The organism is Psychromonas ossibalaenae ATCC BAA-1528 (assembly GCF_000381745.1).
Classification (GTDB): domain Bacteria; phylum Pseudomonadota; class Gammaproteobacteria; order Enterobacterales; family Psychromonadaceae; genus Psychromonas; species Psychromonas ossibalaenae.
Genome location: NZ_KB907010.1, coordinates 1 through 40,817, shown reverse-complemented (window position 1 = coordinate 40,817; position 40,817 = coordinate 1). Strand labels below are relative to the sequence as shown.

Annotated in this window: 37 protein-coding genes, 2 tRNA genes and 1 riboswitch; of the genes, 21 read left to right on the top strand and 18 right to left on the bottom strand. The window is 42.9% G+C overall.

Annotation, left to right across the window (positions count from 1 at the left end; all coding sequences use genetic code 11):
* The 7 genes from G327_RS0117845 to luxS all read left to right on the top strand — a co-directional run bounded on the left by G327_RS0117845 (nucleotide 1) and on the right by luxS (nucleotide 6,994).
* A tRNA-Arg gene (locus G327_RS0117845) sits at nucleotides 1-77 on the top strand.
* 540 nt (nucleotides 78-617) lie between these two features.
* Entirely contained in the window at nucleotides 618-878 is a 261-nt protein-coding gene (locus G327_RS0117840) for an oxaloacetate decarboxylase subunit gamma (RefSeq protein ID WP_019616171.1), read from the top strand.
* Nucleotides 879-910: 32 nt separating this feature from the next.
* Nucleotides 911-2,704, top strand: coding sequence for a sodium-extruding oxaloacetate decarboxylase subunit alpha (gene oadA / locus G327_RS0117835; protein WP_019616170.1), 1,794 nt, complete (start codon nucleotides 911-913; stop codon nucleotides 2,702-2,704).
* A gap of 36 nt (nucleotides 2,705-2,740) precedes the next feature.
* The gene (locus tag G327_RS0117830) at nucleotides 2,741-3,847 is read left to right on the top strand and encodes a sodium ion-translocating decarboxylase subunit beta (RefSeq protein WP_019616169.1); all 1,107 of its coding nucleotides are present in this window, start codon (nucleotides 2,741-2,743) and stop codon (nucleotides 3,845-3,847) included.
* A 207-nt stretch (nucleotides 3,848-4,054) separates the two neighbouring features.
* A complete protein-coding gene (gene gshA, locus G327_RS0117825) occupies nucleotides 4,055-5,635 on the top strand; it encodes a glutamate--cysteine ligase (protein ID WP_211217250.1) in 1,581 nt (526 codons plus the stop codon).
* Between the two features lie 205 nt (nucleotides 5,636-5,840).
* Nucleotides 5,841-6,455 (top strand): transglycosylase SLT domain-containing protein, encoded by a 615-nt coding sequence (locus G327_RS0117820; RefSeq protein WP_019616167.1) that lies wholly within the window; start codon nucleotides 5,841-5,843, stop codon nucleotides 6,453-6,455.
* 29 nt (nucleotides 6,456-6,484) lie between these two features.
* Nucleotides 6,485-6,994, top strand: coding sequence for an S-ribosylhomocysteine lyase (luxS, locus tag G327_RS0117815; RefSeq protein WP_019616166.1), 510 nt, complete (start codon nucleotides 6,485-6,487; stop codon nucleotides 6,992-6,994).
* 75 nt (nucleotides 6,995-7,069) lie between these two features.
* Here the strand turns inward: luxS and G327_RS0117810 are convergent, their stop codons facing one another.
* A complete protein-coding gene (locus G327_RS0117810) occupies nucleotides 7,070-8,344 on the bottom strand; it encodes an HlyC/CorC family transporter (protein WP_019616165.1) in 1,275 nt (424 codons plus the stop codon).
* Nucleotides 8,345-8,621: 277 nt separating this feature from the next.
* Here G327_RS0117810 and G327_RS0117805 point away from each other — a divergent pair, with 277 nt between their 5' ends.
* Nucleotides 8,622-9,341: an endonuclease gene (locus G327_RS0117805; protein WP_019616164.1), complete on the top strand. Its 720-nt coding sequence runs from the start codon at nucleotides 8,622-8,624 to the stop codon at nucleotides 9,339-9,341.
* 15 nt (nucleotides 9,342-9,356) lie between these two features.
* Here G327_RS0117805 and G327_RS0117800 read toward each other — a convergent pair whose 3' ends face one another.
* Nucleotides 9,357-10,148, bottom strand: a complete 792-nt coding sequence (locus tag G327_RS0117800) for a cytochrome C assembly family protein (RefSeq protein ID WP_019616163.1) — start codon at nucleotides 10,146-10,148, stop codon at nucleotides 9,357-9,359.
* A gap of 160 nt (nucleotides 10,149-10,308) precedes the next feature.
* Here G327_RS0117800 and ffh point away from each other — a divergent pair, with 160 nt between their 5' ends.
* From ffh to G327_RS0117770, 6 genes are all read left to right on the top strand, one after another.
* On the top strand, nucleotides 10,309-11,730 hold the full coding sequence (gene ffh, locus G327_RS0117795; RefSeq protein ID WP_019616162.1) for a signal recognition particle protein: 1,422 nt from the start codon (nucleotides 10,309-10,311) through the stop codon (nucleotides 11,728-11,730).
* Nucleotides 11,731-11,937: 207 nt separating this feature from the next.
* Nucleotides 11,938-12,186 carry a 30S ribosomal protein S16 gene (rpsP, locus tag G327_RS0117790; protein ID WP_019616161.1) on the top strand — a complete coding sequence of 83 codons (249 nt, stop codon included), beginning with the start codon at nucleotides 11,938-11,940 and terminating at the stop codon, nucleotides 12,184-12,186.
* A gap of 24 nt (nucleotides 12,187-12,210) precedes the next feature.
* Entirely contained in the window at nucleotides 12,211-12,738 is a 528-nt protein-coding gene (rimM, locus tag G327_RS0117785; protein WP_019616160.1) for a ribosome maturation factor RimM, read from the top strand.
* Nucleotides 12,739-12,757: 19 nt separating this feature from the next.
* Entirely contained in the window at nucleotides 12,758-13,504 is a 747-nt protein-coding gene (trmD, locus tag G327_RS0117780) for a tRNA (guanosine(37)-N1)-methyltransferase TrmD (protein WP_019616159.1), read from the top strand.
* Between the two features lie 41 nt (nucleotides 13,505-13,545).
* Nucleotides 13,546-13,896 (top strand): 50S ribosomal protein L19, encoded by a 351-nt coding sequence (gene rplS, locus G327_RS0117775; RefSeq protein WP_019616158.1) that lies wholly within the window; start codon nucleotides 13,546-13,548, stop codon nucleotides 13,894-13,896.
* A 134-nt stretch (nucleotides 13,897-14,030) separates the two neighbouring features.
* Nucleotides 14,031-14,417, top strand: coding sequence for a YbaN family protein (locus G327_RS0117770; protein WP_019616157.1), 387 nt, complete (start codon nucleotides 14,031-14,033; stop codon nucleotides 14,415-14,417).
* Between the two features lie 10 nt (nucleotides 14,418-14,427).
* On the opposite strand, the gene G327_RS25055 is transcribed toward G327_RS0117770, so the two are convergent.
* A complete protein-coding gene (locus G327_RS25055) occupies nucleotides 14,428-16,368 on the bottom strand; it encodes an ATP-binding protein (protein WP_019616156.1) in 1,941 nt (646 codons plus the stop codon).
* A gap of 307 nt (nucleotides 16,369-16,675) precedes the next feature.
* On the opposite strand from G327_RS25055, the gene hldE reads away from it, so the two are divergent.
* Nucleotides 16,676-18,106, top strand: coding sequence for a bifunctional D-glycero-beta-D-manno-heptose-7-phosphate kinase/D-glycero-beta-D-manno-heptose 1-phosphate adenylyltransferase HldE (hldE, locus tag G327_RS0117760; protein ID WP_019616155.1), 1,431 nt, complete (start codon nucleotides 16,676-16,678; stop codon nucleotides 18,104-18,106).
* Nucleotides 18,107-18,158: 52 nt separating this feature from the next.
* Here hldE and G327_RS0117755 read toward each other — a convergent pair whose 3' ends face one another.
* Nucleotides 18,159-18,803 carry a nitroreductase family protein gene (locus tag G327_RS0117755; protein WP_019616154.1) on the bottom strand — a complete coding sequence of 215 codons (645 nt, stop codon included), beginning with the start codon at nucleotides 18,801-18,803 and terminating at the stop codon, nucleotides 18,159-18,161.
* Between the two features lie 74 nt (nucleotides 18,804-18,877).
* The gene (tolC, locus tag G327_RS0117750) at nucleotides 18,878-20,206 is read right to left on the bottom strand and encodes an outer membrane channel protein TolC (RefSeq protein ID WP_019616153.1); all 1,329 of its coding nucleotides are present in this window, start codon (nucleotides 20,204-20,206) and stop codon (nucleotides 18,878-18,880) included.
* A 118-nt stretch (nucleotides 20,207-20,324) separates the two neighbouring features.
* On the opposite strand from tolC, the gene nudF reads away from it, so the two are divergent.
* The 4 genes from nudF (at nucleotide 20,325) to parE (ending at nucleotide 24,607) form a co-directional block, all read left to right on the top strand.
* Complete coding sequence (gene nudF / locus G327_RS0117745) at nucleotides 20,325-20,975, top strand: ADP-ribose diphosphatase (RefSeq protein WP_019616152.1); 651 nt, start codon at nucleotides 20,325-20,327, stop codon at nucleotides 20,973-20,975.
* 211 nt (nucleotides 20,976-21,186) lie between these two features.
* On the top strand, nucleotides 21,187-22,014 hold the full coding sequence (cpdA, locus tag G327_RS0117740) for a 3',5'-cyclic-AMP phosphodiesterase (protein ID WP_019616151.1): 828 nt from the start codon (nucleotides 21,187-21,189) through the stop codon (nucleotides 22,012-22,014).
* Nucleotides 22,014-22,586, top strand: a complete 573-nt coding sequence (locus tag G327_RS0117735) for a YqiA/YcfP family alpha/beta fold hydrolase (RefSeq protein ID WP_019616150.1) — start codon at nucleotides 22,014-22,016, stop codon at nucleotides 22,584-22,586. Before cpdA ends, G327_RS0117735 begins: the two co-directional genes overlap by 1 nt.
* A gap of 131 nt (nucleotides 22,587-22,717) precedes the next feature.
* Complete coding sequence (gene parE / locus G327_RS0117730; protein WP_019616149.1) at nucleotides 22,718-24,607, top strand: DNA topoisomerase IV subunit B; 1,890 nt, start codon at nucleotides 22,718-22,720, stop codon at nucleotides 24,605-24,607.
* Between the two features lie 148 nt (nucleotides 24,608-24,755).
* Here the strand turns inward: parE and G327_RS0117725 are convergent, their stop codons facing one another.
* From G327_RS0117725 to rsgA, 13 genes are all read right to left on the bottom strand, one after another.
* A complete protein-coding gene (locus G327_RS0117725; protein ID WP_019616148.1) occupies nucleotides 24,756-26,015 on the bottom strand; it encodes a cyclic di-GMP phosphodiesterase in 1,260 nt (419 codons plus the stop codon).
* Nucleotides 26,016-26,146: 131 nt separating this feature from the next.
* Entirely contained in the window at nucleotides 26,147-26,998 is an 852-nt protein-coding gene (locus G327_RS26200; RefSeq protein ID WP_019616147.1) for an energy transducer TonB, read from the bottom strand.
* Nucleotides 26,999-27,004: 6 nt separating this feature from the next.
* Nucleotides 27,005-27,409 carry an ExbD/TolR family protein gene (locus tag G327_RS0117715; RefSeq protein WP_019616146.1) on the bottom strand — a complete coding sequence of 135 codons (405 nt, stop codon included), beginning with the start codon at nucleotides 27,407-27,409 and terminating at the stop codon, nucleotides 27,005-27,007.
* Nucleotides 27,406-28,404 (bottom strand): MotA/TolQ/ExbB proton channel family protein, encoded by a 999-nt coding sequence (locus G327_RS0117710; protein WP_019616145.1) that lies wholly within the window; start codon nucleotides 28,402-28,404, stop codon nucleotides 27,406-27,408. The genes G327_RS0117715 and G327_RS0117710 overlap by 4 nt, the downstream gene beginning before the upstream one ends.
* An 83-nt stretch (nucleotides 28,405-28,487) precedes the next feature.
* Complete coding sequence (locus G327_RS25045) at nucleotides 28,488-29,690, bottom strand: adenosylcobinamide amidohydrolase (protein ID WP_019616144.1); 1,203 nt, start codon at nucleotides 29,688-29,690, stop codon at nucleotides 28,488-28,490.
* A 2-nt stretch (nucleotides 29,691-29,692) separates the two neighbouring features.
* Entirely contained in the window at nucleotides 29,693-30,502 is an 810-nt protein-coding gene (locus tag G327_RS0117700; protein WP_019616143.1) for an ABC transporter ATP-binding protein, read from the bottom strand.
* A gap of 13 nt (nucleotides 30,503-30,515) precedes the next feature.
* Nucleotides 30,516-31,553: a FecCD family ABC transporter permease gene (locus G327_RS0117695; RefSeq protein WP_019616142.1), complete on the bottom strand. Its 1,038-nt coding sequence runs from the start codon at nucleotides 31,551-31,553 to the stop codon at nucleotides 30,516-30,518.
* Nucleotides 31,543-32,550, bottom strand: coding sequence for an ABC transporter substrate-binding protein (locus G327_RS0117690; RefSeq protein ID WP_019616141.1), 1,008 nt, complete (start codon nucleotides 32,548-32,550; stop codon nucleotides 31,543-31,545). The genes G327_RS0117695 and G327_RS0117690 overlap by 11 nt, the downstream gene beginning before the upstream one ends.
* A gap of 185 nt (nucleotides 32,551-32,735) precedes the next feature.
* Nucleotides 32,736-34,553, bottom strand: a complete 1,818-nt coding sequence (locus G327_RS0117685) for a TonB-dependent receptor plug domain-containing protein (RefSeq protein WP_019616140.1) — start codon at nucleotides 34,551-34,553, stop codon at nucleotides 32,736-32,738.
* 200 nt (nucleotides 34,554-34,753) lie between these two features.
* Nucleotides 34,754-34,920: riboswitch (cobalamin riboswitch) on the bottom strand.
* Between the two features lie 164 nt (nucleotides 34,921-35,084).
* The gene (locus G327_RS0117680) at nucleotides 35,085-36,152 is read right to left on the bottom strand and encodes a potassium channel family protein (RefSeq protein WP_019616139.1); all 1,068 of its coding nucleotides are present in this window, start codon (nucleotides 36,150-36,152) and stop codon (nucleotides 35,085-35,087) included.
* A gap of 9 nt (nucleotides 36,153-36,161) precedes the next feature.
* Nucleotides 36,162-37,700, bottom strand: coding sequence for a threonine ammonia-lyase, biosynthetic (gene ilvA / locus G327_RS0117675; protein WP_019616138.1), 1,539 nt, complete (start codon nucleotides 37,698-37,700; stop codon nucleotides 36,162-36,164).
* Between the two features lie 18 nt (nucleotides 37,701-37,718).
* Nucleotides 37,719-38,594, bottom strand: a complete 876-nt coding sequence (gene asd / locus G327_RS0117670; RefSeq protein ID WP_019616137.1) for an archaetidylserine decarboxylase — start codon at nucleotides 38,592-38,594, stop codon at nucleotides 37,719-37,721.
* Between the two features lie 69 nt (nucleotides 38,595-38,663).
* Entirely contained in the window at nucleotides 38,664-39,704 is a 1,041-nt protein-coding gene (rsgA, locus tag G327_RS0117665) for a small ribosomal subunit biogenesis GTPase RsgA (RefSeq protein WP_019616136.1), read from the bottom strand.
* Nucleotides 39,705-40,022: 318 nt separating this feature from the next.
* Here rsgA and orn point away from each other — a divergent pair, with 318 nt between their 5' ends.
* A complete protein-coding gene (orn, locus tag G327_RS0117660) occupies nucleotides 40,023-40,568 on the top strand; it encodes an oligoribonuclease (RefSeq protein WP_245542705.1) in 546 nt (181 codons plus the stop codon).
* Between the two features lie 173 nt (nucleotides 40,569-40,741).
* A tRNA-Gly gene (locus G327_RS0117655) sits at nucleotides 40,742-40,816 on the top strand.
* The last annotated feature ends 1 nt before the right edge of the window (nucleotide 40,817 follow it).

The window sequence follows — 40,817 nt, the reverse complement described above, 5'->3', positions numbered from 1 at the left end:
GCGGGTGTAGCTCAGCTGGATAGAGTACCTGGCTACGAACCAGGCGGTCAGGGGTTCGAATCCCTTCACCCGCACCATTTTCCCCCTGTTTTTTATTTCTGTTTTCTATCTGCCTTTATTTATCTATACCATAAATATTTTTGTGCAGGTAAAATAAATCACAAGTGAATAAAAAATTACTATTTTAGAATAAATTGTCACATCCGTTTTTCTGCATCGATTCTGCTTAATTAGTCACTTTCAACCGCTTTGTTAGCCCGGTAAATTCCCCTGTTCTGTGTTTTTTTGTGCACTGCTTCACTGTTTGAAAAACTATCTGTTATTGCAGGTATTTTGAGCATTCAAACTGAGATCTTACCCTGCTTTTAATTTTATGCAAAAACCAGTACAATATTAGTCCCTTAGAAGCGTCATTTAATTAATTTTAACCCTGTATCTAAAGGAATTGTGAAGTGGTTAATGCATGTTTGTGGTGCCTTAACCTGGTATCAAGTAATGAAGAGGTTTATTAAATAAGCGTTTATCATGCGTTGAACTTATATTGTTAGTGAATATTTATTCAATTTGATGTGTTATGGGCAGGCAAAATTAGCTGAATGTAAAAAGGATAACAAAGTATGGATGTTACTGAGTCATTATTTAGAGCATTAACACTACTCGGGTTAGGAATGACCTTTGTATTTTTGTTTTTGGGTTTATTAATGATTGCTGTCAACCTGATGGCTAAATTTATACCTGCTGATGTACCCGCTGTTAAAAAAAGCGCGGTCCTGCGAAAGCAAACCTCAACTGTCTCGTCTGAGTCAGAAATCAATCCAAAATTAATCGCCGCTATTACCAGTGCTGTGCAGCAGTATCGTAAAACTGAAGCAGCATAATGGGGAAAGAACTAATGAAGGAGCAAGTGAATATGTCTAAGCCTCTCGCAATTACAGAAGTAGTATTACGCGACGCGCACCAATCATTATTTGCAACACGTATGCGTATCGACGATATGCTGCCGATTGCAGAGAAACTTGATAAGATCGGCTACTGGTCTTTAGAGACCTGGGGCGGTGCAACGTTTGATTCATGTATTCGTTACCTGGGTGAAGATCCGTGGGATCGTATCCGTGCTTTAAAAGCTGCTATGCCGAATACACCGCAGCAGATGTTATTACGCGGTCAAAACCTGCTGGGTTACCGCCATTATGCTGATGATGTTGTAGAAAAATTCGTTGAGCGTGCGCACACTAATGGTGTTGATGTATTCCGTATTTTTGATGCTATGAATGATGTACGGAACTTTGAAACTGCAATTAAATCTGCCGTTAAAGTCGGTGCTCATGCACAAGGTACTATTTCTTACACTACCAGCTCGGTTCACTCTATCGACGGCTGGGTTGATATGGCAAAACGCCTGGAAGATATGGGCTCGCACTCTATCTGTATCAAAGATATGGCGGGTCTATTAAAACCTTATGCGGCAGAAGAGCTGATCACAAAAATTAAAGCTGCTACCGATATCCCTCTGGCACTGCACTGCCATGCAACGACCGGTTTGAGTGTAGCAACACAGCAGAAAGCGATTGATGCGGGTATTGATATTGTTGATACTGCAATTTCTTCAATGAGCATGACTTACGGCCATTCACCAACAGAAACTTTAGTGTCGATTGTCGAAGGCACTGAACGTGATACAGGGCTTGAATTACCTCAATTAGCCGAAATTTCTTCATATTTCCGTGACGTTCGCAAAAAATATGTAAAATTTGAAGGTGAATTAAAAGGTGTGGATCCGCGTATTCTTATCGCACAGGTGCCGGGCGGCATGCTGACCAATATGGAAAGCCAGCTGAAACAGCAGGGTGCAGCAGATAAGATGGATGATGTATTAGAAGAAATACCGCGTGTACGTGCAGATCTTGGTTATATTCCACTGGTTACCCCCACTTCGCAGATTGTCGGTACGCAGGCGGTTATTAATGTATTAATGGGTGAGCGTTACAAAAACATCACTAAAGAAACTGCCGGTGTGTTAAAAGGTGAATACGGTGCTGCTCCTGCTCCTGTGAATGAACAGCTGCAGGCTAAAGTACTAGACGGCGGTAGTGCAATTACCTGCCGTCCTGCTGATAATATCGCACCGGAAATGGATAAGATTGCTGCTGAGCTTAAAAAAGTTGCAGCTGAGAAAGGCATTAAACTCGCTGAGCAGGAGATTGATGATGCGCTGATTTATGCTTTATTCCCGGAAATAGGCCTTAAATTCCTAGAAAACCGTGATAATCCGGATGCTTTTGAACCTGTACCAAGTGCAGATGATCTTAAGCCGGCGACTGCTGCGCCTGCCCCTAAAAAAGGTAATGTAGAAAGCTATTCTGTGGCTGTTGACGGTCAGCTGTTTAATGTTCAGGTTGGCCCTGAAGGCAGTATATCCGGCATAACACCGGCTTCTGCTGCGCCTGTCGCTGCAGTTTCCGCAACCGTGGCGGCCACCTCTGATGCTGAAGGTGAAGATCTTCCGGCACCGCTGGCGGGTAACATTTTTAAAGTACTGGTCAATGAAGGTGAGCAGGTTAGCGAAGGTGATGTACTGCTGGTGATGGAAGCGATGAAGATGGAAACTGAAATCCGCGCGACTAAATCTGGTGCTGTACTGGCTGTTCGGGTTAAAGAAGGCGATTCAGTCGCTGTGGGTGAAGCCCTGTTTGTAATCGGGTAAGGAAACAGAGAAGTGAATGGATTAACAAAACTTTGGATGGATACAGGCATCGCTAATTTTGGACTGCCTGATCTGGTGATGATTGCCGTTGGTTGTTTATTATTATACCTGGCAATTGCACGTAAATTCGAACCTCTATTATTATTACCGATTGGTTTTGGCGCTATTTTAGCGAATATTCCTAATGCTGGTTTTAATGATGAAGGCGGTATGCTTTATTACATTTACCATGTTGGTATTGAAACGGGGGTTTTTCCGTTAATTATCTTTATGGGAGTGGGGGCTTTAACTGACTTTGGTGCGTTAATCGCGAATCCTAAAGTACTGTTTTTAGGCGCGGCTGCTCAATTTGGTATTTTTGCAACGCTGTTCGGGGCTATTTTGCTTAACCTGGTTCCTGGTTTTGAATTCAGTCTGCAGGATGCGTCTGCAATTGCAATCATTGGCGGGGCAGACGGGCCGACAGCTATCTTCTTAGCGTCAAAACTTGCGCCTGATTTACTGGGGGCTATTGCGGTTGCCGCCTACTCATATATGGCGCTGGTACCAATTATTCAGCCGCCGATTATGCGTGCGTTAACCACAAAAGAAGAACGGGGTATAAAGATGGAACAGTTGCGCCCGGTAAGTAAAAAGGAAAAGATTATTTTCCCGCTTGCTGTACTGCTGCTGACGATTCTGTTTTTACCGGCAGCGACACCGCTGGTTGGTATGTTCTGCCTCGGTAATCTGATGCGCGAGTGTGGTGTTGTTGAGCGCTTAAGTTCAACCGCGCAAAACGAGCTTATTAATATCGTGACTATCTTCTTAGGGTTAGGCGTCGGTTCTAAATTATCGGCAGATAAGTTTTTAAACATTGAAACCTTAGGAATTCTGGTGTTAGGAGCAATTGCCTTCTCAATCGGTACTGCATCCGGTGTTATTATGGCTAAGATTATGGGACGTTTTTCGAAGAGCCCTATTAACCCTCTAATTGGTGCTGCTGGTGTTTCTGCTGTACCTATGGCCGCACGCGTGGCTAATAAAGTGGGGCTGGAAGCTAATCCGCATAACTTCCTGTTGATGCATGCGATGGGACCAAACGTTGCCGGTGTACTCGGCAGCGCGGTTGCCGCCGGTGTCCTGCTGGCATTAGTTGGTTAAAACCGGGTGTTTTATTTTATAGGCCGCTTATTTAAGCGGCCTTTTTTTTAGCATAACTTATCTGTCTGGTTTTTCTCGTGAAAATCAACTTCAAGAGCTGAGGAATTAGTTATCTTAGTCACTTGTTATAAAATAGTTAAAGCTTGTAAACAGTGTCTTTTTTAAGGTACTCTGCTAGCTCTTTTCGTAACTTCAAAGGGTCTGCTCTTGTCTCTCGATTTTAAACAACGTATGACTGTTATAGGTCAAAAACCACAATCACTGGTCGGCTTTGGTCGTGGTATAGAACGTGAAGCTCTACGTGTTAATCCGGATGGTAAACTTTCACAAAAAGGCCACCCTTACGCTTTCGGCAGTGCTTTGTGTCATAGCTCTATTACAACCGATTTCGCGGAAAGCTTATTAGAATTTATTACACCGGTTGCTAGAGATGTCACTCAGCTGTTTGATTACCTTAATGATATCCACCATTATGCGGCTAAAAATTTAGAAAATAACGAATCATTGTGGCCGATGAGCATGCCTTGTTATGTACAGAATGAAGAGCAGGTTGAATTAGCACAGTACGGTAGTTCAAATGTAGGCCGGATGAAAACAGCTTATCGTCAGGGATTGAAAAACCGTTACGGCAATATGATGCAGATTATCTCCGGAGTGCATTATAACTTTTCACTGCCGCAGGCATTCTGGCCGGTCTGGGCTGATATACATAATTCTGACTTGGCGGGTAAAGATGCGCAGTCCAGCGGTTATTTAGGACTTGTGCGTAACTATTTCCGTTACGGCTGGGTTATTCCTTTTCTTTTCGGTGCTTCTCCTGCTTTATGCAGTTCATTTATTCAGGGCAGAGAAAACGATTTTGAATTTAAAAAATCGGGTAAAGGCACCATTTATCTGCCCTATGCGACCTCGCTGCGTTTAAGTGATCTGGGGTATACCAGCAGCGCACAGTCTACACTTAATGTCGGTTATAACAGTATTGATAACTACCTTGTTTCTGTTCGTCATGCTTTAGCTCAAAAAGCCCCTGAATTCAGCGGATTAGGGATAAAAGAAAATGGCGCCTACAAGCAGTTGAATGGCAATATACTGCAGATTGAAAATGAACTGTATGCATCAATCCGTCCGAAACGGGTACAGAAAGGAAACGAAACACCGTCACAGGCATTGAATGCCCGGGGTATTGAGTATATTGAAATTCGTTCTTTAGATGTTAATCCTTTTTCTAAAGTCGGGATCACCGAAGAGCAGGTTAACTTTCTAGATCTGTTTCTGACCTGGTGTGCCATTATACCTTCTGCGGAAATATCCGAAACACAGTCAAAATTGTTTGCGGACAACCTCAATAAAATCGTCACCAAAGGGCGTGAACCTGGTTTGACACTTGATATTGACGGCACCGAGCAGAGTGTTGCGGACTGGGGTAACTGGCTTACTGAACAGCTTAAAGAACTTGCCGTTGTATTAGACGGGGATAGAAACTGTACGCGTTATCAGACCGCTATAACACACATTGCACCGCGTTTTGCCAGCCCTGAACTGACCAGCTCGGCGCGTATTCTGGAAATGATTACCGGCAATGACTCTGATAACGGCCCGCTGGCATTGAGCCTGGCAAAAAACTATAAAGATGAGTTAACTGCACAGGGGTACCGTGTCTGGTCAGACAGCTTTTTTGAACAGGAAAAATCAGATTCGTTACAAAAACAGCAGAAAATTGAAAGTGAAGATACACTGAGTTTTGATCAATATCTGCAGCAGTATTTTATTAACTTAGAAAAAGAATAAAAAAAAGCCTCTTTAAAAAGAGGCTTTTGAAGGAATATAATATGTTTAACTATGCGACGTTGATGGTTAGGCAACGGTTTTTCTAACGCTGTTGATTAGGCAACGCGGTTGCTATCACACTGGTGGTTAGACAGCGTGTCTGGTTTTATAAATATTATTACTAATGTTTACAAACAATTAGTCAGTGTGACCAGGAATAAGTTCAATGAATATCAAAAAAAATTTAATATTTATTTTTAGCGCTCTATTATTAACGGCTTGCGCTACTCCTCCGCCAAAAAATCCAGATAATATCTGTGAAATATTTTATGAGCATCGTGACTGGTATGATGCTTCTAAAGATATGAAAGAGCAGTGGGGCACGCCGATTCATGTACCGCTGGCAATGATGTATCAGGAAAGCAGTTTTAAACATAACGCAGCGCCGCCGATGCAGTACTTCTGGTTTATTCCGATCGGTCGGGCAAGTGACGCCTACGGTTATGCACAGGCAAAAACCATGACCTGGGCTGATTATAAGCGGGAAACCGGCAACAGCTGGGCGGATCGAGATGACTTTGCCGATGCCATTGATTTTATGGGCTGGTTTACCAATAAAACGCAGAAAATTAATGGTGTCTCCAAATGGGATGCCTATGCGCAGTATCTTAATTATCATGAAGGCTGGGGGGGATATAAAAAGAAGAGTTATAATAAGAAACCCTGGCTGATTAAAGTTTCTCGAAAAGTAGATAGTCGTTCCAAACAATACGCAGCCCAGTTACGAGGCTGTCAGGAAAATTTAGATTCAAGCTGGTTATGGCGATTGTTTTTTGCCTAAACCACAACCCGTTATAGAAAGGAAAGAAAATGCCGTTATTAGATAGTTTTACTGTTGACCATACCATTATGAATGCGCCTGCAGTGCGTATTGCAAAAACCATGCAGACACCGGGTAAAGATACCATTACTGTGTTTGATTTACGTTTTACTGCACCGAATAAAGATATTCTTTCTGAGAAAGGAATTCATACACTGGAGCACCTTTATGCAGGTTTTATGCGCGACCATTTAAACGGTGACCATGTAGAAATTATCGATATTTCTCCGATGGGCTGCCGCACAGGTTTTTACATGAGCCTGATCGGTACGCCGACTGAAGCACAGGTGAGTGCTGCCTGGTTAGCGTCTATGAACGATGTGCTGGCAGTTAAGGAGCAGAATGATATTCCGGAACTAAACGAATACCAGTGCGGTACTTATGCAATGCACTCTTTAGCTGAAGCGAAAGAGATTGCTAAGGCCATTATTGATGCAGGTATCGGCATTAATAAAAATGAAGATATTGCATTAAGTGAAAAGCAGTTAAGCCAGCTTTAAGCTGCTTGTAGTACATATAAAATAAAAAGGCGCTCTCCTGTTCGGAGGGCGCCTTTTTTATTGGTTTCGCTTAAATCAGCTTTCTTCAGTGAACAGATGTGGTATGACTTTCACCAGCTTAACCATGTTATTTTCAACTTCTAGAATCTCCATGGGATAGCCGCAGATCCGCGCGCTGATTTTTCCCGTCGGGATCTCTTCAAGGTGCTCCAGGATCAGCCCGTTTAATGTACGTGGTCCGTCAGTCGGCAGCGTCCAGCCCATCTCTTTATTAATATCGCGAATGCCTAAACTGCCCTCAATAATATAAGAGTCATCCTGCTGTTTATGAATTTCCTGCGAGCTGTGAGGCTCACGGGTAGTGGTAAAGTCTCCGACAATTTCTTCTAGAATATCTGCAAGCGTTACCAGGCCCTGGATATCACCGTATTCATCAACCACCAAACCGATACGTTCTTTATTATTCTGGAACTTAACCAGCTGAGTATTAAGCGGCGTACCTTCCGGGATGAAATATAATTCTCTGACGCTGCGCAGCAGTGTTGTTTTGGTAAAATCTTCTTTTAATAGGATCAGTAAAGAATCGCGCGCATGTACAAAACCAATAGCGTCATCAATGGTATCGCGATAAAGCAGGGTCATAGTATGAGTACGGTGTTTCAGCTGCTTGAGAATAGTGTCCCAGTCCTGATTGATATCAATAGCAGCAATCTCATTACGCGGGATCATTATCTCGTCAACGGTGACCTTTTCCAGCTCAAGGATGCTCAGAAGCATCTGCTGGTGATGCGCGGGGATCATGCTGCCGGCTTCATGCACTACAGAGCGCAGTTCATCGCTAGAAAGTGCATTATCATTCTGCGGTGTGACGCTGATACCGAAAATACGTAATAAACCGTTGGATATTCCGTTAATAAACCAGACTAGCGGGCTAAGTAATTTCTGCAGCGGACGTAAAATAAGTGAACTTGGAAAAGCAATTTTTTCCGGGTACAGCACAGCTAATGTTTTTGGGGTAACTTCTGCAAAAATTAGAATGACCAGAGTTAAAACACCTGTGGCAATGGCTATACCGGCATCACCAAATAGCCGCTGGCCTAGAATAGTTGCTAGTGCAGAGGCTAATATATTAACCAGATTATTGCCGATTAAGATTAAACCAATCAGTTTATCCGGTTGATTAAGCAGCTTCTCAACCCGAATTGCAACTTTATTATTATCCTTGGCAAGATGGCGTAAGCGGTAGCGGTTTAGCGACATCATACTTGTTTCTGAACTTGAAAAATAAGCAGAGATAACGATTAAGATAATAAGTGTTATCAGTAATGCACTGGTCGGTATGTCGTTCAAAATATTCTCTTTCGGCTGTTAGTGTTAACTACGGATAGTAGCGAAGAAAAGTAGATAAAACAAAGATGATTACTGAGATTCTTATAATGAGACTAGCTCCGAAAATTTTTGCCGCTTTGTTTTCTTCTGTCGCCGCATAAGAATAAAGGCATTTTCAACAATTATGTTGTACTGCCTTCCTAGTGATGTATTTTTAATTAATGCCTAATGCATAGAGGTGATAAAGTGAGGCTTTTTATCTTGGTGCTTTGTTATCAAATACTTAATTCTCCTTCTGTTGTTTCCTTTTTCTGTGCTTGCTGATTCAGGCAATGCCACTAATAACTCTTTCAATAAAGCTAAAAAGATGCTGGAAAAGCAGGTTTATATGTCCGCATTAGAGCGCAAGACCATTTACTGTGAAGCGCAGTTTGATACTAAAAAGAAGGTTACTGCGCCGGCTGGTTTTCAGACAGATAAATATAAAAAGCGGGCGAAAAAGATAGAATGGGAGCACGTAGTGCCTGCGGAAAACTTCGGGCGTACCTTTGATGAATGGCGTCAGGGCAATGCTCTGTGTGTGAACAGCAAGGGGAATTCATTTAAAGGGCGCAGATGTGCAGAGAAAGTGAATGGTGAATACCAGCTTATGCAGGCTGATATGTATAATTTGTTTCCTGCGATCGGTGCAGTAAATGCCAGCCGCAGTAATTATAACTTTGTTATGCTCACAGAGCAGAAAAGCAGTTTCGGATCCTGTGCGATGAAGATAGCTGCTAAAAAAGCCGAGCCGCCGCAGTCTGCGCGAGGGCAGATAGCCAGAACTTATCTGTATATGGCAAGCGTCTACCCGCGGTATAAGATGAGTAAGCAGCAGTATAGACTAATGAGTGTATGGCACCGCCAGTATCCGGTCAGTGACTGGGAGTGTCTGCGTGCTGAGCGCATTGCCCTGCTGCAGGGGAATCTGAATCAGGTTTTAATTAAAAGCTGCAGTGAAGCGGGTTACAGTATTTAATATTCTTAATTATTATCAGGTCAAAATAATTTCACGGACAAAACGACTGCCGAAATAAGCAAGTGTCAGTACTGATGAGCCGACAATAGTGATATAGACAACAAAACGTCCACGCCAGCCTTTAGCAAAGTGACCCCACAGGATGACCGCGTAAATAACCCAGGCTATCAGGGTGAAAACTGCTTTATGTGCTTTCCCCAGAGCAAACATATCTTCCAGGAAAATAAAGCCGGTCAGCAGGGTGCAGGTTAATAAAACAAAACCAATAAATATAAACTGAAAGAGACTTTTTTCCAGGGTCATTAACGGCGGCATGTTGATCTGGGTCAGTGGTGATTTGTGGTTTTTGAGTCGATAATCAATAAATGCCAGCTGTATTGCCAGCAGGCTGGCAATACTCAGTATCGAATAAGCTAATAAGGCAAAGATGATATGCGATCCCACCTGCGGATGTGTCTCAAGGTGAGTAATGAAATGGCTGGGAAGATAAACAACGGCAATGAAATTAATCACAGTAAAAGCATAAACCACCGGCAGCAGTACACCGGTATTTAAGCGTTTGCTGGCAAAGCTGGAAAGGGCAGAGATAAAAAAAGTGACTAGGGAGAGTACATTTAAAATAGGTAGATTCTGCCCGTCTACCAGAATAATATGCTGGTACAGCCAGACTGCGTGGCTTGATAAAGCAATGGTAATTGGTATTAACTGCCAGATCGGCTGAGATTTTTTAGGCGAGAAGAGTTGAGTAACTGCAATCACACCTGCAATAATGTAAAAAAAACTACTAATTAACGCAAAATAATCCATATCAGCCCACTAATTACTTTTTAATAGACCTAATTATACGCGCTGCTTTGTTCTTAAAACAGTTTTTATCTGCTTTATTAAGCTGATCAGAAGTTAATACTATTTTGAGTATCGATAAATGCGTATAATCGAGTTAATTTATTAGTAACGAGATCTGAACATGTTTGAGAATTTAACCGATCGATTGTCGAAAACCCTAAAAAACATTAGTGGCAAAGGGCGTTTAACCGAAGACAATATTAAAGATACCTTACGCGAAGTGCGCATGGCTTTATTAGAAGCTGATGTAGCCTTGCCTGTAGTTCGTGACTTTATAAAATCCATAAAAAAACGTGCTGTCGGCCAGGAAGTATCTAAAAGCTTAAGCCCGGGCCAGGCGTTTATTAAAATTGTTCAAAATGAACTTGAACTGGCAATGGGTGAGGTTAATGAATCATTAAACCTTGCTGTACAGCCGCCGGCCGTCCTATTAATGGCAGGTTTACAAGGTGCGGGTAAGACCACCTCTGTTGCAAAATTAGCGCGTTTATTAAAAACTAAAGAAAAGAAAAGTGTTTTAGTAGTGAGTGCCGACGTTTACCGTCCGGCCGCGATTAAGCAGCTTGAAACGCTTGCCGGTGAAGTAGATGTTGAATTCTTCCCGAGTGATATAACACAAAATCCTATTGATATTGCTAATGCCGCGATTGATCATGCTAGAAAGCAGTTTATTGATGTAGTAATGGTCGATACTGCAGGCCGTTTACACGTAGACGGCGAAATGATGGATGAGATTAAGGACCTGCATAAGGCGATTAACCCGGTAGAGACGCTGTTTGTGGTTGATGCTATGACAGGTCAGGATGCTGCTAATACTGCAAAAGCATTTAATGAAGCCCTGCCTTTAACCGGTATCATCCTAACCAAAGCGGATGGTGATGCCCGTGGTGGTGCTGCACTTTCTATTCGTCATATTACCGGAAAACCGGTTAAATTTATCGGTATGGGTGAGAAGGTTGATGCCTTAGAACCTTTCTATCCGGATCGTATCGCATCTCGTATCTTAGGTATGGGTGATGTTCTTTCATTAATCGAAGAACTTGAAACAAAAGTTGACAAAAAGAAAGCTGAAAAATTAGCTAAAAAAGTTCAGAAAGGTAAAGGTTTTGATCTGGAAGACTTCCGTGATCAGCTGGTACAGATGAAAAGTATGGGCGGCATGGCCGGTATGATGGATAAACTTCCGGGCATGGGGCAGGTGCCGGATGCTGTGAAGAGCCAGGTTAATGATAAAAGTACCGCTCAGATGGAAGCGATTATTAACTCTATGAATAAAAAAGAGCGCGCTAAGCCTGAAATTATTAAAGGTTCACGTAAGCGTCGTATTGCGGCCGGCTCTGGTACGCAGATTCAGGATGTTAATAAACTGCTTAAACAGTTTACCCAGATGCAGAAAATGATGAAGAAAATGTCGGGTAAAGGTGGCATGCGTAAAATGATGAGCGGCATGCAGGGCATGTTACCGCCTGGAATGGGTGGTGGTGCCGGTGGCATGGGTGGCATGGGAATGCCTCCAGGTCTGGGCGGATTTAAAAAGAAATAATCCTTTTCTAGAACACTTATAGCTATTAAAGCCCGGGTTAGAGCATCTCTAACCCGGGCTTTTTGCTGTATAAACTGCACTAAATTTGAGCAAAGTGTGATTTTGATTGTTCTTTTTTTGAATAAGGGTATAATTTTGCGGCTTTCTACAAAAGCAAGTGGTCAGAATTTTCTGACTTTCGACGTTTAATAATAAATAGAGGACGATATGGTAACTATTCGTTTAGCTCGTGGTGGCGCTAAAAAACGCCCATTCTACCAAGTGGTAGTAACTGATAGTCGTAACGCACGTGACGGCCGTTTCCTTGAAAAAGTAGGTTTCTTTAACCCTACTGCACAAGGTAAAGCAGAAAAATTACGTTTAGATACAGATCGCATCAACCATTGGGTTGGTCTTGGCGCACAGCTAAGTGATCGTGTTGCTAAATTAGTAAAAGATAACGCTGTAGCTGCTTAATTGCAGTCAGGTGAGGAGAATTAGGTGAGCGAAAAAGCAGAGCCGATTGTAATGGGTAAATTTGGTGCGGTTCACGGCATCAAAGGCTGGTTAAAAGTCCACTCCTACACCGATGATTCTGAAAGTATTTTTGAATATAAGCCGTTGTTAATGAAATCAAAAGGGCTGCTTCAAGAGGTTAATATAACCGAATGGAAACGCCACAGTAATGGTTTTGTTGCAAAAATAGCAGGATTTGATGTCAGAGAAGAAGCACAGGCCTTAGTTGGTTTGGAGCTGTTCGTTGATCCAGATAAACTTCCAGAACTGGAAGAAGACTTCTATTGGCGTGATTTGATCGGGTGTCAGGTTAACACTGACAAAGGTTATGATCTCGGTGTTGTCACCGATATGATGGAAACAGGCTCTAAAGATGTGCTTGTTGTAAAAGCCAACTCGAATGATGCTTTTGGACAAAAAGAACGGTTAATTCCGTTTATTGAAGAGCAAGTAATTTCTAATGTAGATATTACGGGCAAATTAATTACAGTTAATTGGGAACCTGATTTCTGATTACCCTAGGAGAAAAGTGATGTGGATAGGGGTTGTAAGCCTCTTCCCGGATATGTTTCGGGCCATTAGCGAGAATGGGGTAACAGGTCGAGCGATTAAAAATAATCTGCTTTCTATTCAATGCTGGAATCCGCGTGATTTCACTTTGGATAAACATAGAACGGTTGATGATCGTCCCTATGGCGGTGGTCCTGGTATGCTGATGATGGTACAGCCTTTACGGGATGCTATTGTTGCAGCAAAACAGGCCGCTAAAGAAGCAGGACATGAGGCAAAGGTGATTTATCTTTCTCCTCAAGGACAACGTTTAGACCATTGCGGCGCGCAGTCATTATCAGGCTCTGAAGCTTTGATTCTGGTTGCAGGGCGTTACGAAGGTATAGACGAACGGGTAATAGAAAGCCTGGTTGACGAAGAATGGTCAGTCGGTGATTATGTTTTAAGCGGCGGCGAACTGCCGGCCATGATCCTAATTGATGCTGTGGTACGTTTTGTGCCGGGTGTTTTAGGTCATGTGTTATCAGCCGAGCAGGACTCCTTTGCGGATGGTCTGCTGGACTGCCCGCACTATACGCGTCCTGAGGTGTTAGACGGAAAACAAGTGCCAAGTGTCTTATTGAGCGGTGATCATGAAAAAATTCGTCTTTGGCGGTTAAAACAGTCACTGCAGCGCACGATACAAAGAAGACCCGATTTATTAAACAACCTAGCTCTGACTGACGAGCAAGTAAAAATACTTGCTGCTCTGGAAAGTGACTCCGACTGACCAGCGATGTTATTGGTTAACTAGGCTATAAAGGTATTAAAATGAGCAATATTATACAAGCAATTGAAAATGAACAGCTACGTACGGATATCCCTAAATTTTCACAGGGTGACACTGTAGTCGTACGTGTTCGCGTAAAAGAAGGTGAAAAAGAGCGTCTTCAGGCATTTGAAGGTGTTGTAATCGCTAAGCGTAACCGTGGTTTACACTCTGCATTCACAGTTCGTAAAATCTCGAACGGTGAAGGTGTTGAGCGTGTTTTCCAAACTCACAGCCCACTTGTAGGAAGCGTTGAAGTTAAACGTCGCGGTCTGGTTCGCCAAGCTAAACTATACTACTTACGTGAACTTACTGGTAAAGCTGCTCGTATTAAAGAGAAGCTTGGTAAGTAATAAACAGCCTCTTAATTCAATTATTTTATTTAAGATAATTGAATGCTGGTAAGTTGTTAAATTGCTGGGCAGTTTATGACCGTTTCACGGTTGTCTACTGCTTATAAAAAGCCCGCAGACTGCGGGCTTTTTTTATGGGTAAAAAAATAATGCGTAAAGTGATTATTCGTTATCTGTTAATCAGTATCGGCTGCTTGAGTATTCTTCTCGGGTTGATCGGCATTGTTGTGCCTCTTCTGCCGACGACTCCTTTCCTTATTCTGGCACTAGCTTGTTTTGCCCGCAGCTCTCCCTGTTTTCATCAGCGCTTGTTAAATGCTCCCTATCTAGGCGGGATATTAAGAGACTGGGAAAAAGAAAAAAAGATAGATAAAAAACGTAAGCGAAGCGTTTATTTAATTATCCTGGTTACATTTTTTATCTCTATGCTAGTTGTGTACCCGTCTTTTTTACTGCAGCTGTTACTGCTGTTAATTATGTCTATTCTGCTGCTGTTTATCCGCTCAATCGATGAAAAATAATCCTGCCTGCTCACCAGGTTGGTGAATGTTTATGGGCGATAACAGAAGTACGCTCGCTTTCAATATTTGGATTAAATATCGGCAGAGTGATTATAAAACGTGTGAATTCACCGGGTTGTGACTCAATCTCAATCGTTCCATGATGGCGTTTTATTATTTGCGAACTGATGGTCAGGCCTATGCCTAAACCAAAATTTCCCTCTCTTTTGGTGGTGTAATTAAGTTCGAAAATTTTTGTTAAAATATGCTTGGGAATACCTGGACCGTCGTCTTCTATAATCACCTGTACGCTAGGGGCTTCGTTGTAGGGCTGGTATAAGGTTGATATTTTAAGTTTTCCTTTGCCTTCGGTCGCATCAATTGCGTTGGATATTATATTGGTCCACACCTGCTCTAACGCAATCGGGTGACATTCAACCTCAGGAAGCTGCTGGTACTCTTTAACAACCTGATAATGTTTGAGTTTATTTTCAAAAATAATCAGGGTTTCTTCTAATCCATCGTGAATATTAATCGTTGAAGATTTTTCGCTGTCCTGCCCTGCATAATGTTTTAAGCTTTTTACTAAACCGGCGATGCGCACCGCGCAGGCATTACTGTTTCTTAGAATGGTGCCGGCCTGGTGAAACTTGTCTAATAAGTTAATTGTTTCTTTTAGGCTGAGATAGTTATCCACGGGAATAGTCTTGCCGTCAAGATTCATATTGACCATTTTTTTGGCGAGCTGTTTATCTTTAATGGTACCCTGCAGTGCTTTCGTGCGTTTGCGAATTTCAGATGTTGACAGGGGGGTAACCGTTAAACCCGCCTGCAGTGTCTTTTGTGCCAGCATTGAGAAATCACTTTCACTGTTACTGCTAAGCAGGGTAGAAATAAGGGTAGTTAAGGTATCAGAGCCTCGTAGAATAGCGGCAACCGGATTATTAAGTTCATGTGCAACTCCGGCAACGAGCTGGCCTAATACCACCATTTTTTCGCTTTCTATCAGTTGATTATAAGCAATATCTAAAGAGTGCAGGGTTTCCTGCAGTGCAAGCTCAGTTGAAATACTATGCTGTAGACGGCGGTTGAAATTACGCAGCAGCAGGTTGGTAAAAGGAGCTAGTAATGCCGAATTAGACTGCATAATCTGCGAAAAAATAGCATTATCAACTTTTAATACTTCCGTGTCCGTTAAGGTGATACCGGTGCTGAATGCGCATTCCTCGGTCAGAAATGACATGCCTCCCACCATAGTACCTTCCTGCATAATGGTAATATCCTGCGTTTCGCCCTGGGCATTACGTTTCTTAAGCAGTACTTCACCTTTAGTAATAAACCATAGAAAACGGTTTTTTTCACCTTCGCGAGTCAGTATATGATTTGCCCGATAGGAACGGCGTACTTTATGCTCATCACTTTCTTCAAGGATTTTATGCAGTGATTTAATCACTAAATTTGACAGTTCGGAATCTGAATACAGTGAGTAATCAAGAAACCTGTCCTGAAAATTAGAGGGGGCGGACTGTTCCGGCTGATTTAATAAGCAGGTTTTATCAACAATGCTGCTTTGTGTCTGCTCATGCTGGAGATTATTAATTTTATAACTGCTCATTTCGCGCTGAATAATATGGGTTAACTCTTTAGCCTGGTAAGGAAGCTGGAAAAACTGGTCAATACGCCCGTGATTAATGCAGTCACTTAACTCTGCTACGCTAGGATCGGCCGCATAAACAATTTTTCGTATTAAATTGCACTGGGGCTGGCTGCACAGGCTGACTGCGTTACCGTCTTCGAGTTTATATGCACAGAGTATCAAAGCTATTTTCTGTCTGTTTTGTGTGATTAGCTGTTCGGCCTGCTGAATATTTGACGCTTCTATTAATGTCAGGCGTGCACTTAACGGCAGAAGATCTTGTTTGATCTGCGCAAGACGCTGCTGGTTACTATCAACACATAACATAGTTAACATAAGTAGGGCTCCTGAAATTTGAAAGGCGATGAATAAGCCTAAAACAGTATAGGCGGGAGGTATTTATTTGTAAGCCTCTGTTTTTTCTTCTTATGATCTATACCCGGTCTTTCTGGAAATATAAGGTTCATACACGAAAAGACAGTTATACCAAAGCAGTGTTTTATGCCCGCCCTTTGATTGTTAGCGCCTGAAGGTGCCTGCGCCCGCAAAAAGTAAAATCGTAAATGATTGAAAATGAGATTTTGTTATGACTATGGTAATCTTACGGCCAGCTTCATTTAAAACTTATATTAAGAGAGACGACATGAAAATAACATTACCAGAATATACAAATGCCCAAGTTTTAGTTGTTGGCGATGTGATGTTAGATCGATACTGGCATGGTCCTACCGGCAGGATTTCTCCTGAAGCGCCTGTTCCAGTTGTTAAAGTAGAGCAGATTGAAGAGCGTCCGGGCGGCGCCGCCAATGTGGCATTAAATGTTGCCGCTCTTGGCGGTAAAGTTAACTTAATTGGGTTAGTTGGCAATGATGAGCCGGCGGCCGCTTTACGTAAAAGTCTACAGTCAGTACATGTTAATACTGATTTTGTTACTGTTGATAACTTTCCTACAATTACAAAACTACGTGTATTAAGCCGCCATCAGCAGTTATTACGTTTAGACTTTGAAGAGGGTTTCCATGATGTTGACAGCGCGCCTATTTTAGAGAAAATGCACACGCGCCTGGTTAATAATAATGATGTGGTTATTTTATCTGACTACAACAAAGGCTCATTAGCTGACGTACAGAATATGATTCAGCTTGCGAAAAAAGCCAATGCAAAAGTATTAGTGGATCCGAAAGGATCTGATTTTGAAAAATATCGCGGTGCAACGCTGCTGACACCGAATTTATCGGAATTTGAAGCGGTAGTGGGGACCTGCACAAGTGATCAGGAAATTGTTGAGCGCGGCCTGGCAATCATTAAAGAATTTGATCTTGAAGCGTTACTGGTTACCCGCAGTGAACACGGTATGACTCTGCTGCGTGAAGGTGTCGCGCCGTTCCACCTGCCGACGCAGGCACAGGAAGTTTATGATGTAACTGGTGCCGGTGATACGGTTATCTCCGTGCTGGCATCTTCACTGGCTGCCGGCAGTTCATTTGAACATGCATGTACATTAGCCAATGCCGCTGCTGGTGTCGTTGTCGGCAAAATCGGTACTTCAACAGTTAATACCATTGAACTGGCTAATGCGGTATACAGCCAGCAGGAAATTGGATTCGGTGTGCTTTCTGAAGAGCAGTTAAAACTGGCTGTTAAGCTTGCCCAGCACCGCGGAGAAAAGGTGGTGATGACCAACGGCTGCTTTGATATTTTACATGCTGGTCATGTTTCTTATTTAAACACAGCTCGAGAGCAGGGAGATCGTTTAATTCTTGCGGTAAACAGTGATCAGTCGGTACGCGGTCTGAAAGGTGAAGGGCGCCCGGTTAACCCGGTGGATCGCCGTATGGCAGTACTTGCGGGTTTAGGTGCTGTTGACTGGGTAATCGAATTTACGGAAGAAACACCACAGCGTTTAATTTCTGAAATACTGCCGGACCTTTTAGTTAAAGGCGGTGATTACAAACCTGAAGAAATTGCCGGCGGCAGTGAGGTAATTGCTAACGGTGGTGAAGTTCGAGTACTGCAGTTTGAAGAGGGCTGCTCAACCACTGAAATAATTAAGACTATCCGTAACGAAGCTTAATCATTTTTTAAAGGTAAAAAGAGAGGTTAAAAACCTCTCTTTTTTATCACGGCTATTTGATTTCAGTGATCATTTTTTCCTTGGGGAAGCGTACTTTCTGCGCTTTATCAAGGGTGTTAAAGTCATTTGTATCACGCGAGCCGATCACGGCACTGACCACCGAGGTTAAACCTTTTTCTTTTAAACCCAGCAGTTTATCCATTTTTTGTGTATCAAAACCTTCAATAGGACAGCTGTCCAGGTCGATCAGTGCGCAGGTAGTAAGAAACTGCCCGAAGACAAGGTATACCTGACGTTTTAACCATTCCTGTTTATCTCTTTCCGACATGCTGCCGACGTAATTATCAAGCATCGCCAGACGTCCTTCATTTATTTCAGCATCACGAGTAGAAGCTGTGAGCTGTTCAATTTCTAGTAGATCCTGCCTGGCAAATGTGGTTTTGGCACAAAAGACTAACAGATAGGAACTGTCTTTATATTTAGCCTGGTTACTTTCCCAGGTTGTTTCAGCCAGGCGTGCTTTTTCAGCCGGGCTGCTGATCAAATATAAATGCCATGCCTGTGAATTGATAGAGGTTGGGGCCAGCGGCAGGGTCTCTAATAAAAGGTTCAGCTTTTCCTGATCAACATCTTCACCGGCTTTAAATATTTTAGTGCTGTAGCGTTTTTGTATCGCTTTTTTTAGCTTTTCTAACACAGTTTTTCCCCTGTATCGCTTGTAAATAAAAAGGGAAGCACCCGGCTTCCCTTTTTTGCAATAATCATTAATGACTAGTTAGTGCTTTGTGGTTTTTCTTCAATCAGGCTTGCAGAAACATCGGTAATATCCTGCTCTGATAATGTACCCGCTGAGAATTTAAGCTGGAGCATATTAATAGTGTAATCGTAACGGGCGTTTGCCAGCTGATTTTCTGATGCGTACAAATTACGTGTCGCATCTAAAACATCAACAATAGTACGTGTACCCACTTCAAAACCAGCTTCTGTTGCTTCAAGTGCACTGCTTGAAGATTTTACAGTCTGCTCATAGGCGCGAATAGAACTGATTGATGCACGAACATTATTATAACCGCTGTTAATCTGTGCTTCAGTTGCCCGGAAAGCCTGTATTAAATCTTCACTGGCCATCACATAGCTGTACTGTGCCTGTTTCACTTGAGAAGTAATTCTGCCGCCCGTATAGAGGGGGACGTTTAAGCTTAGGCCGACGCTGCCGGAAGTGCTGTCAATATCCATCGTGTTGGATTCATCATAATCCTGATTTTTGTAACCGACACCCGCAGTTAAATCTAAAGTTGGCTTATGGCCGGTTTCTGCTAAATCGATCTGCATTTTTGCAACCTCTTTAGCAATGCGCATGCCGTGCAGATTAAGGTTATGCTCTAGCGCTTTATTGCGCCAAAGTTTAACGTCACCTTCAATACCTTGCGCTTCAAAGGTATCTTCATTTAAATATGCAACATTGGCGATATCTTCACCGGTTAATTCACGTAATGAATAATATGAATTTGCCAGTGCGTTTTCAGCATTGATTTGATCGGCTGTTGTTCTATCGTACTCAGCCTGTGCTTCATGAACATCAGTAATCGCAATTAAGCCTACTTCAAAGCGCTGCTTGGTCTGCTCAAGCTGGCGGGCAATCGCACGTTTATTTGCTTTAACTGACTGCACCGCTTCATCTGCACGTAACACATTAAAGTAAGCGGTAGCGGTTCTAAATATCAGATCTTGTGCCGCGTAACCATAGGCGGTTGCAAACTGCGTGGCTTGTTTTTCGGCAATATCGAACTGCTGCCAGTATGTCCCGCTATACAGAGACTGGGACAAAGACAGATCGGCACCATAGCTGCTGTTATCAGCTGCGCTTTCATTTGCAATAGTACGGCCTGCATTTAATCCGAAACCAATCTGCGGTAATAAAGCTGCATTAGCTTCTGTTACTTTTTCTGCGTACACATCATATTGTGCTTTGCTTTTAAGAATGGTGGGATCTTTGAGTTTAGCAACTTGATAAACCTGTAATAAATTATCTGCATTAACCGAGTAACTGAAAGTCGATAATGCGATTAAAGTTGAAATAGAAATTCTTTTTAACGTCATGGCAAAGCGTCCTGTGAGCAAAGCTAATAGTTGATAAAATTAGGCAAAAGAGAGTGTTCACTTAGTGTATTATAAAATATTAATATTATGTAATTATTTTAAGGGGGATTGGAAAAAAATGAACGAACATTCACTTTTAAGCTCGTCAGAGCAGATTCATTATGATCACAGCGATGTTGAAGTAGTAAAAAAAGAACCTTTATATAAAGGTTTTTTTGAATGTAATAAGTATACGTTAAAACACAAACTGTTCGCCGGCGGCTGGAGTCCGGAAATTCAGCGTGAGTTTTTTGAACGTGGACATGCAGCCGCTGTTTTACCTTATGATGCTCGAACCGATACGGTTGTACTGGTTGAACAGTTCCGTTTCGGCGCAATGGAGTGCCAACAGTCCCCCTGGCTGCTTGAATTAGTTGCCGGTATCATTGAAGAGGGCGAAGAAGCTGCTGAGGTGGTCAAACGGGAAGCGCTTGAAGAGGCGGGATTAACGGTTAAATCATGCTGCTTTATTCTTAATTTTCTGGTCAGCCCGGGCGGCACAACTGAGAAGATAGATCTGTTTATTGCCGATGTAGACAGCAGTGATGTCGGCGGCATTCATGGACTGGCTGAAGAAGGGGAAGATATCCGCGTGCACGTTGTTCCAAGAGAAACAGCTTATCAGTGGGTAATCGACGGCAAAATCAATAATGCGGCTGCTGTTATCGCGCTGCAGTGGCTGGAGCTCAATAAAGATACCTGGCTTGTGTCACATACTGACAACGGCTAGCCTGCATAATTGTCTGCCGGTCAGTCATTATTGGGTTATTGAAAGGCATGTTTATAAACGTAAATGTGCCTTTACCGACATTTTTAGCTATTTGTTGGTAATCGAGGCCCGCCTAATGGTAAAATTGTGCACTTAACGGCTTATATAAAAGCCGCTTAATTTATACTCAATAACAATATATTAACAAACGTTTAAAGCCGCAAAGAATGCTATGAAGACAAAAGTCGCACAATTAAAAGCAAATAAGCAGGGCTGTTTAGAGCTTCTGCAGATAACCGATACTCATCTTTTTGCTGATCGAGACAAGGATCTGCTCGGCATTAAAACGGTGCAGAGTTATGAAGCTGTCGTTGAGCATGCCCGTCAGTACTCGACTGACTGTCAGGCGGTTTTATCTACGGGCGATCTTTCTCAGGATCACTCCGCGCAGTCATATCTGGATTTTACCACTGAGATAAAAACCTTAGATATGCCCTGTTACTGGCTGCCGGGCAACCATGATATACAGACTATAATGCTGCCGAGTTTATTAGAGCAGGGGTTGGCACGGACAACACAAATCAGCAGTGAATACTGGCAGATAATTTTACTAGATTCGCAGGTTGAAGGTGTTCCCCATGGATTTTTAAGTGACACACAATTATGTTTCCTAGAAGAAGCGTTAGCTGAACATCCTTATAAACATACTTTAATTTGTATCCATCATCATATTTTACCCGTCGGCTCTGCCTGGTTAGATCAGCATATATTAAAAAATAATGAGCAGTTTTTAGATCTAATTAAGCCCTTTAAAAATATACGCGCAGTTTTATCCGGGCACGTTCATCAGGCAAGTGATGTCAATCAGGACGGTGTGCGTTTTTTAACAACGCCGTCAACCTGTGTGCAGTTCAAACCCAATTCCGATGACTTTGCATTAGACTCGCGCGCTCCCGGCTACCGTTATTTAGGACTTCACAAAAACGGTGAGATTGAAACTAAAGTTGAGCGGATAGAGCAGGGAGCATTTACTGTTGATGAGGATGCAAAAGGTTATTAATGGCACAGATCTTATTGTCATTACACGGCTTTCATAGCTCTCCGGGATCCTTGAAAGCGAAGCAGATGTCTTCCTACTTAAGTGAGTTCTTTCCTGATATTCAGTTTATCTGTCCGCAGCTGCCGTCATTGCCGGAACAGATGTGGGCAATGGTTGAATCTCTGTTTGCACAGCACAAGCATGATCAGATTGCGGTAATGGGAAGCTCTCTGGGCGGTTATTTAGCCGCAAAAGCTGCACAGCAGTATTGTGTGAATGTTGTACTGATAAATCCGGCTGTTTACCCTTATCATTTATTAGAAGCATATGCCGGCAGGCAGGTACACCCGTATACGGGGGATGAGTATCAGATTGATCAGCATTTTATGACTCAGTTAAAATCCCTGGAAGTGCCGTTGTTAAGCAGACCTGAAAAATGCTGGGTTTTATTACAAAAAGAAGACGAAGTTTTAGATTACCGTCAAGCCTTCGACAAATACAAACAGTGTAAAATAAGCTGTGAAGAGGGAGGCAATCACAGCTTTGCCGGTTTTGAACGTTATCTGCCGGATATTATTAAGTTTCTATTTTAATTTCCCATACTAGATACGCCAGGCAGTTATCTCCTTTAACTCTTCAAACAATTATTAGCTTTAAATATTCATCATCTGACGCACTGCGTAAGATTTTATACAATCATTGATTTTCCAAGATAGGTACAAGCATGAGCGAGCAATACAATTCAGATTCCATTGAGGTACTAAACGGACTGGATCCTGTCCGTCACCGCCCTGGAATGTACACCGAAACCTCACGCCCCAATCATCTTGGTCAGGAAGTTATTGATAACAGTGTCGATGAAGCACTAGCCGGGCATGCCGGTTCGATTCAAGTCATATTACATGAAGACCAGTCATTAGAAGTTATTGATGACGGTCGAGGGATGCCGATAGATATCCACCCTGAAGAAGGCATTTCCGGAGTGGAGCTGATTTTCTGTAAACTGCATGCAGGCGGTAAGTTCTCAGGTAAAAACTATGAAATATCCGGCGGCCTGCACGGAGTTGGGATCTCGGTAGTTAACGCTTTATCAACACGTATTGATGTGCATATTCGCCGTGACGCTAAAGTTTTTCATATTGCTTTTGAACATGGTGAAAAAGTTGAAGAGCTGCATCAAGTTGATACCTGTGGTAAACGTAATACCGGAACCAGCGTACATTTTCGCCCGGATCCAAAATATTTTGACAGTGCTAAATTTTCCGTATCACGTTTACTACACCTGCTTAAGGCCAAAGCGGTGTTGTGTCCGGGTTTAAGCATTAAGTTTAAGGATAAAGTTAATAAAAATAACTATGAATGGTGCTATCAGGACGGTTTAAATGATTACTTAATTGAAGCTGTTTCAGAAAATGAGCTGCTGCCGGCGGCTCCTTTTGTCGGAAAGTTTACGGCCAATAGAGAAACTGCAGACTGGGCAGTCGTGTGGCTGCCTGAAGGCGGCGACTCTATCTCCGAGAGTTATGTAAACTTAATTCCAACAGCGCAGGGCGGCACGCACGTTAACGGTTTTAGACAAGGTTTATTAGATGCGATGCGGGAGTTCTGTGATATCCGCAATCTGCTGCCGCGCGGTATCAAATTAAGTCCGGAAGATATCTGGGATAAATGTGCTTATATTCTTTCCGTTAAAATCAAAGAGCCGCAGTTTGCCGGCCAGACTAAAGAGCGCTTATCTTCACGCCAGTGTGCGGCTTTTGTTTCCGGCGTTGTTAAAGATGCCTTTAGTTTATGGCTGAATGCAAATGTTAATGAAGCAGAGCTTCTTGCTGAATTCTGTATTAATAATGCTCAGACCCGTACCCGCAAAAGTAAGAAAGTTGCCCGCAAAAAAATAACTCAGGGCCCGGCACTGCCGGGTAAATTAACCGACTGTTCAACACAGGAGCCGGAACGCGGTGAGCTTTTCCTGGTGGAAGGGGACTCGGCGGGAGGCTCTGCAAAACAAGCGCGAGACAGAGAATTTCAGGCGATTCTGCCGCTTCGAGGTAAAATAAAAAACACCTGGGAGGATGACTCTGACGTTATTTTAAATTCAGAAGAGATCCATAATATTTCTGTGGCAATTGGTATCGACCCTGCGAGCGCTGATTTGTCTGCTTTGCGTTACGGTAAAATCTGTATCCTTGCTGATGCCGATTCGGATGGTCTGCATATTGCGACCTTAGTGTGTGCCCTTTTTGTACGTCACTTCAGACATGTGGTTGATGCCGGTCATTTTTATGTCGCTATGCCGCCTTTATACCGGATTGATATCGGTAAAGAAGTTTTTTACGCTCTAGATGAGGATGAAAAAGAGGGGGTTCTAGACCGTATCGAAGCCGAGAAAAAGCGTGGTAAGGTCAATGTACAGCGCTTTAAAGGGCTGGGTGAAATGAACCCGGATCAGCTCCGTGAAACAACCATGGATCCGAATACCCGTCGTCTGGTGCAGTTAACTACCACGGATGCGGATAAAATGTTAGAGATGATGGATATGTTATTAGCTAAGAAGCGTGCCGGTGATCGTAAGGTCTGGCTGGAAGACCGCGGTGATATGGCATCGGTTGATTAAAAGTAACTAATACAAGAAAGCCCGGATTTGAAGTGACCCCCAATAGTTGGACAAGCAATTATTGAGGGTCTTTTTTTATGTCCAGATATAGTCGTGAGTTAAAGCTCACCATTGCAAAATGCATTTTGAATGATAACGGGTATATAGCTTAACTTTCTTCCTGGTGTTCAAAGTAATAATTTACCCGGGCTCTTGGATTCAGATATTCCTGAATATTTTCCGGCAGCCTGCTTGGAATAATAACTTTTTCAATGGTTATATCTTTTTCGCTTAATGAGATAATCGGCGCATCATTTTTAGGAATTGACGGATCATAGATCATTACATTCGGCTGTAGTATATTTGTTTTACTTACGCTCATTACAAGCGCCAGCTTTTCATTGGAAAGCTGTACAATACATCCCGGCGGGTATACGCCTAGCTCTTTGATTAACAACCCTAATACTTTTTTATTAAGCTGTTTTCCTTTGTTCTTATAAAGGTAAGATAAAGCATGGTAGGGAGTACGGCTCGGGTGTTTATTGGTTGGATTACAGATATTGTCATATTCATTAGCGATGGTGACAATTTGTGTTAACAGACTGATCTGATCGCCGCTTAGTTTCAGCGGATAGCCGCTGCCGTCTAGATATTCGTGATGCTGACTGACGATTTCACTTACTGACTGCGGGAACCCTTGAATATTATTGATTTTGTCTAACGCAAAACGCACGTGCATTTTATAATAATTGTTCTCAGCTGGGGTTATCTGTGGTCTGTTGTGCAGTATCTGATTAGGTATTTTACTTTTCCCTAGATCGTGAAATAAAGCGCCGAGCCCCAGATATATTAACTCCTGCTCTGATAATGCCAACGCTTTACCAAGGATCATAGACAAAATAGCAACATGAAAGACATGACTATGATATTTGTCTCCCTCTTGCCCCTCCTCCATTAAATGCATCATAGTACTGTTGCTTTTGTTGAGCTTACCGGTTATGCCGCTGATTAACTCCTTGGCGTCCTCTAAAGCCATCGGAGCCTGGTGCTCCAGTTTTAAATTAATTGAGCGCACCACGGAAAGCGACTGTTTGAAATCATTTTCACATCTGCGTAAATTTCTTAAATAGGATTTCTGCTCTTCAACTTTACGTTCTTTCTCTAACCACAATTCATTTAAATAGGTATTCTCTCCGTCATCGATCTGTTGTTCATCTTTTATGTCTTTTCTAGGAGGAAGCGGAGAGGTGTCACTTTTTTCGGGAATATAAATAACAAAGCTGAAGTCTAGCGACTGCAGCGCTTTGATCTGCTCCTGCTCTTGAATTTTGAAGCTGCTGAAAAGAAACGGATGACCTCCCCAGGAGCAGGGAAGCTGAATATACAAGCCGATAGTCAGTCTGTCGGTTGATAGTTTTATCTTGCTCATTTAGTCTCCAACCATGCCCGAGTAATCCTCTTTAAGCTTAAACTTAATTCATCGCATTGCGAGGTTTTGTAAAAAATAATAACAGGATATTCGAACCTGGTTCTTAGTATTCGGCTGTTATAAATGGTGGGCTACTTTAACCCAAAGCGGAACGAAAAAAGTTGTTCTGTGGTAATTTTTTCGTCACCTTTATGTGCCGGCATAAACCGCTCTTTAGCGATAAATTCAAGCACGGCATTATCTAAAATAGGGTAACCGCTGGAGGTCATTACTTTAGGGTTTTTAGGCCTGCCGCTCATGGTTACGGTTAATTTTACTACTACTCTTCCCTGCTGATTACGCAGAATAGCACGATTCGGGTAGGTCGGTTTATTGCCGGAAACCACGATAGCCTCCTGCAGTACTCCCAGTTTCTCTGTTGAAGGAGCCGCCGCATTATTCGCAGGAGAGGCTTTGAATACACGTTTAGGTTTGTCCTGCTGCTTGATAACTTCGCTGCTGAGCGGCGGCTGCTTGGCTGTTTTTAGCGGTTTGTTTATTTTTTTCACTGGTGCTTTTCGAGTGACTGGCGCAGCTGGTAAATCTAGGTAGAAATCCTTTTCAAACTGCTCGCTTTTTAATAAGGCGTCACTTTCTGCACTGGTTTCATGGATACTTTTGCGCAGTTCCTGGTTGGCTATTTTTATCTGCGATTCACTTTGTGTTTGTACGACCGCTGCTGCTATTGTTTTTTTCTCTGCCTGGGGAGCCGATCTTTTTGCTGGTTCCTGTTGTTTAACAACAGCCTGAGCCTTAACTTTTTCTATAGGCACGGCTTCAGGCCGCGGCGGCGCGACTTCTAGAAACTGAACCTGCATTGACTGTTTTTCAGAATTTAACTGGATCGGAGTAACAATAGTCACCTGGGAGTTATAATAAAAAAACAGCCCGTAAAGCAGGATGCTGAGTATAAAAAAAGGAAAGTAATGACCAATATATTTCATGATATTCTAATTGTCTTTTTCTGCTGCAAAAGTGACATGTTCAAATCCGGTTGAACGCAGTTTGTTTAAAATGGATAAAGCGATACCTAAGTCGGCCTTCTGATCGCCGCGAATTAATATCGGTAATGTTTTTTTATGCTGCAGGGCGCTAACCTGTGTAAGAAAGTCCTGTGTCGATGAAGGCTGTTCATTTACAAAAATCTGGTTTTCTGCATTAATACTGATGGTCAGCATCTCTTTTGTCTGTAACTCACTGACCGCCACCTGAGGTAGAACAATTTTGATGCTGCTCTGTACGGTCATTGTTAACATAACAAAAATAAACAATATCAACAGCAGAAAAATCACATCAATAAGAGGAAGCAGTTCAACACGCGCCGGCTGCAGAAAGCGCCGCTTATGTAGTTTCATCGAGCCTCCTTGCCTGCTCTCTGCTGATCTTTAAGATGAGTAGTCTCCTGCAGCTCCTGCAGTTCTACCTCATTAACGCCAAAGAATTCATCCTTGTCATTAACGGCATCGCTGTACATTTCAGCTAATGATTCCTGAGAGGTTTTATGCAGCTCTTTCATCTCATCATCATGAATACTGACTTTCACCTCGTCTGAGCCTTCTTTAAACTCATAGTGGTAGGGCATCTCACTATGCTCAGCTACGGTATCTGTTTTACTCTTAGATGCCGGCTTCCCGTATAAGCAGTCTTCCTGAGCCTGCATTATTTCACTCATCTGGTTAGTTACCAGACTTTTTTGATGGCAGATATGATAAAACTCGCTGCCGACGCTTTCAAGATGCAGGGTTAGTTTTTGAATCTGCGAACGGAACAGGTTATAAGGCAGCAGCGCCAACAGTGCTACAAAGAGACCGGCAGCTGTTGAAATCAATGCCTGGGCGATTCCGCCGACAACTGCGCTAAGGTTCTCAGCCCCCTGCAGGCTTAAACTATTAAATGAGTCGATAATGCCTAATACCGTGCCTAAAATACCCAGCATAGGGGCAAGGGTGATCACAGTGTCCAGCAGTGACTGCCCGCGGGACATGGCACTTATCTGTATTTCTGCGTAGGATTCCATTTTTTCGTTAGGCGAAAAAGGCAGTGCATTGATTCCGTGTTCAAGCATTTTTAGAGCCGGGGTATCAAGTTTCTGGCAGTGCAGTAAAGCATCGGTTCTTTCATGTTTGTTTAATGATGCAAAGCAGTCATGCAGCGGAAAATGCTCCTCTTTAAAGTGGTAGTTCAGCCAGATAAAACACCTTTCCAAAGTCACGATAGTAGCTAAAAAAGAGGTGATCAGTAATAACCACATCACTACGCCGCCCTGTTGAAACCATTCCGGCATATTCTGCTGGATCTGCTGAAAAATAGACGAGCCTGCAACGGTATTTAGAGTGCTGTCCAGTGCCATGTTTGTTTGATTCCTATAATTATTTTTTCATATTGAGCTTAGGACAGTCTGGAAAATGTTGTTAACTGTCGAGGCTGTTGATATCAATTAGACTCTCTCTTAAACTGCCATTTCTGCTCTATTCCGAAGATAAATGCCCGGCTTATTAAAGTACCTAAATCAGCTTGTGAAAATGCTGTCAGCTGGCGATGGAACTGCTCAAAAAGAGTCATATTAACGCTTAATGAGGCACTGAGCAAAGCACATTGGTTAATCCGCTGCTGTTGTGCCGTGCTGCTCGCAATTGTATTACTGAGTAAGTTGTCTTCAATGGATGCCAGTGCGTAAGCGCTGGATACAATTAGAGGGTCGCTTAATAATACTTCGATATTATTTTCGATATGTACATAAAGTAAGGGGGCACAGGACTCTTTTATATCATATAACAGCTTTTCCCGGCTGATAGAAAAACGCGCCAGGGCGTAACAAAAGTGCTGCGTTTTTACTTGATCGAAACCATTCTGTCTACATAACGCACTGTGCAGCGCTTCGATACAGGATAATGCAATCAGTTCACCAAGTTTACTATGTCCCCCTGACCATTGCCTTTCCGTTAATTTATTTTTCCGGGGGTCTTCAAGTGTGCTGGCTATAATATACTGATCGGTCCCTGTGCCGGTTGCCAGGCGGGCAGAGTAATTACTTTTTACTGCCAGCTGGCGCAATGCTTCGGTTTTTGCTTCGCATAAAGTTACCGCTGCCCGTGCCGTGGCGCCTTTGGATAATGCCTGATTGATCAGCACAATTAAATTAATGGTGCCGGCCTGCTGATGCGGCTCTGTACAGCTTTCAATGCCGTTATCACTTTCATGCCAGGTCGTTTTATCGCCGGCACAAAGTGCATTTGACTCAACACCGGCTGTCGCAAGCACAGTAACACGGAGATCTTTATAGCTGTGCTGTGCAATCGCGTGATTATTCATATTTACAGCGGTATTAAGCAGTACTGTTGTTTCACCTGGAATGCCAAGACTGCGGCACTGAAGGTGGTGATACTGCGATGCTGATAAACTGTTTAAATAGTTTGAGTGAACTGACTGCGGCACGGGATCACAGCTTTGATGGTTGACTAAATGGGTTAAGTCATCGCAAAGCCCGCCGTTAACGGGACAACTTGATAAAACTCTGTGCCTGTTTAATAAGTATATTCCGATAAAACGGCCCTGCTGCTTAATAGTAAACAACTCTGTCTGCAGGAGCGGGAATCCGTTCTCTAGTAGGTGTAGATCGGTAGCTGAGCTGGGCATCTTTAACCTGCCTGTTTAGGATGGAACGGTTTGATATTAGCCAGACTGATTGTATTGTTGGTTTTAATAATATCTGTCTGAATAGAAAAATATCGTGCCAGGTTCTCATGGTTAAGTACCTGCTCGGGTGTGCCGTCTGCGACAATGCTTGTACCCTGATGATCTGTGTTTTTACCAATTAGAATCAGGCGGTCGCAGTAGGCAGCCGCCAGGTTAAGGTCATGAAGTGCGGTAATTGCCAGTTTACCGTTTTGGCTAAGTGACTTTATCAGCTCAAGTGTCTCAATCTGATGGCAGATATCTAAACTTGCGATCGGCTCGTCCAGTAAAATAGTCGGGGCCTGCTGAGCAAGTGCCCGGGCGATAATAACCCGCTGCTTTTCACCGCCTGAAAGTGTATTCACAAAACGGTCCTTAAGATGCAGAATATCTGTTTCCGCCATAGCGCTGTTGATATGTTCTGTATCTTCCTCGGTTTCTAGTTCAAAGGGGCCGAGATAAGGATTTCTGCCCATGGCTACTAATGCCTGCGTGGTAAAAGCATAAGGTAATTCAATAGACTGCGGTACAAAGGCTAACTGTTTGGCTATTTCACGGCGTTTTTGTGAATGAATTTCGCTGCCGTTAAGACTGATCTTACCTGACTGCTGTTTAATTAAACCTAAAAGCAGCTGCAGCAGGGTGCTTTTACCTGCACCGTTGGCACCGATCAGGCCGACAAACTGACCAGCTTCAAATTTTAGATGAATATCCGTCAATAACGGTTTTCTATCGTAAGAAAAACACAGATTAGAGCAGCTTAAAGGTGACATATTTATAACCCGGTTAACTTAAAATAAAGCGTTGTTTGATTAAAAGAAAAAGAAAGAACGGTGCGCCTAATGCAGCTGTAACTACGCCGAGCGGGATTGCCTGTTCGGCAAAGAAGCTGTTTAAAAACAGATCCGCTCCCAGCAGGGTAACTGCGCCGCCGAGTAAACAAGCAGGCAGCAGATAACGGTGTGAAGGGCCTAGGATTAAACGCAGAATATGCGGTACGACTAAACCGATAAAACCTATGCCTCCGACAACGGAAACTGATGCGCCGACCATTGCGGTGCTAATAATCAGTAGGTTACGGCGAGTCCTGCGTACATCAACCCCGACAGATAATGCATGCTGCTCTCCGAGCAGCAGCAGATCCAGCTGCTTGCTGTAAAACAGCAGCAGTATAAAACCGCTGACTACTATCGGTAAAATAATCAGTACATGATCCCAGGTGCGCCCGTCGAGTCCGCCCATTGTCCAGTAGATGATCATCCGTGCCACATCCCAGTTGCTCAGTGACAGCGCTAATAATAATGATGTTGCCGCTACATTAAGTGCGCTCATAGCGACGCCGGAGAGCAGCAGCGTTGCTATATTTGTCTGTCCGCGGGTTGATGCAACGCGGTAAACTATGCTCAGAGAGATACCCGCGCCGATAAAAGCGAACAGCGGAATCGCCCATGCGGAAATTAAAGAGGCACCAAGGTAAATGGCTGTTACCGCACCTAACGAAGCACCCGACGAGACGCCCAGCACAGAAGGTGAAGCAAGCGGATTACGGAACATACCCTGCATGACTAAACCACATAATGCCAGACTTGCTCCGGCAAACAGGGCGATAATCATGCGCGGCAGGCGCACATCTAAAATAATGCTGCTTTGCCAGTTAGGGATATCACTGCTTGCGGGCGTGAATAAGCTTTGTTTCAGGATGGTCATAACAGCCGTTAATGAGATATCGGCGGGCCCCTGTAAAATGCCCAGGACCGATAAGCTGATAAACAGAGCCGTTAGAAAAAGTAGAGCTGACTGTATTGAACGTATATTACTGAGCATTGATGTTCTCTTGCGGGTAAGTACTGATATCAGGATGAAGCAGTTTTGCTATTGCCTCCACCCCTTTAATACGATGCTGTGAGATACTTCTTAACCAGGTGCCGGGTACTGCATAAACACGCTGTTTTTTTACTGCCGGTACATCTGACCAGGCTTTTTTACTGCTTAATACAGTTGCAGGAGATTCCTGCCCGTTATCCTGATTAAAAACCCACTGGTTCATTACAATCACATCCGGCTGCAGTGATATAGCCAGTTCTTCACTTATTTTATTTTCTCCATCGGCTAATACTCCGGCGGCGACATTGATACCGCCGGACAGTTGAATCGCTTCATCCATCAATGAATTTGCGCCTACACTGTAGCCGTTAAGATCGTAATAGAGCACCCGTAATTTAGGTTTGTCTTTAACTTGTGCTTTTATATGCTGGATGCGTTTTTCGACAGCACGGATAATTTTCTCTGCCTGCACTTTGTTGTCGGTAACACTGGCAACAAGTCGAATATTATTATAAATATCAGCAAAGGAGTTAAATTCACTTAGACGTACGACGGAGATGCCGCTGCGCAGAAGATAGCGCACGGTTTCCGGGTTGCTGTACGAAGCGACAAAAACCAGGTCAGGCTGCAGAGCCAGCATAGATTCGATTTCACCCTGAGTACGACTGATGCTTTTATCATAAAAACCGACAATATTAGACAGGCTGGGATAATCAATATAGCTGCTTACCGCAACTAAGCGCTGCTGGTTAATTAAATCAGAGAGAATATGGTCGGTAGACAGGGTGGCAGAAATAATACGCGCAGGGGGCTTTTCTAAGACAAAGCGTATACCTGTGGTATCCAGCAGTATTTTTGGAAATTCTTCTCCCTGTACTTGAGTGGTAAAATTGCCGTGCCCCTCTTCAAAGAGTACAAAGAGTTCTTTTTTGAATTGGATAAAAACAATAAATAGCAGTAAGAAAAAGACAAATAAAATCAGTTTGAAATTGTTCATTTTGCCCTTAGATAAACGAATAAATAAATCTTATAACTAGTCCAAAGCGTACACAGCCTGGCATGGTGCGTTAAGAAATAATGCTTTTATTACTGTTGATAAAAGTGACTCGCCATCAAGGCAAAAGCCACTTAACGTAACATACTAAAGTAAATAAATAGAAGCTGCTATTTACCCCTGGTTTTCTATAAATTAGCACCAAGCGTTAACTGATATGTTCTGCCGTCTGCATTGTAACCATCGTGAAACTGTTTGCCATTATCAGTAATGTTATTAATGCTGAAACCAACATTGATATGTTTGATAACTTGATAACTAATTGCAAAATCAAGAAGGTGAACAGCATCTAACTCCCCCGATGAGGCCGTACGTTCACCTATGTATGAATAGATAAATTTAGGTGTAATGCTATTGGTAACATTATATTGAAAGCTTGATGAACCAGACCATTCAGGCACATTATCTAACTGCTCGTTAGTGCTTTTATCAATGCTCTCACTGTAAGCGCCCGCAATATCAAAAATGAAGTTTGATGCGTTATACTGCATGTAAACTTCAGCGCCTTTTATTTCAACTTCGCCGATGTTAAACGGAGACCAAGTCCAAGAGCCTGGTGCAATAGGCGCCCATTCAATTTTATTATCAAGTGAGCCGGTGTAAATATTGAATTTTAGCGGGATATGCGCGCTCTGTGTATCAATATTGTGCGTCAATGATAGTTCTAACATCTCTCCCTCTTCCGCTTCTAAGTTAGCGTTGCCAGTGTCTGGCCAGTAAAGATCATTGTATGAAGGGGCTGTAAATGAGGTTTTGTAACTCAGGCTTGCAGTATTGAATAATGAAAATCCTGCTGAATAAGTCAGTGCATCACCAAAGTCAGAGTAATTGTCATTGCGCAGGCCGCCGGAAACATTGAGGTAATCTGTTACATCGCTGCTGAAAGCAATGTATAAAGCTTTTTGGTCACGGTCTTCACCATTTTCGTTAGAGTCATATTCTGAATGGATAAATTCACCGCCGAGATTAACTGTAACTTTACTCCACTCACTGTTTAAGTGCAGCTGCGTCAATGTTTCATCGGTTGAGTAGAGATCAACATCTGTTGAGTTATGGTGCCCCGCCTCTAAATCAACCTGTGCTGATGAAAGAGTAAACTCAGAAGAGAAATGCTTATTAAACACTTGGATATATTTACCGGTTAACTGTAGTGTATCCTGTGTTGTTTCGGCTTTACCGGCACTTGGGAATGACTCGTAAATCTCTAAGTCAGAGGTACCGTTATTAATCGCTAAAGATAAACGGCTGCTCTCTGTTACATAGGCTGCATAGCTGCTCATCGAATAGGTTTGGTAGCCAAAATCATCTTCAGAAGCTTCAATAAAGTCATAACCATCTGACTTATCGACTTCAAACGAAGTCATTACATGGAATTTACCAAAGTTATCGGCATAAACCCCACCAAGTCGGTTGGTATTATGTGAGCCTGTGCTGATATTAAGCTGGGCGTCCGATGTTGCGCCGGTTTTAGTGATGATGTTAATAACACCTGTTAGCGAGCTAGAACCGTACAATGATGCCTGTGCTCCGCGAATCACTTCAATTAATTCAATCGACTCCACCGGAATATCAGGGATACTTTGGCTGCCCAATGTAGATGTTGGAAAAGCAACACCATTTAAAAGGTACAGTGTGTATTTATCGGAAAGACCGCGGTGATAATTACTGCTGTTATGCTTTGATGTGCCAGAGTTGGTATTTACAAATCCAGGAGAGTTCTCAGAAATAAGCTGGTCTAGTGATTTGTTAATATCAGTACTGCCTGGCACGATTTTAATCACGCTGTCACCACTGTAGTTTTGCGTAGTGGCATTAGGCGCGCTATGGCCTTTTCTGATCAGTACATTCATACGCTCATCTGATTGAAGCGAATCGTTGGCAAGCGTTTGGGCGCTATATAAACTCAGTAGTGCAAGTGTGATTGGAGTGATACGTAAGTGCGGCATGCTTCTTCCTTGTTATTTTATATTAAATATAAGAAAGTCTGCTGTTCGAGGTTCTACGGGAAGGCGGTGGCCTTTCATATCTGCTGAGCAACAAAGACTTTCTCTGGCTCGCCACCATTACGAATACCGAAAACAGCTGCATTTTTTAGGGCTGTGTTTCGGATGCTGATTTACGTTCCAGTTAAGCCGACCCGCTTAGTGGACAGTGACGTTTTTATGCTGGTATCTGACTATAGTTTTTACATGGTAAAAACTTACACAGTTGCGGGGGCAGTGCATGCTGTTTTCCACCTTTAAGCAGGTGAAACATGCTTCCCATTTAATCCTCACTTTTGTGATATGAGGAACATAAAGAAGACGATTATAGGTAAATAGTAATCACTGTCAATAAGCCAAAATGCATTAAAACACATTAATGTACTGACTGGTACATGGTGGCCTGTGTAAACAAGGTGTTGTTAATTCTGCCTCATAAAACATTGAGTTAAAATTAATTTATGTTTTATTGAGTCAGGGCAAAGGAATTGAATATTAGTATAATTCACTCCAGTTTATCTCGCTGGCATCAACCCGTTCGTCGGCAATGTAATGCAGGTAATCGGCGCTGTGCACAAGCGTATTCGCCTGTGGATTTAACTGCATTTTGTCACCATTCTTAAAATGGCTTAAACCTATTACAATCATGCCGTTATTGCTTTTCAGCTGATTGAACAACAGTCCGAAAGACAGGGGTTTTATAAGCTCCGGTGTTTTTATGCTGTATAAGGTTGCGCCGCTCAGGGTGGAAAGCAGCTGCTCTGCCACCTGGCTTGAGCCCGGATCCTGCATGCTTCTTACCATCATCTGCGAGCTGGTATCAACACTGCATTCAATCTGCGGGCAGTGAATTTTTAATAACTCTGCTTTACTCTTATCAAAAAAATGGGCGGATATATTGGCGTCTGGGCTGGCGTAGGTGGCGATACTTAAAGCGATAGACAAGGTTTCATCATCGGACCTGCCGTCGACAATGATGCGTTTCGCTTTACTGAGAGCGATGCGCTGCAGTTCTTCGGTATCTGAAAAAGTACGTAATCGGACAAAAGATATTTCACTACTGTCAGGAAACGGATTTTTCATATCATCGGTTACACAGAGTAATATCTGGCGTTTCTTACGCTTTTTGTCTCCGAGTATTAACTTTATGATCTGCTCTGTAGAGTGCTTATTCCAGCATAATAATAGGATGTGGTCATCATAGTGATAGAAGTCGTTAGTACCGATCATGTTGGATCTCGCTATATTGATAAACAGTTGGGTTATTTTACCGATGAAAGTGGCAAAAATGATCAGTCCCGATGGTATCTGGAAAGCGGAGACGATGATTTTTCCTAGGTGAGTTGCCGGGCTGAAATCACCAAATCCGACAGTTGAGATAACCACCATGTTGTAATAAAGAAACTGTAACGGATTTCGGGTTAACTCTGTTTCACCGGCCAAAACAAACAGCAGGTAGGTAATGCCTGCCTGCGCAAGCACCAGAATAAACATCATCGGCCAGGTCAGCTGCCGGGTTAAGCGGCGAAGATGTTTTTTTATTCGTATTGGTAAGAACATCATATACCGTCCCTAGTGCTGACCCTGTTGAGATAAAAAGAAACGATAGGACTGATTTTGAGTCTCGTCTTTATAACTGTAGCCGAGTGCATCTAAATGTTCACTGAAGGTATCGGTATTGTGTTCATCTAACTCAAAACCAGCTAATACCTGGCCGTAAGCCGCCCCATGGTTACGGTAATGAAAAAGTGTAATATTGGCATGTGTACCGAGCATATTTAAAAACTTAAGCAGTGCATTCGGGTGCTCAGGAAATTCAAAACTGTACAGGCGTTCATTTAAGTTGTTGACTGGTGCGCCTCCGACCATATAGCGCACATGTAGTTTTGCCATTTCATCATCACTTAAGTCCGCGACAGAATAACCGGTTTTAGCCAGTTTTTCAGTAAGTGCCGTTAATTCCTCAAAACCGAGCGGGGTGCGTATACCAACAAAGATATTTGCTGCTTTAGGTGAGTTAAAGCGGTAGTTAAATTCAGTGATTGCACGGCCGTCAAGCTGGTTGCAGAAGTCCAGAAACGCACCTTGCCTTTCTGGAATAGTAACAGCAAGAATACTCTCTTTCTGCTCGCCTAATTCACAGCGTTCGGAGACATAACGCAGACCATGAAAGTTAACATTTGCACCACTTAAAATCGCGCTCAGACGTTCATTCTTCAGCTCATGCTGGTGGCAGTATTTTTTCAATCCTGCTAATGACAGTGCACCAGAGGGTTCTGATATAGCGCGTGTATCATCAAAGATATCTTTGACAGCTGCGCAGATTTCATCACTGTTGACGGTAATAACTTCATCGATATATTTCTGACATAAACGAAAGGTTTCTGTGCCGATTGTTTTTACGGCAACACCATCTGCAAATAAACCCACTTTGTTTAAGGTGACCGGCTGTCCCTGCTGCAGTGCTTCTTTTAAACAGGCTGCATCTTCGGGTTCAACGGCAATGATTTTTATATCGGGCAGCAGCTGTTTTATATAAACGGCAATGCCGGCTGCTAAACCGCCGCCGCCGACAGGGATAAATATTTTATCCAGATGGGCGTCCTGCTGCAGTAACTCTTTAGCAATGGTACCCTGGCCGGCAATAACGTCCGGATCATCAAAAGGGGGAATTAAGGTGTAACCGTGCTGCGCAGCCAGCTCTTTACAGTGTGCGCTGGCTTCATCGAAAGCCTCTCCAAACAAAACCACACCTGCACCTAATGCTCGTACCGAATTTACCTTAATGTCAGGTGTTGTACGGGGCATAACAATAGTTGCTTTCAGTCCCATCCTTTTAGCGGAGAGAGCAACGCCCTGGGCATGGTTGCCGGCCGAAGCCGCAATGACGCCTTTTTGTTTCTGCTCTTCCGTTAAGTTAGCCAGCTTATTGTAAGCACCGCGTAATTTAAACGAATGAACCGGCTGCAGGTCTTCACGTTTTAATAAAACATGATTATTTAAACGGGCTGACAGCTTAGTTAAAGGCTGCAGCTTAGTTTCAACTGCAGCTTCATAAACAGGTGCAAGTAATATTTTTTTTAAGTATTGTGCTGCTGATAATTGGGACATTCGCTGTAAAATTTCCTGTTAAGATTCTTTGCTTGTTTGTGCTTCTATTTCTGCTTTTGCAAAAAGTTCACCTAAACGAGTAACTGATCCTGCCTGCAGATCTTCAGAGAATGTGATGCTGTCTTTAGGAAATAAAGCCACAATCGTACTGCCTAGTTTGAAACGACCCATTTCTGCGCCTTTTTCAAGGATGATATCTTTATCTTTATAATCCCAGTATTGAATCTCTTTTTTATCTGCTTTTAGCGTGCCTGCCCAGACTGTTTCGATACTGGCGACAATTGTTGCGCCGACTAATACCATTGCCATCGGTCCAAGAGCGGTAGAAAAGATGGCAACGGCACGTTCATTACGTGCAAATAAATTCGGCACATTTTCTGCGGTGAGCGGGTTAACTGAAAACAGATCGCCGGGAATAAAGATCATCTGTTCTAGTTTACCGGTTACAGGCATATGAATACGGTGATAATCTTTCGGTGCCAGATAAATGGTTGAGAATAATCCGTCATCAAAAGGGACTGCCACATCATCGCGTCCGCCTAACAGCTCCCGCAAACTAAAGTCATGTCCTTTAGCCTGGAAAATTCGACCTGCTTTAATGTCACCTAACTGGCTTACGCAGCCGTCAACAGGAAGTGCCAGGTTGTTTTCTCCTTCAATAATCGTGCGCGCACCGTTTTTTAATTCACGGGTAAAGAAGTCATTGAAGGTATCAAAATAAACCGGGTCAGAATGTTTCGCTTCATCCATGTTTATTTCAAACTTAGCAATAAACTGTTTAATTAAAAAAGTAGTTAGTTTACCTGCTTTGGCAGCTGCTAATTTACCCGTTAAACGAGAAATAAGATGTTTGGGTAAAAGGTACTGGCCAGTAATTTTAAGCTGGTCGATCATAGTTTTTTACTCTCTTCAATATTGGTAATAAGGGAATTTATTTATAATAATTAATAAAGTCATTAAATATCAATAAGTATTTGGATTACGGTTACGTGCATTTTTTGCATCGTCCATGGTCTCTAATATACGCAGAAAACTATGGTAACGGGCCGGGTGAATTTCACCAGCCTCAACGCCTGCGACTAATGCACAGCCCGGATCGTTTTTATGTTTGCAGTCCCGGAAGCGGCAGCCGCCTAAATGTTTTCTAAACTCAATAAAGCCGGATGCAATACGCTCAGCTTCTAAGTGCCATAATGAGAATTCGCGAATTCCCGGGCTGTCAATTAAATCACCACCGTCGGCGAAATGATACAAACGTGCAGTGGTGGTGGTATGTTTACCTAAGCCAGAGCCTTCTGAAATTTCACCGGTTACTGCTTCAACTTCAGGCAGCAGAGTGTTTAACAATGACGTTTTACCGACACCGGACTGGCCGACAAAAATATTAATTTTGTCTTTCATCGCGCCTTTTAAGTCATCAAGACCGTCACCGTGCATTGAGCTGTATAGAACTTTGTAGCCGATATCCCGGTAACTCTGTAGTTCCTGATCAACAAACTTTGCTGATTGATCGTCTAAAAGATCACTTTTATTTAAAACGATAATAGGTGTAATGCCAATATCTTCGCAGGCAACTAAATAACGATCGATAATATTGCGGGAAAATTCCGGCGCAATTGAGCTGACGATAATAATATGATCAATATTGGCGGCGATTGGCTTTATACCGTCATAATAATCTGGACGTGTTAATACGGTTTTACGTGGATGAACAGCTTCTACAACGCCGCTGATCCCGTGATAAGATTCCTTGCCGGCACGCCATACCACTCGGTCTCCAGTGACTAGTGATTTTACTGCTCGGCGTAAATTGCAGCGTTCAATATTACCCTTTTCGTCTTCAATATCAGCATGCTGTCCAAAGCGGCTGATTACTATGCCTTGAAGCTGCGGGCCAAGTTCAGATTCGTCCCATTGTTTGTTCTCATTTTTTGTCAGACGCTTATTCTGGTTGCTTTGAACACGGCGAACTTGATTTTTACTGAGTCGTTTCTTCTTAGCCACAGGTTTCCTTAGCTATCACTAATTGTATTAATGACGTATCATACTATATTTTTAAGTAACGTACTCAAAGCACTTGTAAATAGAAATTGACAGTTTAGTTGGAATGCCGGGAAGAGCGTGCGATAAATAGAGAGATAACCTCCTCTTAACCTAACTCAGCTGTATGGAATTTCTTCTGACTATTATAGAAGCAAGTTAAGAAACAGCCGGATCCGGGAGTTGCGCCTGTATCTGGCTTCATCTTAACTTGTTGATTTATATGCTTGCAAAGTGTTGGGTGCATGGAAAGAGCCCTCTCTAGCAGAGAAAAGGATCACAATAAGCATGAATGAAAATAACCTTGTCTGGATTGATTTAGAGATGACTGGATTAAATCCAGATACAGATCAGATAATCGAGATCGCGACCATAGTCACTGATAGTGATTTAAATATAATTGCTGAAGGCCCTGAGTTTGTTATCCATCAAAGCAAAGAAGTTATGGATGCGATGGATGAGTGGTGTACCGAGCATCATGCGAGTTCTGGTCTAACGGCGCGGGTTATCGCAAGTAAAGTAAGCTGTGCCCAGGCAGAGCTGGCGACTCTGGAATTTTTAAAAAAATGGGTTCCTGCTGGAGCGTCACCATTATGTGGTAACAGTATTGGTCAGGATCGCCGTTTTATGGTTCGTCAGATGCCTGAATTAGAAGATTTTTTCCATTATCGTAATATTGATGTCAGTACGGTAAAAGAGTTAGGACGCCGCTGGGCGCCGGAAATGACTAATGCACACAAAAAAGCGGGTACGCATTTAGCACTGCACGATATTCGAGAATCAATCTCGGAACTGCAGCATTATCAGAAACACTTCTTTAAGTTCTAGGGTTGTTTAATAAATAAACTGGTTTGGTTAAAAACTCAGCAGGCAGGCTTTGTGAACTGAAAAATCAGTAAAAAAAGCTTGCATTCATCTGCCTCCACTCTATAATGCGCACCTCATACGAAGCAGGTGTCACTTAGATCCCAAACGGCTTTTTATGAGAAATAAGATGTGATGCGGTACTAGCTCAGTGGTAGAGCACAACCTTGCCAAGGTTGGGGTCAAGAGTTCGAATCTCTTGTACCGCTCCAA

What these genes read in the sequence shown, in the direction of transcription:
- G327_RS0117840 (WP_019616171.1), top strand. Translation starts at nt 618, where the DNA reads ATGGATGTTACTGAGTCATTATTTAGAGCATTAACACTACTCGGGTTA.
- oadA (WP_019616170.1), top strand. Translation starts at nt 911, where the DNA reads ATGTCTAAGCCTCTCGCAATTACAGAAGTAGTATTACGCGACGCGCAC.
- G327_RS0117830 (WP_019616169.1), top strand. Translation starts at nt 2,741, where the DNA reads ATGGATACAGGCATCGCTAATTTTGGACTGCCTGATCTGGTGATGATT.
- G327_RS0117820 (WP_019616167.1), top strand. Translation starts at nt 5,841, where the DNA reads ATGAATATCAAAAAAAATTTAATATTTATTTTTAGCGCTCTATTATTA.
- luxS (WP_019616166.1), top strand. Translation starts at nt 6,485, where the DNA reads ATGCCGTTATTAGATAGTTTTACTGTTGACCATACCATTATGAATGCG.
- G327_RS0117800 (WP_019616163.1), bottom strand. Translation starts at nt 10,148, where the DNA reads ATGGATTATTTTGCGTTAATTAGTAGTTTTTTTTACATTATTGCAGGT.
- ffh (WP_019616162.1), top strand. Translation starts at nt 10,309, where the DNA reads ATGTTTGAGAATTTAACCGATCGATTGTCGAAAACCCTAAAAAACATT.
- rpsP (WP_019616161.1), top strand. Translation starts at nt 11,938, where the DNA reads ATGGTAACTATTCGTTTAGCTCGTGGTGGCGCTAAAAAACGCCCATTC.
- trmD (WP_019616159.1), top strand. Translation starts at nt 12,758, where the DNA reads ATGTGGATAGGGGTTGTAAGCCTCTTCCCGGATATGTTTCGGGCCATT.
- rplS (WP_019616158.1), top strand. Translation starts at nt 13,546, where the DNA reads ATGAGCAATATTATACAAGCAATTGAAAATGAACAGCTACGTACGGAT.
- G327_RS0117770 (WP_019616157.1), top strand. Translation starts at nt 14,031, where the DNA reads ATGGGTAAAAAAATAATGCGTAAAGTGATTATTCGTTATCTGTTAATC.
- G327_RS25055 (WP_019616156.1), bottom strand. Translation starts at nt 16,368, where the DNA reads ATGTTAACTATGTTATGTGTTGATAGTAACCAGCAGCGTCTTGCGCAG.
- hldE (WP_019616155.1), top strand. Translation starts at nt 16,676, where the DNA reads ATGAAAATAACATTACCAGAATATACAAATGCCCAAGTTTTAGTTGTT.
- tolC (WP_019616153.1), bottom strand. Translation starts at nt 20,206, where the DNA reads ATGACGTTAAAAAGAATTTCTATTTCAACTTTAATCGCATTATCGACT.
- nudF (WP_019616152.1), top strand. Translation starts at nt 20,325, where the DNA reads ATGAACGAACATTCACTTTTAAGCTCGTCAGAGCAGATTCATTATGAT.
- cpdA (WP_019616151.1), top strand. Translation starts at nt 21,187, where the DNA reads ATGAAGACAAAAGTCGCACAATTAAAAGCAAATAAGCAGGGCTGTTTA.
- G327_RS0117735 (WP_019616150.1), top strand. Translation starts at nt 22,014, where the DNA reads ATGGCACAGATCTTATTGTCATTACACGGCTTTCATAGCTCTCCGGGA.
- parE (WP_019616149.1), top strand. Translation starts at nt 22,718, where the DNA reads ATGAGCGAGCAATACAATTCAGATTCCATTGAGGTACTAAACGGACTG.
- G327_RS0117725 (WP_019616148.1), bottom strand. Translation starts at nt 26,015, where the DNA reads ATGAGCAAGATAAAACTATCAACCGACAGACTGACTATCGGCTTGTAT.
- G327_RS26200 (WP_019616147.1), bottom strand. Translation starts at nt 26,998, where the DNA reads ATGAAATATATTGGTCATTACTTTCCTTTTTTTATACTCAGCATCCTG.
- G327_RS0117715 (WP_019616146.1), bottom strand. Translation starts at nt 27,409, where the DNA reads ATGAAACTACATAAGCGGCGCTTTCTGCAGCCGGCGCGTGTTGAACTG.
- G327_RS0117710 (WP_019616145.1), bottom strand. Translation starts at nt 28,404, where the DNA reads ATGGCACTGGACAGCACTCTAAATACCGTTGCAGGCTCGTCTATTTTT.
- G327_RS25045 (WP_019616144.1), bottom strand. Translation starts at nt 29,690, where the DNA reads ATGCCCAGCTCAGCTACCGATCTACACCTACTAGAGAACGGATTCCCG.
- G327_RS0117700 (WP_019616143.1), bottom strand. Translation starts at nt 30,502, where the DNA reads ATGTCACCTTTAAGCTGCTCTAATCTGTGTTTTTCTTACGATAGAAAA.
- G327_RS0117695 (WP_019616142.1), bottom strand. Translation starts at nt 31,553, where the DNA reads ATGCTCAGTAATATACGTTCAATACAGTCAGCTCTACTTTTTCTAACG.
- G327_RS0117690 (WP_019616141.1), bottom strand. Translation starts at nt 32,550, where the DNA reads ATGAACAATTTCAAACTGATTTTATTTGTCTTTTTCTTACTGCTATTT.
- G327_RS0117685 (WP_019616140.1), bottom strand. Translation starts at nt 34,553, where the DNA reads ATGCCGCACTTACGTATCACTCCAATCACACTTGCACTACTGAGTTTA.
- G327_RS0117680 (WP_019616139.1), bottom strand. Translation starts at nt 36,152, where the DNA reads ATGATGTTCTTACCAATACGAATAAAAAAACATCTTCGCCGCTTAACC.
- ilvA (WP_019616138.1), bottom strand. Translation starts at nt 37,700, where the DNA reads ATGTCCCAATTATCAGCAGCACAATACTTAAAAAAAATATTACTTGCA.
- asd (WP_019616137.1), bottom strand. Translation starts at nt 38,594, where the DNA reads ATGATCGACCAGCTTAAAATTACTGGCCAGTACCTTTTACCCAAACAT.